The sequence below is a fragment of the Mesorhizobium sp. P2_C5_2 genome (genome assembly GCF_056404535.1).
The window spans coordinates 1-57012 of record NZ_JBFUDV010000011.1 but is presented as its reverse complement, the minus strand read 5'-3'; the positions used below and the strand labels follow the sequence as shown (position 1 = coordinate 57012).

The window sequence follows — 57012 nt, the reverse complement described above, 5'->3', positions numbered from 1 at the left end:
GTGGTCGAGGAAGTACGGCAGGTCGTCATTGCAGGGATCGGAGTGGTAGAGAAACCCGCCCTCGCGCACCAGCAGATCGCGCGTGTTGACGCTCGGCAGCGAGCGGCAGTTCCAGCCCAGCGGGCGCCGCCCCATCAGCTTCTCGTAAAGCGCGATCGCTTCACGCAGTTGGCGCTCTTCCTCGCTGCGCTCCATCGTCGTGTAGTCGACCCAGCGCAAGCCATGGCCGAGAAGGTCGTACCCGCGGGCGTTCATCCATTCGGCCACCGCCGGGTTGCGCTCCAGCGCGACCGCGCAGGCGGAGACGGTGATCGGAATCTGATAACGGTCGAACAGCCGCGCCAGCCGCCACACGCCGGCCCGGCTGCCATATTCGAAATGGGTCTCGGTGCCGAGGTCGCGCACCGGCGGGCTGGACGTGAGATTGTACTCGCCCCAATTGTCGTTGCGACCGTCCTCGAGCCAGGAATACTCCGAGCCTTCTTCGTAGTTGAGCACCAGATTGATGGCGAGCTTGACGCCGCCCGGCCAGGTCATGAAGGGCGGGCGCGGGCCGTAACCGACGAAGTCGCGCGGTTGCTGAAAATCGGTCGGCATCGGCTCTGCTCCTCAGCTTTCGTTGGCGGCGATCCAGTCGATGTAGTCGTGGAAGGCCTGCCTCGCCGGCGTCGGCCGCCAGGCTGTATCGCGCTCGATACGGGCAAGATCGTATTCGCCCCACATGCCCGTCTTCAGCGCTGCGTTCATGGTGATGTTCGCCGTCTCCTGCGGGCTGACTTCGCTCTTCAGGCCGGGGAACCGTTCGGCGGCCCAGCCGATGAAATCGCCGACCGTCTGCGTGCCGCCGCTGCCGATATTGTAGTGTCGGTAGCGCAAGGTCTCGGCATCGAGCAGCGCCATGACAGCCTTGGCGACATCGCTCGACAGAACGTAGTCGCCGAGCGGCTCGAGACTGTTAGGCCGGATCGTCTCGTTGCTGAGCGCCATATGCGCGACGCGGTTCGGCAGATGGCGGACATTGCGGCTGCCGGTGACCCGGTCCATCGGCCCGTAGACCGAGGACAGCCTGACCGAGATGGCGGACAGGCCGAACAGATCGGCATAGCGGTTGGTGACCATTTCGGCGGCGAATTTCGAAATGCCATAGAGCGTCAATGGCGCGACGTAGCCGTCCTCGGGCAACGGCTCGCGGCTCCAGTCCGGCCCGTTGTGGCGATAGACCGAGCCGGAACTGACATAGACGAAACGCTTGATGCCGGGACGGCTGCGTGCCCATTCAAGCATCCGCACCGTGCCCATCAGATTGACGTCGACGATGGCAGCCGGATCGTTGGCTTCGGGCGGTTGCGTCGGGTCGCTCGGGCGCGAGTTCGGCGTCACCGTGGCGCCATGAACAACTGCCGTGATTCCATGCGCGTCGAGCGCTGCCGCCCATTGTTTTGAATCCAGTATGTCGGCGGTGAGCACGGTGAGGCGGTCGCGTACCGGCGCGAAGAATTTCTCGGCGATGGCATCGAGGCCGGAGCGGTCGAGGATCACGGCGCGGGCTTGCGGATCACGATCCAGCCATTCGCGCGCTACCACGCTCATGACAAAGCCGGTGCCGCCAGTGATGAGCAGCGTCATGGGAACTCCTTTGAAATAGACTTGAAGAATTCAGCGCGTCGCATAGCCGCCATCCACGAGCATGTCGGAGCCGGTGACGAAGGACGCGTCCGGCGAAAGCAGGAAGGCAGCCGCCGCTGCGATCTCCTCCGGCTCGGCGATCCGGCCAAGCAGATGCGCCGGCCCGAGTGTGGCATTGGCCGCTTCGAAATCCGCGAAGCGGCGCAGCAGCCGCGTCGTCGCCACCGCGCCCGGCGACAAGCTGTTGACGCGGACCTTGTCGGGCGCGTGGTCGACAGCCATGGCCTTGGCGAGGTGAATGAGCCCGGCCTTGGCGGCGCAATAGGCAACCGCTTTGGTGGTGGCGACGCGGCCGAACTGCGAGCCGATGAAGACAACCGAACCACCGCCGCCGGCTGCGATCAGCGGCACCGCGAACTTGCTCATCAGGAAGGCGCCTGTCAGCCCGACATCGATCTCGCGCCGCCACGCGCTCTCTTCAAGATCGATGACGGTGGCGCTGGTCGACGGAGCGGCGGCGTTGTGCACCAGTCCGTTGAGCCGACCGAATTTTTGTCGCGCGAATTCGACGGCGGCCCGGGCGGAACCGCTATCCGTCACATCGCACTGGCAGGCGGCAGCCGAAGGACCGAGCGTATCGGCAAGTTGCGTTGCCGGTTCGAGATCATAGTCGGCGCACACAACTTTCGCGCCCTCGGCAATGCACCGCCTGGCGATCGCCGCCCCGATGCCGCTGGCGGCGCCCGCGATCAGGATGACGCTGTCTTGCAGGCGGCTCATAGCGGTCGTCATTAAACCCGTTCCTCGACGGTTTGCACGATCTTCGCCGCGATCGGCCGGCGCAGCAGATTGTAGCAGGCGGCAAGCGTCACCAGAACCGCGCCTCCGCCCAGCAGCAGGAACATCGCCGGTGCGCCCATATGCGCCATCAAGCCGGCGGAAACGCCGGGCGTCGCGACATTGCCGATCGAGTAGAGCAAAAGCAGCGTTCCGGAGGCGCCGACCATGTGCCGGCTGTGCAGCTGCGAGGCGCCGAAGGCCATCGCCACCGGATAGATCGTCAGCGCCGTGGCGCCATAGAGGAAGAACAGAACGAACAGCAGCGGTTCGGAGAAATTGCCGAGCCAGGCGATTGTGGCACACAGCACGACCGACAATAGGCCTTGCGCCAGCAGGATCAGCCGCCGCTCGAACCGGTCCGACAGCCAGCCGACGGGCGTCTGGGCCAGCATGCCGGCAATGCTGATGGTGGTGACGAGGCCGACCGTCGTTCCCGCCGACAGCCCGATCTGGGTGCCGTAGATCGGCGTCAGCACGAAGACGTTCATGTTGGTGATGCCACCCTGGAAGATGGCGACGACCGTCACCGGCGCCAGCCGGAACAGCGCCAGCGGGCCGAGGCGCTTGACCGGCCCGCTCACATGATCCGGCTCGGCGGGAGAGGCGGGCAGAGCCGGCCAGCTTCCGCCGACGAGTTTGGACACCAGCGCCAGCAGCACCATCGCCGTCGCCACCGGGAACAGATGCGGCGATTGCGGCCCGACCAGCGCGACGAGGATCTGCCCGAGCAGCACCGCGATTGCCGTCGTCAGCATGTAGAGCGAGAACATCGCACCGCGATTGTGCTGCTCGGCATAGAGGTTGATCCAGCTCTCGCAGACGACGAACAGCGATGCCATCGACATACCGCCAAGCAGGCGAAAACAGATCCAGCTCGGTACGAAATCGGTGAACACGAAGCCCGCTGCCGCCAGCAACGCCAGCACCAGGACCGCCACGAAGGTGCGCTCATGGCCGTAATGGGCGACTGCCGGACGGGTGACCAGGCAACCGACGAGAAAGCCGACGGGATAGGCGGTGAGCACGATCTGCACGACATCGGGGGAAACACCGGGCCTGCCGAGGTGCAGCGAGACGGCGGTCGTCAGCATGGCGCTGCCTATGCAGGCGAGACAGATACCGGTCATGATCGGCAGCAAAGCGCGCGAGCGCTCTGCGTTTTGCCACAGCCGCATCGCGGATTGGGCGATCGACCTCATGGCTGCGCTGCTCCCCTGGCCGCGCCGCCGCCGACGCCACCCTGAGCGAGAGGCTACACGGGGCAGCAATTGCTGCAAACGAAGATAGATACGGCTATGGCTTTGATTTTTTTGGGCATGCCGGTGACGGAAAGCGGCATCTTGGGCCCCGGCAGGGCTTTACAGCGGTTTTGTGCCGTCCATACCATGGGCAAGTCGCCTACATCGCGAGCTGCCTGATCGAAAGCAGCAGGGAGGAATTCCATGACGATCGAACGTCTTGAAAACGGCCAACGCTTCTGCCGGGTGCTCCGATACAATGGCACCGTGTATGTCGCGGGCCTGACGGCGGACGACCTTTCCGGCGATACCACGTCGCAAACCAAGCAGATCCTCGCCAAGATCGATGCCCTTCTGGCCAAGGCCGGCAGCGACAAGAGCAATATCCTCAGCGCCCAGATCTGGCTGCGCGACATCGCCGATTTCGAGATGATGAATACGGCCTGGGACGCCTGGATCGACCGCAGCGCCATGCCAGTGCGTGCCACGGTCGAGGCGCGCCTTGCCGGCGATCAGTACCGCGTCGAGATCATGGTGACGGCGGCTGTCGGCTGAGGCCGTTGGGGCGGGCAAACCGAATGCATGAACTGGTCATCAAAGGTGGACGCGTCGCGCTCGACGACGGATGGGCCGAGTGCGACATCGGCATCGATGACGGCCGCATCTCAGCCATCGGCAATGGCCTGTCAGGCGAGACGCTGATCGATGCAGCCAAGCGCTGGGTCATGCCCGGCGGCATCGACGCCCACTGCCATCTCGACCAGCCGGTCTGGGGTGGGGCGGGCAATGCCGACGATTTCGAGTCCGGCACCATCTCGGCGGCCTTCGGCGGCACGACCTGCATCGTCCCGTTCGGCATGCCGGGTCCTGATATGTCGACCATTGGTGCCATTGATAGGGCACTCGATCGTGCCGCGGGCCGCGCGGTGATCGACTACGGACTGCATGCCGTGGTGACCATGGGCACCGGCGCCGATGTCGAGCGGCAGCTGTCCGAGCTTGCAGGCCGTGGCATCGCCTCGGTCAAGCTGTTCATGACCTATCAGGGCTTTGCCGTCGACGACGATCTCTTCTTCAAAGTGCTCGATACTGCTCACATGCTCGGCTGGATCGTCATGGTCCATGCCGAGAACGACGCTGCGATCCGGCGCACGCGGCAGAGACTGATCGATCTCGGCCGCACCGACATCCGCTACCATGTCGTCGCCCATAGCGAGACCATGGAGCGCGAGGCAACGCATCGCGCTCTCGCCTTCGCCGAAATGACCGGCGCGCGCATGACCATCGTCCATGTCTCGTCCTGGCAGTCGGCTGAAGAGGTGGCACGCGCGAGGACGCGCGGTGTCGACGCCATCGCCGAGACCTGCCCGCAATATCTCTTCATCGGTGGCGCCGATCTCGACCGCCCGGCCCTCGACGCGGCGCGTTTCGTCTTCTCGCCGCCGCCCCGTTCGCCGCGCAGCCACGAACATCTTTGGCAGGCGCTGATCGATGGCGGCATCGATCTCTGGTCGTCCGACCATTCGCCCTATTACTTCGCCGACAAGATCGGCAAGGCGCAAACGCCTGATTTCACCACCACGCTGAGCGGCATTCCCGGCATCGAGACCCGTTTGCCGCTGCTGTTCTCCGAAGGGCTGTTGACCGGCCGGCTGACGCTCGAACGCTATCTCGATCTCACCTCGCGCAATGCCGCCGCCATCTACGGCTTCGCCGATCGCAAAGGCAGGATCGCTGTCGGGCTCAATGCCGACCTGGCGCTGTGGGATCCCGAAGCGAGATGGACGCTCGACCATGCCGCTTTGCATTCGCGCGTCGACTTCACGCCTTACGAGGGCAGGAGCGTGACAGGCAAGCCAACCACCGTTCTGGTGCGCGGCGTGCCGGTGATCGCCGATGGTGTGCTCACGGCAAAGCCGGGCTTCGGACAATTCGTCGAGCGCACCGCCGCCGATCCGGCCCGCTCTGGAAAACCAGTCGAGGAGACGACGCCATGGCTCGATGCCTGACCATTGCGGTCTGCCAGACCGGGCCGATCCAGCGCAGCGCGACGCGAGCCGAGACGGTCGGTCGCCTCGTCCATTTGCTGGAGCAATCGGCTGCTGCCGGCGCGGAGATCGCGGTCTTCCCGGAGATGGCGCTGACGACCTTCTTTCCGCGCTGGCGCATCGACGATCAGGCCGAGATCGACGCCTTCTTCGAAAGCGCAATGCCTGGTCCGGAAACGCAGCGGCTCTACGCCGCCGCCGCCCGCCTCAAGATCGGCTTTGCGCTCGGCTATTGTGAACTCGTGCAGGAAGACGGCTGCACGCGCCATTTCAACACCATGGACCTTGTCGGCCCGAACGGGCGCTTCATCGGCCGCTACCGCAAGATGCATGTGCCGGGTTCGGCTGAGCCGGAAGAGGGCACGACCACACATCTGGAGCGGCGCTATTTCGAGCCGAGCAATCTCGGCTTTCCGGTGTTCGATTATGGCGGCGTGCGCGTCGGCATGGCGATCTGCAACGACCGCCGCTGGCCGGAAACCTATCGCATGCTGTGCCTCAACGGCGGGGAGGTGGTTTTGCTCGGCTACAACACGCCGCTGCTGCTCGACGAAGCGCCGGCGCTCGCGCATCTCAGAATGTTCCACAACCATCTGCCGATGCAGGCCGGCGCCTATCAGAACACGCTGTGGGTGGCCGCCGCCGCCAAGGCCGGCCTCGAGGACGGCCAGGCGCTGATCGGCGGCTCCTGCATCATCGCGCCCACCGGCGAGATCGCGGCGCAGGCGATTTCGCTCGGCGACGAGGTCATCATCCATCGCGCCGACCTCGACCTCATCGCCACTTGCCGGAAAGTGAATTTCAATTTCGCGCTCTATCGCCGCCCAGATCAATATCGCCTCATCAGCGAGCCCGTCCGGTCGCATGTCTGACATGGCTCGCGATCGATCCGCTGGGTGCGCGGCATGACGTCATCGCCGACAGTCCCGCTATCGCTCAGTGAGATCGTTGAGAACGGGCTGTGCATCGGCTGCGGGCTCTGCCGGTCGCTCGTCGATCCGGCAGAGATCGAGATGATCATGACGCCGGAAGGGCGGCTGCGGCCAGTCGCCCGCACGGCGCTCAGCCATTCGACCCTGACGCGGATCAATGCCGTCTGCCCGGGAACGCGGATCGCGGGGCCGCCGCCGTCGCAAACGAACTCTGCTCCATTGATAGACACCGACTGGGGCCCGGCCCATCGGTTGGTCCTCGGATATGCCGGAGACCCGACCGTGCGGTTCCAGGCATCGAGCGGCGGTGTGCTGACGGCACTCGGCCAGTTCCTGCTCACCTCTGGCCGCGTCAACTTCGTGCTCCACGTCTCCGCGTCGCGAACCGCGCCGATACGCAGCGAGCGGCGGCTGAGCTTCGACGCCGCGTCCGTTCTCGAAGGTGCCGGCTCACGCTACGGACCAGTCGCGCCGCTTGAGGACTTCGGCGAGATCCTTAATCGTGGCGAACCCTTCGCGCTGATCGCCAAGCCTTGCGACATTACCGCCGTGCGCAATCTGGCGCGGCATGATCCGCGTGTCGACAAGCTCATGCGCTATGCCTTGGCCTTCGTCTGCGGTGGCGCTTCCGACCTGTCGAAATCGGAACAGGTGCTGCAGCGCCTCGGCCTCGCCGAAGATGAACTCGCGCTGTTCCGTTACCGGGGCTATGGCAATCCCGGTCTCAACCGGATCGAGACCAGAGACGGCCGCGCCTTCCAGCTCACTTACCGACAGCTGTGGGAAGACGAGGACAAATGGATGATCCAGCCGCGCTGCAAGATCTGTCCCGATGCGATCGGCCAGGTCGCCGACATCGTCGCGTCCGATGCCTGGCTGAATGGCGGGCCTGCGGTCGATGACGAGGCCCTCAACGGCATCATCGTGCGCACCCCGCGTGGCCTCGAACTGTTCGACGCGGCGGTCGCAGCCGGTGCGCTGGCGATCAAGCGCGAGACCAGTTTTGCCGAACTCGGCGAGCTGCAATCGCACCAGACGCGCAAGCGTCGCGCGGTCTGGGCGCGGCTGAAAGGCATCGAGATCGCCGGCAAGCCGGTGCCTGTCGTGACCGATCTTGCATTGGAAGATTGCGCCCGGCAAAACACGCTTGCCGACAATCTCTCCGAAGGCCGCGGCGCCCGCGACCGCGCCAAACGCGGAAGGCTGGGCGAGCCGCATCCGGTACCGCGCGGCGAAGCGGTGAAGGATGCATGTCCATGAGTGTCGCTGAAGAAACGGATGTGATCGTCATTGGCGGCGGCATGGCCGGCGCCGGCGCCGCCTTCGAGATCAGCCGGTCGGCCAAGGTGGTATTGCTCGAGCGCGAAAGCCATTGCGGCTACCACACCACCGGCCGTTCGGCGGCAAGCTTCACCGAGAATTACGGCAACGGCGTCATCCGCCGTATCGTGCTGGCAAGCCGCTCGTTCCTGACCGAGCCGCCGGCCGGCTTCGCTGACTATCCGCTGCTGAGCAAGCGCGGCATGATCACTGTGGCGCGTGCCGATCAGCTCGACCTTCTGGCACAGGACCTGGAGGCCGCGCAGGCGCTGGTCCCGTCCATCGTATCTATGACGCCCGCCGAGGCGATCGCACGCGTGCCGGTGTTGCGCGCCGACTATCTCGCCGGCGCCTATATCGAACCGCATTCGATGGACATCGACGTCAACAGCCTGCACCAGGGTTTTCTGCGCGGCGCCCGTGCGCGCGGCACGCGGATCGTGACCAATGCCGGCGTCAGCGCCATCGACCGCCAAGGCGGCCAATGGCGGGTCGAAACATCAGCCGGAACCTTCCTAGCGCCGCGCATCGTCAACGCCGCCGGCGCCTGGGGCGACGAGATCGCCGTCATGGCCGGCGTGCGTCCGGTCGGCCTGCAGCCAAAGCGTCGCACGGCCTTCAACATACCGGCGCCCGTCGGCATCGACATATCGGACTGGCCACTGGTCAACGATGTCGGCGCCGAGTTCTATTTCAAGCCGGATGCCGGACAGCTCTTCGTCTCGCCGGCCGATGCGATGCCGTCGGTGCCGATGGATGCCTATGCCGAGGACATCGACGTCGCCATCGGCGCCGAACGTCTCGAAAGAGCCACCACGATCGAGGTGCAGCGCGTGTCGCGCTCCTGGGCCGGCCTCAGGACCTTTGTCGCCGATGGTTCGCCCGTCGTCGGACCCGATGATGAGGTGCCGGATTTCATCTGGCTGGTCGGGCAGGGCGGCTACGGCATCAAGACCTCGCCCGCACTATCGCGCGTCTGCGCCAGTCTGATCGCCGGCGGCGGTTTGCCGGAAGATGTCGCCAGGCAAGGCGTGACGCTGGCCGACCTCGCGCCGCAGCGGCTGCGAAACGTTGAGCAGGCTTCCGCGTCATGACTGATTTGACGGCAGGCGGCAGGCTTGCTCAGCGCATTCTGGACCGGCTGGCGGAAGCCACCACCGATGCGCCGGGGATCACCCGCGTCGCCTACGGCTCCGGCGAGCGCTTTGCTCATGGTCTCGTGCGTGAGGAAGCGGAAAAGCTCGGCGCGGTCGCGCGCGTCGATGCGGCCGGCAATCTCTATTTGACGCTGAAAGGTCGCGACCCGGCTCTGCCGGCGATCGTCATCGGCTCGCATCTCGACAGCGTACCGCATGGCGGCAATTTCGACGGCGCCGCCGGTGTCGTGGCCGGGTTGGCGGTAATGGCCGAGCTGGTCGGGCAAGGCATTCAATTACAGCGCGATCTCATCGTGCTGGTGACGCGCGCCGAGGAAGCGGTGTGGTTTCCGCTGTCCTATCCCGGCAGTCAGGCTGCGCTTGGCCTACTGGCGCCTGCAGCGCTGGACGCGAAGCGGTCTGACAGTGGAAGTTCCCTTGCGGATCACATGCGCGACGAAGGCTTCGACCCTGACGCCGTGCAGCGTGGCGTACCAGGCATCGATGCCGGCCGCATCACGGCCTTTGTCGAAGTGCATATCGAACAGGGTCCACGCCTGGTTGCCGCCGGCGTGCCGGTCGGCATCGTCACCGGCATTGCCAGCGGGTTCCGCTATGTCGATGCCAAATGTCTCGGCGCCTATGCCCATTCCGGCGCCGAGCCACGCTTTGCCCGGCATGACAGCGTGCTTGGCTTCGCCGATCTGGTCGCCGGCCTCGAAGCGGAATGGGACGCGCTCGAGCAGGAAGGGCACGAAGCCACCATCACCTTCGGCCGGGTGGAATCCGATCCGAGCCAGCATGGCGGCAGCCGCGTGCTCGGCGAGTTGCGGTTCACCCTTGATGTGCGCAGTGCAGATGCGTCCGTATTGGAACGCATCGAAGCACGGCTGCAGGCGCTGTTCGCCGAAGTCGGCGCCAGGCGCGGCGTCACCTTCGAGGCTGGTCCTCGTTTCACCTGGGACCCGGCGACGATGTCGCCTACTCTGATCGCTAGGCTGGACCGCGCCGCCAGCGCGCTACAGATGCCCGCCCCGCATGTGCCAAGCGGGGCTGGGCACGATGCGGCCACATTTGCCGGCGCCAATATTCCGACCGCCATGCTTTTCGTGCGCAACGAGAACGGCAGCCATAATCCATATGAAGCGATGGAGATCGCCGATCTCGATCAGGCGATCCGTCTGGTCCTCCGTTTCGTCACCGATTTCGACAAGGACCAGCCATGAACCACACGGCTTTGCTCGTCATCGATTTGCAGAACGAATATCGCCCGGGCGCCGCCTGGCCGGTCGTCGGCTACGATGCGGTGCTCGCCAATGCGGCTCGCCTGATCGAAGCCGCCCGCGCCGGCGGCATTCCGGTCATCCACGCGCAGGCCTGGGTCAAGCCGGAAGAGCGCGCCGGCTATGCCAGGCAGGAGGAGATCCTGACCGAGGAATTCCGCTCGGCGGTGGCCGGCAGTGAAGGCGCCGGCATCTGCGCCGAAGTGGCGGCGCTGCCTGGCGACATCGTCGTCCACAAGCACTGGCCGAGCGCCTTTCGCCGCACCGATCTTTCGACGCGGCTTGCCGACCTCAAGGTGGAAAACCTGATCGTGACCGGCGTGCTGACCGACAGCTGCGTGACCGAAAGCGTCTTCGACGCCGTCTATCAGGGGTTCCGAGTCTGGCTGGTCAAGGACGCCTGCGGCAGCATGAGCGAGGCCATGCACCGCACCGGCATGCTCGACATGGCCAACCGCCTCTATGGCGGCGGCATTTTGCGCATGCTTGAGGCGCTCAAGGCGCTCGCCGGCCAGAGCTTCGAAGGCTGGCGCTGCACAAGGCCGGTCGAGTTCGCCTATACGCTGGAGACTGTCGACCGGCTCTACGACGCGCTGTGATCGGCGCCGCAGCCGCAGGCGCCTTTGACGATCATCTTTGAAGCGGCGGGCTTGAGAACCGCGCCAGGCAGCGCCCCGGTCGCCTTGCCGTCACTCCAGACGGACACGCCGTTGACAAAAACATGGTCGATGCCGGCGGCGGCCTGACGCGGCTTTTCGAAGGTCGCGGTGTCGATGATCGTCTCTGGATCGAAGATCGTCAGATCGGCGAAATTGCCGACCGCCAGCGTGCCGCGCTGCTCAATGCCGAATTCGCGCGCGGGCAGGCCCGTCATCCGGAACACCGCCTCCTCCAGGCTGAACAGGCCAACATCCCTGGCGTAGTGGCCAAGCACGCGCGGAAACGTGCCCCACAGGCGCGGATGCGGGTGGATGTCGTGCGGCAAGCCGTCCGACCCGACCATGCTGCGCGGATGGGCAAGGATGGTGCGCACATCGTTTTCGTCGAGCTGGAAATAGACCGCACCCGCCGGCAGCAGCCGCTCACCCGCCTCGCGCTCGCTGCAGTTCCATTCCCGCGCAATGTCGGCAATCTCGCGCCGCGCCATCTCCGGATGCGGCGTCGACCAGGTGATCAGCACCTTCAGCCCCGTGTCGCAGCGCTCGAGCCTGAGCACGGTCGAGCTCGCCGCATAGGGATAGACATCCATGCCGATATCCATCGTCGCGCGTGCCCGGTCGATCCGCTTCAGCGAAGGACCGCTCTTGCCGAAATTGGCGCGGCCCGTGCATTGGTGATGCGAGATGAACAACTTGCCGCCGGCATGGCCGGCGATGTCGATGGCTTCCTCGATCGCCTCGTCCATGGTCTCGAAGTAGTTGCGGGTATGGGTGACGTACGGCCCGCCAAGCCGTGCCACCGTCGCCGCCAGCGCCTTGACCTCGTCGGTCGAAGAGTTGACGGCGGGCGGATAGTCGAGCCCAGTGCTCAGCCCGAATGCACCCTCGGCCATGGCCTCAGCGACCGCCTCCTGCATCGCCGCCGTCTCCGCCTCGTTCGCCGGGCGGTCGGTCACCGGCATGCAGCGCTGGCGCAAGGTGGTGTGGCCGACGAGCAGGGCAGCGTTGGTTGCGATGCCGCGCGCCTTCAGTTCAGCGACGTAGTCGGCGAAGCGGTCGAAGCGAAAATTCTCCTGCCCTCCGACCAGTGTGAAGGGCGGTGGCGGGGCGCGGTCCAGCAGCAGGGGCGCAAGGCTGATGCCGCAATTGCCGGCGATCACCGTCGTCACGCCCTGGCTGATCTTCGGCACCATGCCGTCGGGCACCAGCAGCGCACCGTCATCATGCGTGTGCACGTCGATGAAGCCCGGCGCGACGATCTTGCCAGCGGCGTCGATCTCCTGCGCGCTGCGTGCAACGCCCAGATCGCCGATGGTGGCGATCCTGTCGCCGTCGATGGCGAGGTCGGCCTCGAAGCGATCCGAGCCGTCGCCGGAAATCAGCGTCGCATGGCGGATGATGAGATCGTATGGCATTGCTGTCAGCCGTCCGGATTGGCGGCGATCTCTTCGCGGCGGCGCGCGACATAGGCGTCGAGCTCCTCGCGGATCGCCGGATCCATCACCGGCTCCTCGTAATCATGCAGCGCCTGCTGCCAGAGCTCGGTGGCGCGCTCCAGCGCATCCTTGCCGCCCGCTTCCTCCCAGGCGCCATGGTTCTGCCAGTTGGACAGCATCGGCTGATAGAAGGCGGTGGTGTAGCGCGACATTGTGTGCTCGGCACCGAAGAAATGGCCGCCGGCCGGCACCGATTTGATGGCTTCGAAACCGAGATCGTCCTCCTGGAACGGCAGCGGCCGCAGAAACTCCATCATGTTCTGCAGGATCTCGACATCGAGCACGAGCTTTTCGTAGGACGCCGTCAGCCCGCCTTCGAGCCAGCCCGCAGCGTGATAGATCAGATTGGCGCCGCCAAGCACCGCGCCCCATGTCGCCATTTCGGTCTCATAGGCCGCTTGCAGATCGACGACGTTCGAAGCGTTCGCGTTGGAGGTGCGGTAGGGCAGATTGTAGCGCCGCGCCAATTGCCCGGCGATGATGTTGGCCTTGGCGTTCTCCGGCGTGCCGAAGGCCGGTGCGCCCGACTTCATGTCGACGTTGGAAGTGAAGGCGCCGTACATCACAGGTGTGCCTGGATTGACCAGCTGCGTCAGCACCACGCCGAACAACGCTTCGGCGTTTTGCTGGCAAAGCGCCGCCGCCAATGTCACCGGCGTCATCGCGCCCATCAGCGTGAACGGCGTCACCGTCACCGGCTGGCCGTGCTCGGCCATCGCGATCAGGCCCTCGGCCATGGCGTCGTCGAACAGGCGCGGCGAGTTGATCGAGATGATTGTCGTCACACCGGGCGAAGCCCGCATCTCCTCGACGCTGATGCCGCGCGCGATCGCCATCATGTTGATGCCGTCCATCGCCCGGGCGCGGCCGATCGCTGTGCAGTGGAAGGAGAGATCGCTCAGCGTCAGATTGGCGTAATAGGTGTCGAGATGGCGCGCATTGGCCGGCAGTTCCATCGGCGCCACCACCTGGTTGCCGATGATGTGGATGGCGTTGAAGTGGTGCGCCAGCCGGATGAAATTCTGGTAGTCGGGCAGATTGCCCTGGCGGCGGCCATTGATGCGGTCATGCACATTGGGCGGACCGGCGACCAGCCCGAACACCAGGGAATTGCCGCCGAGATGGACCTGCTTTTCGGGATTGCGGCTGGTCAGCGTGAAGGATGACGGCACCGCGCGCAGCGCTTCAGTGACCAGGCTTTCATCGATCCTGATGGTCTTCTCCTCGCGGTCGACAATCGCGCCGGCCGCCGAGAACAGGTCCATCACCCGCTCGCTCATCACGCGGATGCCGAGCTCCGACAGGATGCGCATCGATGTGTCGTGCAGCTTCTGCATCCGCTCTTCGTCCAGCAACTGCATCGGCGGATAGGGGTTCTTCACCTGCTGCCACGGCAGTTGCGCGATGCCGCCGCCGCTGCGCCCGAGCCTTGATCTGCGGCCACCGCCGCGCCTGTCCTGCGTCATCGGTCTCTTCCCCCTCGGCTCAGTAGCCGCGCTCCGGATTGACTGTGTTTTCCAGCGGCCGACCGCTGCGGTAGCGCGTCAGATTGTCGGCGAACATGCGCACCGATTTGACGTCCCAGCCCTCGTAGACCGCCGCGCAATGCGGGGTGATGGCGACATTGTCGTAGCCCCACAAAGGATGGTCCGCCGACAGCGGTTCGGCTGTGAAGACATCGAGCGCCGCGCCCTTGATCTGCTTGCCGTCGAGGGCTTCGAGCAGTGCCGCTTCGTCGGTCACACCGCCGCGCGAAATATCGATCAGCACGGCGGATGGTTTCATTGCGGCGAAGGCCGCCTTGCCGAGCAGGCCGCGCGTGCTGGCCAGCAGCGGCACGCAGCAGACGATGAAGTCGGCGCGACCGAGCAGAGCAAGCAGGGCATCCGGGTCGTGCACCTCGTCGAGGCTGGGTATCGGCTTCGGCCGGGCGCGGATGCCGAGTGTTTCCATGCCCATCGCCTTGGCGCGCTGGGCAATGGCCGTGCCGGTCTTGCCGAGGCCGATGACGAGGACCGTCTTGCCTTCGATAGGCTCGACGCGGCCCCCGCCCCACTGGCGCGCCAGCTGGCGGCGCTCGAAACCGCGCAGGTCGAGCGAGAAGGACAGCATGGCGCCCAGCGCATACTCCGCCAGCATGCCGGCGGCGACGCCGGCCGAATTGGTCACCGTGACGCGCGCCGGATCCCAACGTCCGAGATGATCGGTTCCCGAACCGCCGACCGATACCCACTTCACGGTCGGGCTCTCGACAAGAGCCTGGCGCGGAAAGCGCGGCGTGCCGTCGAAGCGGACGGTGTAGACCACCTCCGCGACTGTCTGTTCGATCAGAGTCGGTAAAGCCGCATAGCTCTCACAGGCGTGGACGGTGAGATCCGGGTGCGTCTCCCCAAGCACCGCCATCGCTGCGGCCGGCCGGTCGGTGTGCAAGATGACGGTGGGATGAGCCGACATTGCGCGAGCCCTCAGCCGCGGCCAATATGATCGGCCAGAGGGCCGAGCGCCGTCAGCAGCGTCTTGCCGCTTTCCAGCGTTGCATTCTCATGCGGCGCGCGCAGGTTCAGCCAGCGCTTGTCGCCGGAGCGCACCGCCAGCACCGCCTTCATCGCCGGGATCAGGCCGGCGTCCTGGATCACTTTGCGAAACGCCTTGATCGCGGCATCCGCTTCGCTGACGTCCTTGCCTGCGATCGCCGCGTCGTAGAGGGCGCGGATGGCCGCGGCGTTGAGGTTGACCGTGGCCGAGATGCAGCCCGCCGCGCCGCTGCCGAGGCCCTTGGTTAACTGCGCCTCGGAACTCGGAAACACGGCGACATTGGGTGCGGCGGCAATCACAGCCGCCGTGTTGTTCCAGTCGCCGGCGCTGTCCTTGTAGGCGACGACCGTTTCAGGAAATGCCGCGCTCAGCCGGGCGGTCAAAGCCGGGCTGACCGGCACGCCGGAGTTCTGCGGGATATGGTAGAGGATCATCTTCAGCGCCGGGTTGGCCACCCGCTCGATCAGCTCGCTGTAATAGCGCGCCTGGCCGTTGTCGCCGGCGGCCGTATAGAAAAACGACGGCAGCACCATCACGCCGGCGCAGCCGAGGCCGACAGCATGCTTCGATAGCTCGACCGTTTCGGGCAATGCGGTGACGCCGGTACCGGGCATCATCCGGGCAGGCGAAATGCCGGCCTCGACCAGCCACTCAAGCGCCTGCATGCGTTCGCTCAGCGAGAGCGACAGCGCCTCGCCCGTGGTGCCGAACGGCGACAGGAAATGCGCGCCCTGGTCGAGCACCCATTTGGCGTGCGAGATCCAGAGATCGCGTGCGATGCGGCCATCGTTCTCGAACGGCGTCAGGATCGGGGCGATGGTTCCTTGCGGGCGGGTCATGGATGTCCTCTATGCCTGATGTTGCGTGCAGTGCCTGCCACCGCCTCTATGGTCCGGGCGAAATACGCCGACGCGGTGACGTCGAACAGTACATCGAAACCGGCTGGCGTGCGGAAGGTGACGGCTTCGACATGGCCGACGCGCGACTGGGCGATGTCTTCGGCGCTGAATTTCTCGGCGCGCAGATCGAGCGCGCAGAGCCGGCTCATCGCTTCGGCAACTGCGGGACCGGAAAGGCGCATCCACGCCCAGCCTTCTTCGCGCCAGGACGAATAGCCTTTCGGCCCGGCGTCACTTTCCCAGGCGCTTCTGAGTTCGGCCTGCGCCTCATCGGCATTTTCGCCAAGCAGCAGAATATCCTCGTTGCCAAGCCGAAGCACGCGTAGGCCGCGGTGGCTGCCGATGCGGTTGATCGCGGGCAGGGGAACACCATGCGCCGTGAGCCAAGCGGCGCTGCCGCCTCCCTTCAAGCCGAAACGCGGGGTGGCGGTGAGATCGGTTAGCGCAACAGTGCCGGACGGCAGCATTGTGCCTTGCGCGGCGCCGCCTTGCGTGAAGGGAAATATGGGCATTGCGTCGATGCCCGCCATCTACATCTCCTGCCGCGCATTGGTCGGATCGAAGAAGGCGTGCCCAACCACCGGAACCTCGACCAGTGCGCCATTTCTGCACTTCACCGTCACCCGGCTTCCTTGTGTGGAGTCGTCGACATGGGCATAGGCCAGCGCGATGTAAGAGCCGAGCGTTGGCGAAAACCCGATCGAGGTGATCTGGCCGACGGGATCGTTGCCGCGCAGCACCAGGCAGCTTTCGCCGGGTATGTCCCCGGCGCCGGCGGGAAATTGCAGGCCGGCCAGCTTGCGCGCCTGGCCGAGCCTCGCGCGCATTTCGATGGAACGCTTGCCGACGAAGAACGGCTTCTTCTTCGACACCGCCCAGCCGAAGCCGAGTTCGTCCGGCGTGGTGATCGCGTCCGTATCTTGGCCGATCAGGATATGGCCTTTCTCCAGCCGCAGGATGCGCGACGCCTCCAGCCCATAGGGCGTGAGGCCATGCGGTTTGCCGGCAGCCATCACCGTATCCCACAGGGCGGGCGCGAGGCTGGACGGGCAATGCAGTTCGTAGCTGAGCTCGCCGGTGAAGCCGATCCGCATCACCCGCACCGGCACGCCGGCGACAACGCCTTCGCGGCCGCTGAGATAGGGGAAGGCTTCGCGGCTGAAGTCGATGTTGCTTTCCAGCGCCTCGAGCACCGACCGCGCCTTCGGACCGGTGACGTTCAAGCCGGAGAACGCGCCGGTGAGATTGAGGACATCGACCTTGAGCCGCCATTGCGCGTTCCAGAACAGCATGTCGGCATAGACGCGCGCGACGGCGCCTGTCGTGGCCGTGACATAGAAGCGATCGTCGGCCATGCGGTAGGCGACGCCGTCATCGACGACCGAGCCCATTTCGTTGAGCATCAGGCAATAGCGCACGCGCCCTATCGGCTGGTTGGCATGCGCCATGGTGTAGAGCCGGTCGAGGAATTCGCCGGCATCCGGTCCGCGCAGCTCCAGCTTGCCGAGCGTCGAGACGTCGAGCAGGCCGACGCCTTCGCGCACGGCCATGATCTCGTCGCGGATGGCCTTTTGGGCATTCCTGGCATCGCCGTAGAAATAGGGCCGCCACCAGGCGCCGACCGGTTTCATCACAGCGTTGAGCGCAAGGTGCCGGGCGTGCAGCGCGGTGCGCCGCTCCAGTGGTTCGTGATGGCCCGCAAGCACGCCGAGCGTCTCCGGGCCGACGGGAGGGCGCGCCGTCGTGATGCCGACTTCGGCCACCGTGCGGTCGGTGGCCTCGGCGACGATCCTTGCCGTCGCCAGCGCCGAATGCCGGCCCTGGCTCGGCCCCATGCCGACGGTGGTGAAGCGCTTGACCAGTTCGATCTCGCGATAGCCGTCCTTGATCGCATTGTGCAGATCCTTGACCTGCAGATCCTCGTCGAAATCGACGAAGTCGCGACCTTTGGCATTGGCAAGGATCGGCTGCACATGAGCCGGGCAGGATGGTTTCGCTGTGCCGAGGACTGCGTCTTCTGCAACCACATGGCCGAGCCGCTGCAATGCGATCGATGCCGCACGACGGCCGCCGATAACAGCGCCCTCCAAACCATTGTCTCCGGCAACGGAGCCGGCAAGCTGTACTGATCCCCGCGCCGGCGTGAGCGACATCGAGCCGATGGCGGCATCGTACCCGACCTTGGCGCCTGCCTGACACGGCAACTGCCACGCCGGCACCTCGCCAACGGAGATCGTCAACAGGTCGCATTCGACCCAGCGCCCGCCGATGCGAACGCGGGCAAGGTGTCCGCCGCGGCCTTCGGCGGCTTCGATCGTAGCAGCCTTCTGAATTGCCACGCCCTTGCCATGCAGTTCCGCTTCGAGCGGGCCGGGCAGACCGCCAACGCGCGGATCGACGACCAGCATGACCGAGACGCCCGCCTCGACCAGATCGAGCGCGACGGCATAGCCTTCGTCATTGCCGGTCAGCACTATGGCCCTTTGCCCGGGCCGCACGCCATAGTGGCGGATGAGCCGCTGCGCCGCGCTGCCCAGCATGATCCCCGGCAGATCATTGTTGCGAAAAATGGCTGGCTGTCCGATCGCGCCGGTGGCAAGGATGACCTCTCGCGCCCGTGTGCGATAGAGCCGATCGCCCTGGATCAGCGGCAGCCAATTGTCCTCATACCAGCCATTGCAGAGCGTGCCGGTCATTACACGGAGATTGGGCAGCGCCTCGAGACGCACCGTCAGGCCCGCAAGCACCGCCGGGTCATGGCGGCCATAGGTCAGCGATCCGCCGATCTCCGGGTTCTCATCGCAAAGCACGACATCGGCACCCGCTTCGGCAGCAAGGATCGCGGCATTCAGCCCGGCCGGACCGGCACCTACTACCAGTGCGTCGCAGTGAAGATGCGACTTGTCGAAATGCCGGTGCGCAGCCTTGGTGTCGACGACGCCGAGCCCGGCCTTGCGGCGAATGATCGGCTCCCAGAATTTCAGCCAGCTGTCGCGGCGCGGCCCCATGAAGGTGCGGTAATAGAAGCCGACCGGCAGGAACCGCCCCAGCCTGTCGATGATCGCATCGCGGTCATGCGCGAGCGAGCCGTTGACGTTCTGTGCGCTGACCTGCAGGCCGTCGCTGACCGGCGTGCGGTCGGCGGCGACATTCGGCTCAGACGGCAGTTGCACCAGGGTGTTGGCTTCGGCGCCGTTCATGCTGAAGACGCCGCGCGGGCGATGGTATTTGAACGAGCGCGACAGCATCCATTGCCCCGACGCGGCGAGCGCGCTGGCGATGCTGTCGCCGGAATAGGCCTCGAAGCCCTTGCCTTCGAAACTGAAGCGCAGCGGGCGCGTCCGGTCGATCCTGGTGCCGAAAGGAGCGGGCAGGCGGTTCATGATTGGCCGCTGCGTTGCGAGGCATCGAAGGTGCGAAGGATCTCGTTGCTGATCAGATCGCGCTCAGCGAGGAAAAAGTAATTGCTCGGCACGTGCCGCCACCACTCGACCACAACGCCTTTGCGGTTCTCGGCGCGGAACAGATGCCGCGACCAGTCGGCGTCGTCGGTCCGTTCGGGGTCCAGCTCATTGCGCACCGGTCCGAACGACTGGAACTCGTCAATGTTGCGCGGGCCGTTCATCGGGCAGGTCAAGATTTTCATCGTCAGTGTTGTTTCATGTTCAATGACTTGCCGCCGTCGCGCCCATTTCGTTGAGCAGCTGGAAGGTTTCGAACCGCTCCAGCGCGAACGGCTTGAGGATATCGGGGACGCGTCCAGTGGCGATGGTCTCGGCCATGCGCTTGCCGGCAACCGGCGTTGCCTTGAAGCCCCAGGTGCCCCAGCCGCAATCGAGCCACAGATTGTCGAGCGGGCTGGCGCCCATGATCGGGCTGTAGTCCGGCGTCATGTCGGTAATTCCGGCCCATTGCCTCAGCAGCCTGACACCTTGCAGGAACGGGAAGAGATGCACGGCGCCTTCGGCCAGATGCTCCTTCATGTCCAGCGTCGAGCGCGTCGAATAGAGCTGGTAAGGATCAGAGCCGCCGCCGATCACCACTTCGCCGCGCGACGACTGCACGAGATAGGTGTGCAGCGAGACGGAGGAGACCAGCGTGTTGAGCCATGGTTTCAGTGGCTGCGTCACCATTGCCTGAAGCGGATAGCAGCGGATCGGCAGCTCGACGCCGGCCATCAGCGCCACATCGTAGTTCATGCCGCCGGTCGCAATCAGCACCTGGCCGCAGGCGATGCGGCCGCGGTTGGTCTTCACCGCCTGGACCCGGTCGCCGACGATTTCAAAACCTTGCACCTCGGTGCGCTGGTGGATCTCGACACCGCGCCGCGACGCCTGCGCGGCATAACCCCAGGCGACCGCATCGTGCCGCGCGGTGCCGCCATCGGCATGCCAGAGACCGCCGAGGATTTCGAGCGCGCCGCCATAGTCCATGTTGAGGGACGGCACCAAGTCTTCGACTGTTTTCTGGTCGACCACTTCGGTGCGTGTGCCCAGATGCTTGCCCATCTCGGCGCGTGAGTGGAAGCTGCGCAGCGTCGCTTCGCTGTGTGCAAGTGTCAGCTGGCCGCGCTGCGAGAACATGACGTTGAAGTCGAGTTCCTGCGACAGCGTCTCGAACAGCGCCACACCTTCCTTGTAGAAGGCGATGCCTTGCGGCGTGATGTAGTTGGAGCGGATCGTCGTGGTGTTGCGCGCGGTGTTGCCGCCGGCGAGGTAGCCCTTCTCGAGCACCGCGACACTGGTGATGCCGTGGTACTTCGCCAGATGATGCGCGCAGGACAGACCGTGGCCGCCGCCGCCGATAATGACGACATCGTAGGACGGTTTGAGTTCGGGCGTGGCGGGGATATCCTCGCTGGCCGGATAGTCCCGGCTGAGACCGTATTTCAGCAGTCTGAGCGGCATGTCAGTCTACCACGCAGGCCGCTGGAGGATCTTGCTGATCACCGGAGGATCGTAGAGCAGGTCGGAGAGATCGGAAAAGCGGCTGTCGGGCTCGGTGAGCGACAGGATGGCGTCGCGGATCGCCATGGCGCGGCCTCGTCCGAGCACGGGCGTTGCGAACTCCATATATTTGGCCTCGATGTCCCCTGACGTCAGCGGCGCTTCCGGGCCGCCGCGTGCATGGACATCGCCCGAGGTCAGCACCCGTCCGTCAGTCGTGGTGATGATGACATCGGCCCAGCGGCCCGCCGGGAAGCGGGCACTGTGGCGCTCGTGCTCCGACACGCTGATGCGGGCGAGCATCTCGGCGACAGCTGCATCCTCAAGGCCGGCGTCGGATATGTGCTCCAGCCCGATGCGACCATGCAGGACGAAAGTCGCAACGGCAAAGCGCAGGCTGTACTGCGCCTTCGACGTCGTGTCGGGCATGCCATCGAACAGCGTCGCGGCATAGTGGAAACTGTTGACTTGGACATGGCCGATGTCGGCCGGCGTCAGGTGATGTGAAAGAACCAGTCCGCGCGTCGCGTCGATCGCTGCATGCGCCCAGCGGCAGATCGGGTAGGGCTTCACATATTGATGCAGCGTCTGCCAGAAGACGCCGAGGTCCCGCCAATGATCGGCGACTTCGGGCGCCTCGACGGTGATGGCTGGCGCGCCGGTGAAGCCGCGTTCGGCAAGCACCGCCGCCGACAGGCCGGTCAGCGCGCCGATGCCCGAACCGTCATGCAGCATCGTCGGCGTGGCGATCTCGCGCATCATCTGGCTGCGCGGACCGTGATACTCGGCAATGCCAAGCGCCTCGCGCAACTGCCCGTCACTCAGCCTGCGCAGACGCGCCGCCACGGCGGCAACGCCCAGCGCATTCCAGGCACCTGACGTATGATAGTCCGACACCGTCGCATGCAGCGCGATGCCGGCCCGTCCGGCGACCTCGTAGCCGATGACCAGGGCTGCCAGCGCGTCAGGGCCGCTAAGCTCAGGAAGCTGTTCCGCCAGCGCCGCCAGCGCCGGCACCACCACCACGCCGATATGGCCCTTGGTCGGGCTGTAACCGTCATGGCCGTCGAGATTGTCGATCTGCGTCGCGGCCGCGTAGGCCGCCCCCGCCGTCGAGGCGCGGCGGCCGTCGAAGAGCATGCGTGCGCAATGCTTGGGGTCGTTCGAATTGTAGAGCAGCGTCGCAGTATCGCGGGCAATGCGGCCGGCCTCCATCGGCCCCGCCGCAATCGCTATTCCAATCGTGTCGAGCAAGAGGTAGCGGGCCTGGTCCAGCACCGCCGCGGGGAAGACCGATGCCGGCCGGCGCAAGACGAAGTCGGCCAGGCGCACGGCAGTTTCAGCGCTCGCGTCCGGCCCTTCACGGCGATGGGGCGACACAGCCACTTGCTTCACTCCCTCTGTCGTCACGACATCATTAATTTGGGTCCATCGCGCTTTCACGCAATTAGTTCAGCGGCTTTGGCCAAAAATATCTATGCCATGTCGCTTGCGTGCAATTGAATGCCAACGGCTCCATGGTCTACCTATTCTGGCACAGCGCAGGAGCCGGAGATGAAGCCACCCCCGCCTTTGAACTATATCAGATCGTTCGAGAGCTCGGCCCGGCATCTGAGTTTCACAATGGCCGCCAAGGAGCTTGGCTATACGCAGGCCGCGGTCAGCACGCATGTCCGCTCGCTCGAACATTACATCGGCAGGCAATTGTTCATCCGCTATCCGCGCAGCCTCAAGCTGACCGAGATGGGTGAGGCGTTTCTGCCGACGCTGCGCCAGGCGCTCGACCAGATCGACCAGGCGACGGAGGCGATCGTGACCTCGTCGCGCAACCGCACCGTGGTCGTCTCCTGTCCGATGAGCCTGGCGGAAAACTGGCTGGCCGGCTGCATGGCCGCCTTCCGCAAGAAGCATCCCGAAATCGAGATCGTGCTGCACGGCACGATCTGGGAGGATCTCAGCGAGCAGATCGCGGACATCACCATTTCGACGCGGCGCTTCGACGATCGCCCGCCCGCCGCGATCCCGCTCTGGAACGACGAGCTGGTGCTGCTGTGCGCACCTTCGCTGCTCGAAGGCGAGCACGCCGTCAAAGCGCCGGAGGATATCCTTAAGGTCGACCGGATCTTTGTGCATGGCCGCCAGGAATACTGGCAGGTCGTTGCCACCGCGCTCGGCGTCGACATGCAGGATTTCGACAAGGGCCTGTCGACCAACGCCTCCAACATCGCGCTCGAGCTTGCCGCCATGGGCGCCGGACTCGTCGCCACGCAGCGCTCGCTTGCCCACGCCTACCTGCGGCGCGGACTGCTCGTCGAGCCGTTTGCGGTCCGGCCGCCAAGCCCCTGGAATTACTACCTGACCGAGACCCAGCTCTCCAAGGGCAACATCGCCCGCACGGTGCGGGAATGGATCATCGCAAGGGCGCAGGAAGACAGCGCCTGACCGGTGCTCGCCGACGCCGGGCAGCCATCGCTCGAAAAAAATTGAGACGCCAATGGCATTGTTTTATTAGGTCTCACAGGCCGGTTTTCAGCGGTTTGTGAGGCCTCAAGCCCTTCCGGGATTTTTGCATCGCCTCTAACATTCCCTGCGTAATGGGGAATGAACGGGCGGAAAGCCCAAACCGGAGAAGCAACAATGGCACTTTTCAGGAGCAACGGTGACCGCGTCCCGGCGGCCATCGAAAGCTACGCAGATGAAGTCAGAAGCGGCAGGATGGACCGCCGCGAATTCCTCGCCATGGCGAGCGTGATGGGCGCCTCGACGGCGTTCGCCTATGCAATGGCTGGCCTTCCCGCGCCTGCTGGAGCTGCAACGATGGAGCCCGGCAAGAAGGGCGGTATCCTGAAGATGCAGATGATCATCAAGGACATGAAGGACCCGCGCACATGGGACTGGTCGGAAATGGCCAACGTGCTGCGCCAGTGCAACGACTACATGATCCGCTACACCCAGGACTTCACCTTTGAGGGCCATCTCATCGAAAGCTGGGAGGTCAGCGACGACGCCACCGAATACACGCTGCATGTGCGCAAGGGCGTGAAATGGTCGAACGGTGACGAGCTCAACGCCGACGACATCGTCTTCAACATCGAGCGTTGGTGCGACAAGGCGGCCGAAGGCAATTCGATGGCTGGCCGCATGGCCACGCTGATCGATCCTGCCACCAAGAAGGCGATTGCCGGCGCCATCACCAAGGTTGACGACCATACGGTGAAACTGAAATGCGGCCAGTCCGATGTCACCATCATACCCGGTTTCGCCGACTATCCGGCCATCATCGTCCACCGCGATTTCGACAAGAACGGCGCCGACATGACCAAGACGCCCGGCACCGGCCCGTATGAGTTGATCTCCTACAAGGTCGGTGACTCAGCCTCGGTTCGGCGCCGCAAGGACTTCACCTGGTTTGGCGGTGAAACCTATCTCGATGGCGTCGACTGGACCGACTATGGCACCGACGCTTCAAACCCCGCCATCGCCAGCGCCTTCGAGGCCGGCGAGATCGACTGCAACTACCAGACCGTCGGCGGCACGGTGGACCTCTATGACGGCATGGGTCTGGTCAAGGAATCCGTCGTCACCGCCGGAACGATCGTGCTGCGCACCAATATCAGCAACAAGCCCTATGACGACAAACGGGTGCGCAACGCGATCCAGCTCGCGGTCGACAACGAGACGGTGCTGAAGCTCGGCTATAGCGGCCTCGGCCAGGTTGCCGAAAACCACCATGTCTGTCCGATCCATCCCGAATATTACGAACTGCCGAAAGTGCCGCGCGATCTCGCCAAGGCCAAGGCGCTGATGACCGAGGCCGGCCAGATGGATCACGAGTTCGAACTGATCTCCTATGATTCGGACTATGTGAAGGACCCTGCCGACGTCGTTGCCGCGCAGATGCGCGAGGCCGGATTCAAGGTCAAGCGCACGATCATCCCGGGCACTTCGTTCTGGAACGACTGGACGAAATATCCGTGGTCGACCACCGAATGGGGCATGCGTCCGCTGGGTGTACAGGTGCTGGCGCTCGCCTACCGCAGCGGCGAAGCCTGGAACGAGTCGGCCTACGCCAATCCCGAGTTCGACAAGAAGCTCAATGCAGCACTCGCCATCGCCGATACGGCCAAGCGCAAGGAGCTGATGAAGGATGTCGAGTTCATCCTGCAGGATTCTGGCGTTCTGGTTCAGTCATTCTGGCGCTCGCTCTACCGCCATCACGCCACCTATGTGAAAAACCTCAAGATGCATCAGACGTTCGAACTGCAACTGGAGAAGGTCTGGCTCGACAAGGCCTGAACTGCAAGCATCCAAGGGGCGGCATGACCGCCCCTTGGCATCAGCCAAGGCGACGCAACAATTCACCTGGCAGAACAGCGCAAACGCAAGGCGCGAAACGGTCGCCGAACAAAGGGAAGAAATCTCGATATGCGTACTCATGCACAAGCCGTAGTCATCGGCGGCGGCCTGATCGGCTGCTCGATCCTGTATCATTTGGCCAAGCATGGCTGGTCCGATGTCGTCCTGCTTGAGCGCGACGAGCTGACCTCGGGCTCGACCTGGCACGCCGCCGCCAACATTCATGGTCTGCATGACTCGACCAACATCAGCCGCCTGCAGCACTACACCATGGCGCTTTACAAGGAGCTGGAGACCGAGACGGGCCAGGGCTGCGGCATCTTCCAGCCAGGCTCGCTCTATCTTGCCCAGACCGAGGCGCGCGAGCACCAGCTGCGGCTGCAGGAAGCCAAGGCACGGCGCTACAAGATGAATTTTTACGAGGTCGCGCGCGACGAGGCGGAGCGCCTCCATCCGCTGGTCGATTTCGACGGCATACGCTGCATCATGTACGAACCCGAAGGCGGCAACGTCGATCCGTCCGGCGTCACCGCCGCCTATGCGGCAGGCGCGCGCCAGCGCGGCGCCGAGATCCATCGCTTCACCCCGGTCACCGGCACGGAAGCGCAACCTGACGGCAGCTGGATCGTGCGCACGCCGAAAGGCGATATCCACACGCAATGGGTGGTCAATGCCGCCGGCCTGTGGGGCCGCGAGGTTGCCGCCATGGCCGGCCTGCAATTGCCGCTGATCCCAACCGAGCACCAGTATTTCGTCACTGAGACCATTCCCGAAATCGCCGCCATGGGGCGCCGGCTGCCGTCGGTCGCCGACCGCGACGGCGAATATTACCTGCGTCAGGAAGGGCTCGGCCTGCTCATCGGCGCCTATGAACGCAACATGAAGTTCTGGGCCGAGGACGGTACACCGCTCGACTTCGGCCACGAATTGTTTCCCGACGATCTCGACCGCATCGAGGACAATATGATGCGCGCCATCGCGCGCGTGCCGGCGGTCGGCAAGGCAGGCGTCAAGCGCGTCATCAACGGCCCGATGATCTGGTCGCCCGACAGCGCCGTGCTGTTCGGCCCGGTCCCGGAATTGCAGAACTATTTCTGCTGCAACGGCATCATTCCCGGCTTCTCGCAATCCGGTGGCATGGGCAAGCTGGCGGCCGAGTGGATGATCGAGGGCGAGCCGTCGCTCGACATGTTCGCCTGGGACTTGGCGCGCTTCGGCCACTGGGCCGGCAAGGCCTTCACCAAGGCCCGCGTGCAGGACCAGTACAGCCACCGCTTCAAGATCCATTTTCCCAATGAGGAGCGCGCCGCCGGTCGCCCCGTTCGCACGCGGCCCGCCTACGAGATGCAAAAGCAGATGGGTGCTGTCTTCGGTCTCAATTTCGGCTGGGAGCATCCGCTCTGGTTCGCTGCCGAGGGCGAGCCGCGCGAGGAGACGAACGGCTTTGTCAGGCAGAATTGGTGGGGCCCGGTCGGGCGCGAAGCGCGCATGCTGCGCGAACATGCCGGCATCATCGACGTCTCGAACTTCGCCAAATACGAGGTCAAGGGGCCGGGCGCCGAGGTCTGGCTGAATGCGCTGTTCGCCAACCGCATGCCGTCCGAAATCGGCCGCTCCTGTCTGACGCCATTGATCGGCAAGCGCGGCGGCATCGCCGGCGACTTCACCGTGACGAAGCTTGGCCAAGACGAGTTCATGGTCTTCGGTTCCGGCATGGCCGAGCGCTTCCATCAGCGGTTCTTCAAGGCGGTTCCGTTGCCCGAAGGCACGACCTTCCGCTCGCGCACCGAGGAAATGGCCGGCTTCAACGTCGCCGGTCCGAAGTCGCGCGAATTGCTGCAGCGGCTGACCAATGCCGATCTGTCGAGCGAGGCCTTTCCCTTCATGCGCTCGAAGCGGATCACGGTTGGCGGCATCGACGTGGTGGCGCTGCGCGTCTCCTTCACCGGCGATCTCGGCTGGGAGCTTTATTGCCCGGCCGCAGACCAGATCGAGCTCTACAGTGCGTTGCTCAAGGCCGGCAGCGAAGTCGGCGCCGGCCCAGTCGGCTCGCGCGCACTGATGTCGCTGCGCGTCGAGAAAGGCTACGGCAGCTGGAGCCGCGAATACTCGCCCGAATATTGGCCGCAGGAGGTCAAGTTCGATCGCCTGGTCAAGATGGACAAGGGCGACTTCCTCAACCGCGACGCTTACGCGGCCATCTCCGAAAAGCCGGCGCGCGATCAGCTGATCATGCTGTCGATCGCCGCCAAGGATGCCGACGCCACCGGCGGTGAGCCGATCTTTCTCCCCGACGGCACGCCGATCGGTCAGGTCTCGTCAGGCGCCTACGGCTACTTCGTCGAGCAGTCGCTGGCGCTGGGCTATGTCAAGGCAGGCTCCGCCAAGGCAGGCGACAAGGTGTCGGTGGCGATCCTCGGCCGGCCGCACGACGCGGTGCTGTTGAGCGAGCCGCCGTTCGACCCGGAAGGCAAGCGCTTGAGGGCATAGATATCGCCTCTTCGAAAGAGGGAAGATTTCAACGACGAGAAAAAAGGGGAATCGCATGATCAAACGGCATCTGCTCAGCACCATGTTTGCCCTGCTTCTGACATCCTCCGCGCAGGCTGCGGACGTCAAGATCATCAATGACGACGCCTGGTTCGCCGAAGGTCCGATCTGGTATCAGGACAAGCTCTTCTACGTCGAATATGGCCGCGGCACCGTGGACGTATGGGACGGCAAGAAGAACGACATCTTCTGGAAGATGGATGGCTGCGGCCCTTCGGCGGTGTTGCCGACAACAGCTGGCGAGTTCCTCGTCACCTGCTACGACAGCAACTCCATCGGCCGCATCTCCGCCGACGGCAAGACGCTGCCGGCCTATGACAAGGATACCGACGGCAAGCCGTTCAGCGGACCGAACGATTTCGCACCCGACAAGGATGGCGGCATCTACTTCACTGGCTCCGGCAAGGGCGGTCCGCTCATCGACGCGTCGGCTTACTACATCGGCAAGGACGGTGCCGTGAAGAAGGTCGCCGGCGACCTGCACAATGCCAACGGCCTCGTCATGTCGAACGACGGCAAGATCCTCTATCTGGTCGAGACCGAGGACAACAGGATCATCGAATTCGATGTCCAGGCTGATCACAGTCTGAGCAACCGGCGTGTCTTCCTGCGCCTGGACGATCTCTTCCCCAACCAGCCGCACATCTGGCCCGACGGCATCAAGATGGACAAGGCGGGTGAGATGTATGTCGGCCAGAGCCCGCGCTCGCTGGATGCGCCGGGCAAGATCATCGTTGTCGACAAAGACGCCAAGCTGCTGCGCACGCTTTCGGTGCCGTCGCCCTCCATGCCGAATTTCGCCTTCGGACCGGACGAGAAGGTGCTCTATGTGATGGCGCTCGACCAGATCGACGCAGCACCCTGGCACGGCAAGGTCTACGAGGTTCCGAACAAATAGGCGTTCGCCGCCTCAGCCGCCGAAGCGATCCAGCCAATGCTGCGCGAGGTCGGAGCGGCGGCAGATCCAGATGTCGGGATTGTTCCTGATCTTGTCGAGGAAGCGGGCCAGGCCGACCATGCGGCCGGGCCGTGCGGCGAGCCGGCAGTGCAACGACACCGTCATCATGCGCGGTGCCGTCTCGCCTTCGGCCAGCAGCCAGTCCACTCCGTCGCTGACGTATTCGAAGAACTGGCCGCCGGTCTCCAGGCCCGAGCCGCGCGAGAAGCGGCTGTCATTGTTGTCAAACGAGTGCGGCACCACCAGATGCCGCTTGCCATCGACCTCGACGAAATAGGGCAGGTCGTCATTGTAGTCGTCGCAGTCGAACAGGAAGCCGCCATGCTCCGCCACCAGCCGCCTGGTGTTAAGGCTGGGCCGGCCGGTGTACCAGCCGAGCGGACGAATGCCGGTGAGCCGCTGCACCGTGTCGACGGTCATGGCGATGTGCTTGCGTTCCTCCGCCTCGCTCAGCGGTGCGTAATCGATCCAGCGCCAGCCATGGCAGACGATGTCGCTGCCGAGTTCGGCCATCGCCTTGCCGGCCGCCGGGTTGAGTTCCAGCGCCCGCCCGACGACGTAGAAAGTCGGAACGATGCCTTTGTCCCGAAACAGCGAGGCGAGCCGCCAGACGCCGACGCGCGAGCCATATTCGTAGAGCGATTCCATGTTGCGGTTGCGCAGGCCCAGTACCGCGGGGGACACGGCAAGATCGGACAGGATCGCCTCGGAGACGCCGTCGCCTTCATCGATGCTGTATTCAGCGCCTTCCTCGTAGTTGACGACGATGTTGAGCGCCAGCTTGGCTCCGCCGGGCCACGCAGCGGCAGGTGGTTTCTCGCCATAGCCGATGAAGTCACGGGCCGGCAAATATGGCATCGCTCAGATCTCCTCTGGTATCATCGCAAGTCAGCCGCCGCGCTGGTCGGTCAGGATGCGCAGCGCCCGGTCCATCATCTCCTGCGGGCCTACCGTTGCGCGCAGGCAGTCGGTCAGGCCGTAGCCGCCGAGGCTGCGTACGATGATGCCGGCACTGCGCAAGGCGGCATCGGCGGCCACCGCTGCGGCCGCATCGGCGAAGCGGATCAGCACGAAATTGGTCCGGCTTTCGGGAACGCTGTATCCCGCCGCTCGTAGGTCCTGGGCAAAGCGGTCTCGGATCGCGGCCGTGCGCGCCACCGTCTCGCGCATATAGGCCTGGTCCTCGATTGCCGCGACCGCCATGGCGAGGCTTGCCGCGGTGACCTGGTTCGAGTTCTGCAGCTTGCGGATTTCGGCGGCGATCGCGGGCGGAAACAATCCCCAACCGACGCGCGCGCCGGCCAGCCCATAGGCCTTGGAAAGGCTGCGCAAAACGACGGTGTCGCCGCGTGTGACCAGCGCAAAGACCGGCTGCGGGTCCTGGTCGTCGAACTCGCCATAGGCCTGGTCGATCACCAGCAGCACGTCGCCGCGCAAGGCGGCGCGCAGGCGCAGCAATTCGGAATTGCGGATGCGGGTGCCGGTCGGATTACCGGGATTGCAGATGAAGACGATCCGCGTTCCCGGCGTGACGGCAGCGAGGATGCCGTCGACGGAAACGACGAAGTCGCGCTCCGCCGCCTTGACATAGACGGCATCGACCCGTGAGGCGGCGGAGGCCGCGAAATTATAGGCGTAAGCGGTGGCGAGCACCTCGTCGCCTGGACCGGCAAACGCCGCGACGGTGCAGGCGATCAGGTCCATGGAACCCGCGCCGCACAGGATCAGTTCGCGTTCGACGCCATAGGCTTGCGCGATCGCCTCGCGCAGCACCGTCCAGTCCGGATCGGGGTAGAGATGGCTGCGCGCGATCGCGTCCTGGCCGGCAGCGATCGCTTTGGGGCTTGGCGGGAAGGCACTCTCGTTCTGGGCAAGCGTCGGCCGGTCATAGCCGCCGAAATTCGCCAGCGCGAAGGCTGACATAGCCTCGATATGGGTGGCGGCCTTCAGCGGCATGCCCGAACAATCCTGATGACGCTCATTTCCCCCGAACTGCCTCCGTCGGACCGGCTTTCGAGCAAGCTACAAGCCGCCGGCCCGTTCACAAGCAAAAACTCGCCGCGCAATGGCCGCGAAATTCTGGCCCTTCTGTCTGCCGCAATCGCATGCGCCGGCGTCAATGGTTGCAAATGGACCGACCAAGTCCGAAATATTGGGCACAGACCAGATCCGGAAACGGCATGCATCCAAGATTGCTCAAAACCTTCCTCGCCGTGGCACGGCACCGCAACATCACCCGCGCAGCGCGGGAGGTTCATCTGGCGCAGTCGAGCGTCAGCGACCAGATCCAGTCGCTGGAGAACGAACTCGGCGTCGCGCTTTTCATCCGCTCGCGTCACGGCCTCGACCTGACGGCCGCCGGCGAAGCGCTGAAACCCTATGCGGAAGAGATTTTGCAGCTGGCGGAGGCGGCCCGTATTGCCGTGGAGGCAAGGATGGGAACCACCGCGACGACAGTGACGGTTGGCGCCTTGGAAACGATCGCCGCCGTGAAACTTCCGCAATGGCTGGCGGCCTTTCGAGGCGATCACCCGGAGATCGGTCTGCGGCTGAAAATCGCCGGCAGCGATGCGCTGCTGCGGCAGGTCGAAGAGGGCGAGATTGACGTCGCCTTCTGTTTCGACAAGGGCGGGCTCGACGAACGTCTGGCCAGGCGCACGATATCGACCGAGCCGCTGGTGCTTGTCGCATCCGCCGAAGATGCGGCTGCATCGAGGCAAAACGATTTGGCCGCGCTCGCCGCGATGCGCTTCGTGGTGACGGAGACCGGATGCGTCTACAGGCATCTGTTCGACACCGCCTTTGCCGAGACAGGCGTAGCAGCGCCAAGACTTGCCGCCGAAGTCGGCAGCATCGGCGCCATTGCGGGCCTGGTGGCGAGCGGTGTCGGCATGGGCCTGGTGCCGCGGCTGGCGGTCGCCGACTCGCTTGATCGCGGTGAGATCGTCGAACTGCCGTGGCCGGGTTCGGCCCGTACAGCATCGCTGGTCATGATCTGGCGCCGCCGCCGCGTACAGCCGCCGGCGCTGAAACTGCTGCTGGCGGCAGCGGGCGAGACTTTCGCGCCGCTCAGATCAGCCGGTGACCGCCCTCGACGTGCAGAACCGTCCCCGTCGTAAAGCCGTTGCCCATCAGAAAGGCGATGGCGTCGCCAATATCCTCCGGTTGACCAACGCGGCCGACCGGCAGCCGCTTGGCCATGGCATCGAGCGTCTCATCCTTCTTGTCGCCGGCCACAAAACTCCAGATCGGCGTGTCGACCCAGCCCGGCGAGACGGCGTTGACCCGGATCGGCGCCAGTTCGACCGCCAGCGCCCGCACCAGCCCTTCCAGCGCCGCGTTGACGGCCGCGACGACCGAGCCGGGCGCCGCCGGCCGGTAGGCGGCGATGCCCGAGGTGAAGGTGATGGAACCGTTGGTAGAAAGCTGCGGCGCGCCATGCTTTGCCAGCAGCAGCGGCCCGTAGAATTTGCTTTCGACGACCCGCTGCGCCGCCTTCAGGTCGACCGATGGCAAAAACTCATAGGCGCCTTCGATATCGGCCGCGGTGCTGACGATATGGTCGAGCCGGCCGATCCGGCTGAACAGGTCAGCGACCTGATCTTCCCTGGCGATGTCGGCCGCGATGGCGCTCAAGCCAGCGGGGTTTTGCAACGCCTCTCTGGCGCGCTTCAGCTTGGCTTCACTGCGGCCGATGATGATGACTTCGGCGCCTGAGTCCAGGCATCGCCTTGTCAACGCCAGCCCCATTCCGGAGCTGCCGCCAACGATAATGATTTTCGAATTTGCGATGTCTGCCATGATGCCCGTCCTGTCCTGAACCGCTTCGGGCGAGACTTCGCAAACCGACGGCAGGAGTGGAAACGGAAGAAAACGATAGTGCCATCGGAGGCTCCGATGGCACTTATCGTCAATGCAGACAGTCCGGTCAGTAGCCAACGGTGAAGCGCTGGCGGATATGCGCAGGCTTTTCGATCTCGTCGGCCATGACGATGGCATAGTCCTCGAAGGAAATGCTGCTGCCCTTGTCTGACGTCAGCAGCGTGTCCTTGCCGATACGGTATTTGCCGGTCCGCTCGCCGGCAACGAACAGCGCCGACGGCGACAGCAAGGTCCAGTCGAGATCGCCGACGGTCCGCAGCGTGTCGAGGAAATCGGCGCCCTTCTGCGCCTCGGCCTTGTAGATCGCCGGAAAGGTCGGCGTATCGACCAGGCGCTTGCCCGGCGCGACTTCGAGGCTGCCGGCGCCGCCGACGACGAGGTAGCGCTTGACGCCGGAAGCACGCACCGCGGCGATTAGCGTGTCGGGATCGCTGTCGAGGAAATGCACCGAGGTGATCACCGCATCATGGCCCTTGATCAGGGCGGCGAGGCCATCCTTGTCGAAGACGTCGCCTTTCCTGGCGGTCACGCCCGGCAGGGCGGCGATCTTGTCCGGATTGCGGGCGATGGCGGTGATGCTGTGCCCGCGATCGGAGAGCTCTTTCAGCAGGCGCGAGCCGACCTGGCCGGACGCGCCGATGAGTGCGATTTTCATGGGGATTTCCTTTCGTCTGGGGGAGGATGCTTTGGTGGATCACGCCGCCGCGATATGGGCAACGAGATTGTCGTAGCTGCCGAAAAGTGCATTGGCGCCGATCAGGCGCGGTGCTGTCTTGCTGACCACCGCGAGCGCCGGAACGCCATTGGCGTTGAGTCGCTGGAACAACGCCCGACCGCGGCCGACGAGGTCGCGATGTGCTGCCATCAACGCATCGGTCGGCGCCTTCAGCAGACCGGCTGTGTCTGCCATCCCGGCGTCGGTCAGCACGGCGGCGACGCCATCGACCGTGACGATATCGCGGCCGTCGACATAACGGGCATGCTGGATCGCCTTCAGGGCGGGCAGCCGGCGGCCCGGCTCGTCGAGGCCGGCCGCAACGATGCCGAGCGTGGCGGCACTGGAATCGAGCAAGGTGCCGGAAACGTTGAGCACATTGTCCAGATAGGCTTGCGTGAAGCGTTGTCCGCTCAGCCGCTCGATGCGCTGGTCGTTATCCCAGGCATAGCCGGCGAAGCCTGCATCCAGCGGCCGTGCGCCGGCGCCGGAGAACAGGCCGGTCGGCACAAGCTCGAGCGCGACGCCGTTGGCGGCCAGCCTGTCCAGCATCGGCGTGGCGCCGTAGCACCAGCCGCAGAGCGGATCGAAGAGATAGGTCACGGTTGCGTCGGTCACGGCAGGCCTCATGCGTTGTCCGATAGATGGCAGGCGACACGCTTGCGAAAAATAGCGATCAATCATACAAACTGTCTGATCAGATCAGACAATGAGCGATCCGTGACCGAGCTTCTGAACCTCAACCGGCTCGTCTACTTCACCACCGTTGTCGAGACCGGCTCGTTCACGGCGGCGGCCGACCGGCTCGATGTCGCCAAGGCGGTGGTCAGCCATCAGGTTGGCAGGCTGGAGCAGGAACTGGGCGCGACGCTGCTGCGGCGCACGACGAGGCGCGTTGCGCCGACCGAGGAGGGGCGCCTGTTCTACGATCGCGCCGCCATCATCCTGCGCGAGGCGGAAGCCGCCTATGGCGACATTTCGCAGAGCGCCTTGAAGCCGACTGGCATGTTGCGGCTCACAGCGCCGCTTGACTACGGCGAGAAGGTCGTGGCGCCGACCATAGCTGCCTATCTCAGAAAATATCCCAAGATGCGGATAGAGACGATTTTCGACGATGCCGTCAGCAATCTGGTCGACGAGCAGATCGACCTCGGCATCCGCGTCGGCTGGCTGGCGGATTCCAGCAATCTGGCGCGGCGGTTGGGCAGCCTACAGCAATTCGTCGTCGCCAGCCCGGAGCTTGCCGCCAGGCTGCCGAAGGATGCCAGCCCCAGGCAGGCCAAGTCGCTGCCCTGGGTCGGCAATGCCCAGCTGCGCGGCGTCGGCCAATGGCTGTTCTCGATGGGCACGGAAACGGTGCTGGCCGAGCTCAACCCGGTCGTCAGCTGCGACAAGACGCCGGGCGTGCTGTCCTGCGTGCTGGCCGGCATCGGGCTCGGCATCTTCCCGGATTACAGCGTTGCCGACGATCTCGCGCGGGGGCGGCTGGTGCGGGTGTTCGCGGACTGGACCTTGCCGTCCGGCGGCATCCATGCCGTCTTTCCGCCGGCGCGCTTCAGGCCGGCCAAGGTGCGCGCCTTCGTCGACCTGCTGGTTGCCACGGAAAGGCGGCGGGCGCGCAGTGCCATGGCAGGTTGATTTCAATGCGTGCCACCGTACCTGCGAGGGAACCTTTGTTCGGCCGGCGCTTTTGGATATGCTGCGATTCCGAACCGTCAGAAGGGTGTTGCCGATGACCACCAAGATCTTTGCGACCTGCGCGCTCGTTCTCGCTGTCGGCTGCAGCCTGTCCAGCGCGGCCATCGCCAAGGAGAAGCACCGCCATCGTCAGCCGGAACCCGAACGCTACGTTCCCGCCCATCGCGACCTCATCTACGCCCTGTTCGGCGGCCCGCGCTACTATGACACCATGCTGACCACAACGGCGGCCGGCGCCTGCTCCTACAACCGGGTCGGGCCGGATGCGAATGCGCTGAACAAGATCAACGACCACCATTGCGGGAAATAGAAGCCTCTGAGGCAGCGCTGCCAGCGCCGGGCCATCGGTGCCGAAACAGGTGGCAAGCGGCCGGCGCGATGTCGAGCGCGATCGGGCTGTGCAGTGGCGTGGTGTCGCCGCCTCTCTACATTTGCCATAGGATTTGCGCGCGCCGCGCAATTTGAGCTTAGCCATGGCTTGCCTCCCCGGCGTCAGCGGTCGCACCGCTGTCCGTGTCGTCCTGCGCCATCGCCAGCGGCAAACCCGGTTCACCTTCCCACAGGACCAGGCTGGCGGCGCCGATCAACCCGGCGCGGTCGCCAAGCTCGGCGCGCACGATCGGCACGTCGCGGTAGGCCGGCATTGCCCGCTGCTGGACGATCGCCCGGATCGAGGGCGCCAGCAGGTCGAAACCGTTGGAAAGGCCGCCGCCCATGACGATCAGGTCGGGCGAATAGAGATGCAAGAGATTGGTGAAGCCGATGCCCAGCCACATGGCTTCCGCCTCGATCAAATCGAGAGCGTTGGCGTCACCGGTCCGCGCGGCTTCGACAACATGCCTGGCCGAGACGTCGCCATCATTCGACAGCCGCCTGAGCAAAGAGCCGTCACGAGGTGCTGTCATCCGCGTGGCGCGGCGTCCGAGCGCGGTTCCCGAAGCAACAGCCTCGAAGCAGCCGATGGCGCCGCAAAAGCAGCGGTCGCCTTCGCCGGTGATGGTCATGTGGCCGATCTCGGCCGCCAGCCCGCGCCTGCCGTGATAGATGTGGCCGTCGGCGACGACACCGCCACCGATGCCGGTCGATACCGTCACGAACACCAGCGATCCGCTGCCCCGTCCGGCGCCGAAGCGCCATTCGCCGAGTGCCGCCGCATTGGCGTCGTTCTCCAACCGCACCGGCAGGCCGAAATGCTGCCCCAGAATGTCGATCAGCGGCACGTCGTGCCAGCCGGCCAATGTCGGCGGCGCAATGACGATCCCCGCCTTGGGGTCGAGCGGTCCCGGTGCGCCGACGCCGATGCCGGCAATTTCAGCCTGCGGCCACTGCGCCATGAGATCGCCGGCGAGCGCAATGATCTGGCCGATCACCGCTTCCGATCCAGCCCCTGCCATCGTCGGCGCCGAAGCATGAGCAACGATGCGGCCGTCGCTTTCGACCAGCGCGCCGCGCAGCGCCGTGCCGCCGAGATCGAAGGCCAGTGCAAGCTTGCTCATCAGGCAGCGACCTCCAGCCCGTGCAGCCAGGCCATGCGCCGGGCAAGGTCGGGGTCGCCGAAGGCCAGCGAACCCAGCACCACGGTCTCAGCACCGGCAGCGCGCAGCAGCGGCACCGTCTCGTGGCGGATGCCGCCATCGGCGGCGAGCACGATGTCAGCCTCGCGGCCGGCCCTGCGCATCAGCGCGCGCGCCTCGATCAGGCGCGGGCAGGCGTTCTCCGACAGGCTCTGGCCCTTGACGCCGATGGAGGTACCGAGCAGCGTCACGAACGCCACCTCCGGCAGGAAAGGCGTGACAGCCGCGACTGGCGTTTCCAGCCGCAGCACGACACCGGCTTCGGCGCCGAGTTCATGCGCCAGCCGCACCGCGCGCAGGCCGGCCTCGCCATTTTCGGCATGCACGCTGATCAGGTCGGCGCCGGCCTCGATAAACTGCCGCGTCTGTTCCTCGACGATTTCGGCCTCGACCATCAAATGGATATGGATCGGCTTCGCGGTGAGCTTCGCGATACGCGCCACCAGGTCGGGGAAGAACAGGAAGCCGGGTGTAAAGCGGGCGTCGGCGACGTCGATGTGATGAATGTCGGCATGCTCTTCGATGCGACCGAGGTCGCGCTCCATATTGGCGAGGTCGGCCGACCACAGCGAAAACTCGCCGATCAGCCGGTTGCGCGGCAGTGCGGCGATTGCGGCGGGGCCGGACAGGGATTTGCTCGTTGTCATCGTCTCAGGCTCCGTAGCCGCGCATGGTCTGGCGGTTGGTCTTGACGGCACCGGCCGGATCGGCGGCGGCGGTTTCGGACTCTTCCTCCAGCACCAGCCAGCCGTTGAAGTTGGGCGCGGCGCTGGCGATCTCGATCACCTTCGCCGTGTCGCAGACGCCCTTGCCCAGCATCGCCCAGGTGCCGCTGGCATCGACATCCTTCAAATGCACATAGCGGATGCGGTCGCGATAGGTGATGAGCGTATCGGCCATATCCTGACCACCGCGCAAGATGTGGCCGGTGTCCGGCACCCAACCGGCCAGCGAGGCGTCGATCAGCCCGAAGATGCGGTCGTAGTCGGCGCGATCGAACAGCAGCGTGTTGTGATGCGAGCTCGGATGCACCGCGACCTGGACGCCGGCCTTGCGCCCGAGTTCGCCGGCCTTGTTGTAGATATCGGCGGCGATGGCGAACTTGTCATCTCGCGGGCCGTCGGAGACGACGGTCGCCGAACCCATCGACACCAGGGTGCCGGGAAAGGCTGCTGCAAAATCGATCCAGCGTTTGGCCATATCGAGGTCGGCGCCGATCTGATCCTGCAGCGTAAAACCGCTCTTCGAACCAAACGCGAAGGAGACCAGCGTCAGCCCGGATGCCTTCAGCGCAGCCGCGAATTCCGCTGGCTTGCCGGCATAGCGGCCGATCATCGTGTCGGTGATCTCGATGCCGGCATAGCCGCCATCGGCGATCGCCTTCAACAGATCGTCCGGGCCACCGGCGAACCGGTCTCCGAGCATTTCCCAGGTAAAGGTCTGGCAACCGACTTTCAAGTCTTTCACGATCGTCCTTTCATTCCTTGATGCCGCCCTGCGTCAGGCCTTCGATGATGTGGCGCTGGAAGAACAGCACCAGCACGATCAGCGGCGCCATGACGACGCCCGCGACCGTGGTGATATCGCCTGCCAGCAGAGAAGGTGCAATCCATCGATTTCGATGCGCGGCCTACTCCATCAGTTCTCCGTGAGAGGGACATCCTACTTGACCGAGCCTGCGGTCATGCCGGCGAGGAAGAACCTCTGGGCAACCAGATAGATGAACAAGAGCGGTAACGAGCCCAGCACGCTCATCGCCATCATCTGGTTCCATTCGAAGGCGTGCTGCCCCATCAACAGCTGGATGCCGATCGGGACGGTGCGCATGGACGTTGACTTCGTCAGCGTCAGCGCAAAGAGAAATTCGTTCCAGCACAACAGGAACGTGTAGACCGACGTCGCCACGATACCAGGCAGTGAAATCGGGACGATCACCCGCCAGAGTGCGGTCCAACTGGTGCCGCCGTCGACAGCCACCGCTTCATCGAGATCGCGGGGCAAGGTGTTCAGATATCCCGTCATCAGCAGGATCGCGTAGGGCAGCGTAAACACCAGGTAAGTCAGGATCAGCGCGACATAGGTGTCGAAGATGCCATACGAAACGACAAGCCCGAAGAAGGGGATCAAAAGCGTGATCGGCGGGATCGTCTGCGTGCTGATGATGAGTGTGTTGAGGCTGCCCTTGCCGCGGAAATTGAAACGGCTGAACCCATAGGCCGCCAGCAAGGCGATCAGCACCGTCAGCACGGTCACCGCTCCGGCCACGAAGTAGCTGTTGAAGAAGAAGCGCAGCTTTACCGGGTCACCAAGGATGGCCGCATACGCTTCCAGCGTGAAGGCCTTTGGCAGGACGGTTGGTGGCAGGGCAAAGATTTCGGTATTCGACTTGAACGAGCTGCTCAGCATCCAGTAGATCGGGAATGCCGCGAAAAAGAGCCCTGCGGCAAGCGCTATATGGAGCGCGACGGTGATCAGCCTGTCTTTCGGCGTATGCCTCTTCCTCATGGTGACTACCGAGCCTTTTGATAACGGATGTAGAACAGCGTCAGGCCGAGAGAGATCAGCAGGATGACCACGGCGCTCGCCGACGCCTGCGACAGGTTGTAGCTCGAAAACGCCAGCTTATACGTGTAGGTGCTGAGGACCTCGGTCGAGTAGATCGGACCGCCGCCCGTCGTTATCCAGATCAACGGAAAGACCTGCATGGTCCAGATGAAGTCGAGCAGCGAGATGCTGATGATGATCGGCATCAGCTGCGGGATGGTGATGAAGATCAGCTTCTGGTAGGCCTTCGCCCCGTCGATATCGGCGGCCTCGTAGAAATCCTTGGGAATGCCCTGCAAACCTGCGAGCAGGCTGACCATGAAAAGCGGGTAGCCCGCCCAGATATTGGCGAAGGTGACGGCGTGCAGTGCGGTCGCGGGCGAGGAAAACCACTCGACCTTGGAACCGATAATGCCCATCTGCATCAGAACGCTGTTCACGACACCGTTCGGCTCAAGCAGGAGGCGCCAGATCACGGCGATAATCACCGCGGTGAACAGCCAAGGCAGTATGTAGAGCACGCGCAGAATATTGCGCAGCGTCGGATTGATGCGGTCGCTGTTCAGCATGAGTGCGAAGACCATGCCGATGGTCATATGGAAGACGACACTCATGCATGTGAAGTAGAGCGTGTGCCACAGCGAAGCCCAGAACACGGGGTCGTCGAAGATCGCCTGGTAGTGTTTCAGTCCGGCAAAGGATGGGTCGCGACGCAGTACCGCGCTGTTCTGGAATGAGTAGGCAATCACCGTCACCATCGGCAGCAGCATCAGCAGCCCGATTATGAGCAGCGATGGCGACAGATAGAGGTAAGGTGCGACCGCTCGTTTCAGCTTGTGGTGGGAGCGCTTTTGCCGGGTCATGTGCCAACCTTGGGATACGCCTTCAAGAGAAGGTAAGCTTCGGAAACAGGTCCATTTCGAATTGCCGATCCGTTGGTGCCGGGTGGCCTGCCCGAAGTCAGGCCACCCGGTCGAAGATAGCAAACGGGAACAGGCCGATCAGAATTTCGCCATCCAGCCCTTCTGAGCGGCGGCGGCGGCTTGTTCCGGAGACTGCTCGCCGGCGAGCATCTTCTGGGCTTGCACGTCGAACTGGGTCATCAGGTCTTCAGCCACCGGCAGGCCCGTGAACTCATTGGCGAGATAACCGGTCTTGAAGATTTCAAAAGCCTTGCCGAAAGCCTTGTCCGAGGTCACGAAATCGGGCTTGGCGTTGACGTTGCCCGGGAAGGCGTTTGCAAGCGACACAAGCTTGGCGTTCACCTTTTCACTCATCAGATATTGGACGAGTTTCCAGGCCTCTTCCTGATGTTTCGAGGCAGCAGAGATGCCGATGCCCCAGGAGGCGTAGGGAAGGCCGCGCTTGCCGCTGTAATTCTCCACCACCGGGACCGGGATGAGATCGAAGTTCAGCTTGGGATTGCGTTTGCGGATGAGGTTCACATGCGCAAGCGAGTCGATCATCATTCCGACCCGATCGTTGACGAATTCCTCGACCTTTTCCTGCTCGGTCTTGGTGGCGATGCCGGGCGAGATGACGCCGGCGTCGTTCAGCGATTTGACGAAGGTGAGCATATCGACGACCGGCTTGCCCTCGAGAGCCGGCTTGCCGTCAGCCATCATCGATTGACCCGAGGCCCAGACCCACGACATCATGTCGTTCTGGACACCGGACGGCGTTTGCAGCGACAAGGGCAGCACCCAGCCATACTGGTTCTTGTCGGCATGCGTCATCTTCTTGGCGGCTTCGAGAAACTCCGCGCGGGTCGACGGCAGCTTGGTCACGCCTGCCTGGGCGGCGAGGTCCAAATTCACGAAGACCGGATAGACGAACGAAGCCACTGGAAACATCACCGCCTTGCCGTCCACCTTGATGATATCCGCGACCTGGGTCTTGTCGAACCCGCTCGCATCCATCATCGGGTTCATGTCGGCCAGCGCACCCTGCGCGTTCAGATTGTTCACCCAGGCGCCGTCGAGGCCGACGACGTCGCTAAGCGTTCCAGTTGCGGCACCAACCGAGATCTGGTCTCGCGTGGTCGCATAGGGGCCGCTGACCAGCGTCACTTTGATTCCGGGGTTTGCAGCCTCGAAGTCATTCATGATTGCTCTGAGCGATCCGGCCGGCAATTCGGGCTCCCACCATTGGGTGAATTCCAGCGTCGTGTCCGCCATGGCGCCGGTTGCGCCAAGCAACCATGCGGCCGCGGCCAATTTCAGCATCGCGGGTTGTATCCGAAACATCATTTTCTCCTCCTTCTTCAAGATCGGCCGCACAATGCGGACGATCGTCTGTTTTATTCAGAAGTCTCCTTGCAAGTATCTGCCGCAGGCACCTCGCTCCCGCCCGCGGTCTTCCGCAGATATTCAGATCGCCAGATGCGTCTCGGGATCGAAGAAATGGAACTTGGCATCATCCACGGCCAACCGGATTTCCGAGCCGGAGTGGACGGCGCTGATCGGCTCGAATCTCGCCACCGCGTTCGATGCCAGGCCGAAATCGTCCACCGCGTCCGGATCGCCGGAGTCCACCCGGACCGCGTCGATGTTCAGGTGGACGATCTGTTCGGAGCCGAGTTCTTCGATCGAAGTCACCTTTGCGGGTATCGTCTGATACTTGCGACCGGATTCGAGGCTGCTGTCATAAAGATCCTCCGGTCGGATCCCAAGCACGACCTTGCGCCCCGCATACGACCGCAAGCCCGGCCTGCGCACGAAGGCTGCATCCTGCAGCCGGACGGCGAAGGTGGCTGACATCAGTTCGTCGCCCGTCAGGGTTGCCTCGAAAAGGTTCATCGACGGAGAGCCGATGAAGCCGGCAACGAAGGCGTTCACCGGCGCTTCATAGAGTCTCTTGGGCGTGTCGACCTGCTGCAGCACGCCGCCTTTCAACACCGCGACCCTGTCCCCCATCGTCATCGCTTCGATTTGGTCGTGGGTCACGTAAATGGTCGTTACGCCGAGCTGCTTTTGCAGGCTGGTGATTTCGGCGCGCATTTGCACACGCAGTTTCGCATCCAGATTGGAAAGGGGTTCGTCCATGAGAAAGGCGGCCGGCTCGCGCACCATGGCGCGGCCCATGGCAACCCGTTGACGCTGTCCGCCTGAAAGGTTCGCGGGTTTGCTGTCCAGCAAAGACGTCAGCTGAAGGGTTTTGGCGATCTCGTCCACGCGCTTCTTGCGCTCGGCCTTCGGCTTGCCTGCCAGCCGCATCGAAAAGGCGATGTTTTCAGACACTGTCATATGCGGGTAGAGCGCGTAGCTCTGGAAGACCATCGCGATGTCGCGGTCCTTGGGCGGCATGTCGACCACGTCGACTCCGCCGATCCGAAGGCTGCCGCTGGTGATGTCCTCCAGTCCCGCGATCATTCGCAACGCCGTGGATTTGCCGCAGCCGGATGGCCCGACGAGAATCAAGAACTCGCCGTCCTTGACCGATAGGTTCAATTGGTCGATTGCGCGAAAATTGTTCCCGTAGGTTTTGCAGATATTCTCAAGAATGACTTCTGCCATATTCCTCCCTCCGCAAGTATATAAGCCACTGATTGTTATAATTCTTCTCGGCCTATGTTCGTCCGCGAAATGTTTCCTCGGATAATTTCAGATTATGCTCCAGCGTCGGCATTCACGGTTTTCAGTTCGACTGCTGACGGCGCGTTCGTCGATGTCAGGAGTTCCGTGACCTGGTCGTCGGTCGGAAGCGCCTCGCGCCCGCCCCGCCCCGTTATCGAAAGGGCCGCCGCCGCGGTCGCGAATGCGACCCGGCCTGCGGTATCGGCCCCGCGCGTCAATGCAAGGGCATAGGCGCCATGAAAGCAGTCACCCGCGCCGGTCGAGTCGACGACCACAACCCGGTGCGGGGGCAGGTGCCAGAGACCTGTCTCTTCACGCCCGCGATAGTACACGCCCCTGCCACCATCGGTCAGAACCACGGCGGACCGCGACGGCAACCACAATGCATCGAGCATCTCGGCGGGCGATCGGCACCCCGTGGCAGTCCGCGCAAAGCCAAGTGGAAGAATGAGATGGTCGCAGAGCGCGATCAGCCGCTCCGTGGCTGCGCCGCTGCTCCATTCGATATCGCCGAGGATCGCAAGGCCGAGCTCGCGAGCCCGAGCCACGACATCCAGCGACCGGATCGCATAGCTATCGACGATCAGGACGGTCGCGCGGCTGAGGATATCGTCCGGAAAGTCCGGAGCGGTGCCCAGCATCGCATCGTCGTCATACGCGATGAACCGTTCTCCGTCCGAGCCGACGGTGATCCGCGAGCGCACCGGGCGTGCATCGGGATGGCGCGGCGCGAATGCGGTTTCGACACCGCTCGCAACGAGGTCGCGCATCACGGCGTCGTCCTCGGCGCTGCCCAGCCATCCGACGAACCCGGCGGTTCCGCCGAGCCGCACGACGGCGGCCAGCGCCGTCGCGACATTTCCCCCGAAAGCGCGGGCACTTTGCAGAACCTTCCCCTTGCCCGCCGACAACGGCTGATCGACATAGACGATGTCGTCGATCGCAATAGCGCCGAAGCCGAGGATTGAAGGGACAGTGGGCATCGTTCAGGCACCCGCCTTCGCCAGGGCGTCTTGCGCCGAAAGGCCGTCATGGATGACGCCCCGAAAGGCAAGCGCTGCCTTCTCCGGATCGCCATGCCCCCAGAGATTGCGACCTACCACGGCACCGCGTGCGCCGGCACGGATGGCGTCCGCCGTCTGCTGAAGCGCGCCGAGCAGCGTATCGGTCTTCGGACCACCCGCGATCACAACCGGCACCGGGCAGGTCCGGACGGTCTCTCGGAACGACTCGAAATCGCCGGTGTAGCCGATCTTGATCACGTCGACGCCGGACTCGTAGCCGATGCGCGCCGCATAGGCGATCTCGTCGGGGGTGAAAACGATTTTTGCTCCGTCGGTGAAATCGCGAGGGTAGATATGCGCCACCACGGGCATGCCGTAGCGGGCCGCTGCATTCACCGAATCGGTCAGCCAGCGAATGTATTTGCCCTCGGTCGCGCCGCGCACCGGAATGGCCACGGCCAACGCATCGGCCCCGGCGCGTACCGCATCCTCGGGCGTTGCGATCAACTCGCTGATGCGATCGTCCGCAGTGAAGCAGCCCGCCTGAATCACCAGGGAAGCTTTGCCCGCATATTGCGGCCACAGATGGCGCGCGGTGCCAGGCTGGATGCTGACGTAGTCGGGTTTGCCCGCCATGACGCGTGCGAGCGCACCCGGCAGGTCGGCAAGGCCGCCTTTGCGCACGTCGCCATAGCCGACGAAGTGGTCGACCGCGCCGCCAAAAAGGTTCCCCGATGGATGCGAGAAGAGGCGCGCAAGACGCACTTTGGTTCCTAGGCTCATGAGTACAGAATTCCCTGATCGGTTGATTTCAAAATCCCGGACTCAGTGTTTCCGAAAGAAAAAAGAAAAACAATCTTTCGAAAGCTTTCGAATTTGCGTATTTTTGGTAAGGTGAGCCGAGGCCAGAGCGATTGCTTGGCGCAGGGAGGCAAGGGCAGGGCAATGTTGTCGGAGCAGAGACGCCAATCCATCCTGGGTGAGGTGCAGCGCAGCGGACAGGTGCGCACGAAGGACCTGTCAGACGGGTTTGGCGTGTCGGAGGTCACAGTGCGTTCCGACCTCGAGATACTGGACCGCAAGGGATTGCTGACCAAGACCCGTGGAGGGGCGGTGACCCGGACCACCGATTCGACCACGGCCGCGTTCGCCCGGCGGATGCAAACGAACCTCGACGCAAAGAAGCGCATCGCCCGGGCGGCGCTTGACCTGTTCGAGGACAACCAATCGGTCATCTTCGACGGCGGCTCGACATTGATGCAGCTTGCCATGCAGTTACCGCCGCTCAGCAATGTCGTGGTCGCCGCCACGGCCATGAATATCGTGCAGCATCTTATGCATCGTCCCGAGCTCGACGTTCATATGATCGGCGGCCGGGTCTATCCCGACACGGTGAGCACGCTGATCACCGATGCCGATACGGCTCTCGGCGGCTTGGTAGCGCATCAGGTCTTTGTTGGAGCGCATGCGATAGACTCGTCACTGGATGTGGTCGACGTGAACGAAGACATGGCGCGAACGAAGCGAAATCTCGTTCGCATGGCCCGGCGCGTTGTCCTCCTCGCCGATTCGAGCAAATGGGGCGTCAGCGGGACCTCCAAGGCATTTTCGCTGTCGGCCGTCGATGTGGTGATCACCGACGATGGCCTGCCCGGTCCAATACGCAGCCAGCTTGATAAGATCGCGGCCAAGGTGATCTATGCCTGAACCCGTCTCGGTCTCTGACCGCGACGGAATGATCCAATGCACGCATGACCCACGGGCTTCGTACCGGCGGTCGGCCGTCTTTCATGACAGTCATGTTCTCCTCCTCAGGCTGGCAGCCTCCCAATGCTGTGCCAGAATTCTCACATGCTCTATAAAAATTTTACGCGCGTCAACATTTAAAATCCTGTATAGCGGATTGTGAAGGTGGACCGCTGCACCCACGACGGTCCCCCAAGCATGCCAATGGCTTCGGAGGAAAAGCTGGAAATGCACGGAAAATCAAAGACAAAGCTCGGCATCGGCGTCATCGGTTGCGGCAACATCTCGATGACCTATCTGCGCAATGCAGCGCTCTTTGGCGGCGTCGAGCTGCGCGCCTGTGCCGATGTTTCAGCCGACATGGCTCAACTCCGCGCCAGGGAATATGGCATCCGCGCGCTTGGCGTCGATGCGCTGCTCGCCGACCCCGACATCGACCTTGTGTTGAACCTGACCATCCCGGCGGCACATTTCGACATTTCGTTCTCAGCGCTTTCGGCGGGCAAGCACGTCTTCACCGAAAAGCCGCTGGCTACTACCGCTGCCGACGGTCGCCGGCTTGTCGACGAAGCTGCAAAGCGCGACCTGCTGATAGGCTCGGCTCCCGATACCTTCCTTGGCGCCGCTGGACGCCGCGCCCGCCGCCTGATGGACGAGGGCGCCATCGGCAAGCCGGTGACCGGCACCGCCTTCATGATGGGACGCGGCATGGAGCACTGGCATCCCAATCCGCAATTCTACTACCAGCCGGGTGGCGGTCCGGTCTTCGATATGGGTCCCTATTACCTGACCATGCTGGTCAATCTGCTCGGGCCGGTCGACCGCGTCATGGCGATGGCGACGCGCGGCCAGGAGGAGCGGCTGATCACGGCTGACGGCCCGTTCAAGAACACGACGTTCAAGGTCGGCACGCCGACCAACATATTGTCGCTGCTTGAATTCCGTTCGGGCGCCACCGTCACCTTCGGCGCTTCCTGGGATGTCTTCAAACACTCCAACCATCCGATCGAACTGCACGGCACCCAGGGATCGCTCAGGCTGCCCGACCCCGACACGTTCGGCGGCACCGTCTCGCTGTCGGCGCGCGGCGTCGACTGGGCCGATTTCGCCAGCGAGAGCGAACTCTACGGCGCCCGCAACTGGCCCTATGCCGCGCCCGACCGTGCCAATTACCGCATGCTCGGCGTCGCCGATCTGTCGCGGGCGCTGGCGACAGGAAGAAAGCCGCGCGCCTCGGGCGACCTGGCGCTGCATGTGCTGGAGATCATGGAGGCGATTCTGGCTTCGGGCGAAAGCCGCGGCTCGGTTGCCGTCAACGGCACGGTCGACCAGCCGCCACTGCTTGGCGAGGACGAAGCGGCAAGCCTGCTTGCCTGATGGGAAGGCTCAGGCCGACTGACGCATCACAAGGGCGGCGTCGAGGCTGACTTTCGGCGCGACGCTCGCGGCGTCCTCGTTGAGCAAGGCGAGCAGCGTCTCGACACTGCGCCCGGCCATGGCGGCGAAATCCTGCGCGATGGTGGTCAGAGCGGGGCAGGTGTAGCGGCTCAGCGGATGGTCGTCATGGGCGGCGACACGCAGGTCGCAGTCCGCCTTGCGGCCAATCTTCTTGCCTTGCGCGAAGGCTGCCGCCATCACGCCGAAGGCCAGGCGGTCATTGGCGCACAGTATGGTCTTGCCCGGCAGGCCGCCAGCCCCAAGCATCCGTTCCATCTGCTCGTAGCCGATGCGCTCGAAATCCCATGTGTAGTCGCTTGTGTTGCCGATCACCACCGGCTCCTGGCCCAGCCGCTGCATGGCGCCGACATAGCTGTTCAGCCGCTCTGGCGAATTGTGGTTGACATGCGGGATATCGAAATAGACCGGCGCGTCGCCGGAGCGGCAGAGATAGTCGACGATGGTCGAGACGCTCTGGGCGTTGTTGTTGCCGACGAAGGGTACGCCGCCTTCGAGATAGGTGTCGAAATAGACGATCGGCATTGTCTGCGTCAGCTTCTCCAGCGTGCGGCGGTCCGAGCGCAGGCCGAGCGGGGCGATCAGCGCGCCTGAGACTTTCAGCGACTGGATGGTTCGCGTTGCTTCGACTTCGAGTTCGCGCGAGCCGTGCGAGGAAATGACGATCGGCCAGTAGCCTTCGTCGCGCAGCCGAAGTTCGATGCGGCTGACCATTTCGGAATAGAAGGGATCGGCCACCGTCGGCACGACAATGCCGATGGCGCGGGTGCGTTTGCGGTTGAGATTGCGGGCAAACAGATTGGGCTGGTAATCGGATGAGCGCAGCGCCTCCTCGATGCGCTTGCGCGTTGCCGGTTTGACGCTGGTCGGATCGTCGAAAAATTTCGACAGCGTCGGCCTGGAAACGCCGCAGGAGCGGGCGAAATCCTCCATCGTCTTGTGCTTCGTCATTCAATCCCTCGTCTGGCGGGCGCCAGAACCTTGGTCATCCCTTGGCGCCGCCCACGGTCCTTAGCCGGCGGGCAGCCCCGCAACCTTCAAGACGAAATTTACAGGAAACGTCAGTCTTTTCAACGCGCAATGACAAATTATCCCGTGCGTAAATTTAATCAATTGACGCGAAAATTGTCCCGCATCAAAGTCTCGACCGCAGCGAGCAAGCGAAATTTCCAGGAACCATGACACAACAGATCGATCAGCTTCTTTCCCAGCTTTATCAGCGGCTCGACGCCGCCGCTGTTGTCACCGGCAATGCCGTCGATCCGCGCTATGGCGATGACCTCTCCGGCAAGGGCGGAAGCCGACCCGAACTGGTCTTGCGTCCGCGCGGCGCCGCCGAGGTCGCCGAAATCCTGCGCCTGTGCAGCGGTATCGGCCAGAAGCTGGTCGTCCATGGCGGCCGCACCGGCCTGGCCGGCGCCGCGCGCGTGCAGCCGGGCGAAGCGGTGCTGTCGCTGGAGCGCATGACCGCGGTCGAAGCGCCTGACCGCGCGGCGGCAACCATCATCGCAGAAGCTGGCGCGCCGCTGCAAATGGTGCAGGAAACAGCCGATGCGGCCGGCCTTATGTTCGGCGTCGATATCGGCGCGCGCGGCACGGCGACGGTCGGCGGCAACATCGCCACCAATGCCGGCGGCATCCGCGTGCTGCGCTACGGCATGTACCGCGCCCAGGTTCTGGGGCTGGAGGCCGTGCTTGCCGACGGCTCCATCCTGACCTCGCTGCGCGGCCTGGCCAAGGACAATTCCGGCTACGATCTCAACCAGCTGTTCATTGGCAGCGAAGGCACGCTGGGCGTGGTTACGCGCGCCTGCCTGCGGCTGCATCCAAAGCCCGCCACCGAGGTCGCCGCTTTCTGCGCGCTTGGCTCGCTGGAGGCTGCTATCGCGTTGCTCGGGCTGCTCAAGCAGCGGCTCGGCCCCTTGCTGTCGGCCTATGAGGTGAACTTCTCGCCACTCTATGGCGCCATGATTGCCGGCATGGCCGCGCCGGCGCCGCTGCCTGCCGGCGCGCCCGTCTACGTGCTGGCCGAAATCCAGGGCAACCAGGCCGACCTGGACGGCGAGCGTTTTGCTTCGGTGCTGATGCAGGCCGTCGAGGACGGCATCGTCGACGATGTGGTTGTCTCGCAGTCGCCGCGCGAATTCCGTGCGCTTTGGGACGTACGCGAAGAGGCCAACCGCTTCCTGTTTGCGATCGGGGGCCTGATCGGCGCCGACATCTCCATTCCGCTGTCGACGATGGCGGCTTTCCTGCGCGATGCCGAAGCGGCGATCCGCGCTAGGGACAGCAGCGCCGAGATCTATGTCTTCGGCCATCTCGGCGACGGCAATCTGCACTACCAGGTCGACACCAGGGAACCGGCGGCGGCCTATGAGATCATCTACCGCGGCGTGGCGGAGAGTGGCGGCGCCGTCTCGGCCGAACACGGCATCGGCCTCGACAAGAAGAAATGGCTGAACCTCGTGCGCAGCGACGCCGAAATATCAGCCATGCGCCGCCTCAAGGCGGCGTTCGATCCGCACAGCATTCTCAATCCCGGGCGGATTTTCGATATCGCTTGACTGCTACGGGGTATGTTTTGCCGCAATTCCCTAGGGAAAGCGCTACGCGCTTTTCCCGGGAAAACCGCTGCACACTTTTCCTGGAATTGCTTTAGCTCGCAGCCGGCGAAAGCAGCGCGTGGAAGTCGACGGTTCTCACCTGCTCGACACCGTCCAGCGTCATGTTGCCGGCGACGTAGACGATGATCGCCAGGCCGAGCCAGCCGATCCAGCGGTATTTGGCAAGCAGAGCTGCCACCAGCGTCGAGGCGACCGCCATCAGCACCACCGACAGGATGAGACCGAACACCAGCGCGTTCATGTCGTGAGCGGCAGCACCTGCCACGGCCAGCACGTTGTCCAGCGACATCGAGACATCGGCGACCACGATCTGCAGGATCGCCGTGCGCAGCGCCTTCGCCGGCCGCACCGCCGCAAGCGCTGTCGCGGCAGGGTCGGCGTCGGCATCGCCTTGCTCATCGCCGCCGGCGGAACGCAATTCCTGGAACATGTTCCAGCACACCCAGAACAAAAGCATGCCGCCGACCAGCATGATGCCCGGAATTTCCAGCAGCTGCACCGCGATCACTGCAAAGACGACGCGGATCACCGCAGCCGCGGCGATGCCGGCGACGATCGCCTTCTGCCGCAACGCCTTCGCCAGCCCGGCGGCCGCCATGCCGATCACCACGACATTGTCGCCCGAGAGCACGAGGTTGATGGTGATGACTTCCAGATAGGCGGCGACAGTCGTCTGGTCGATATTCATAAAGCGGTCTCCCCGGACAGGCGCTCCGGTTGGTTGCGGCGGATCGGACCGATGTCTGCGCAAACGCGAAGACTGCTGATTTGAGTGCAGCCCGGCATTGAAACAAGACGTCAGGCACGGCCAATCGTTCCTCGTCCACGGAATTCATCGCCAGATCGTGATTCCCCGACCAGAAATGCCCTTTATGGAAGGGAAGACAAAAGCGTTCCGCTTGCCTATCAATATTGCCGACGAGAGGAGAGACGAGCATGAGCAAGACGGCACTGATTTTCTGGGGCGGCTGGGAAGGTCATACACCGGCCCGCAGCGCCGCTGTCGTCAGCGAGATATTGACCGGGCATGGCTTCGAGGTGCGGATAGAAGAGGGCACCTCCGCGCTTGCCGATCCGCAGCTTTCGGCAATCGATCTGATCGTCCCGGTGGTCACCATGTCGACCATCGAAAAGCCGGAGCTGCAGAACCTCGTCGCCGCCGTCAGCGGCGGATCCGGCCTTGCCGGCTTTCATGGCACCATGGGCGACAGTTTTCGAAACGAGACGGCCTATCAGTTCATGACCGGCGGCCAATGGGTCGCCCATCCCGGCGATATCATCGACTACCATGTCGACATCACCAGCGATGATCCGATCGTCAGAGGTATCGACGGCTTCGCCTACCATTCCGAGCAGTATTACATGCATGTCGACCCGAGCAACGAAGTGCTGGCGACGACGACGTTTAGCGGTGAGCATCTCGACTTCATCGACGGCGTCGTCATGCCCGTGGTCTGGAAGCGCCGCTACGGCAAGGGCCGCGTCTTCTTCAGCGCGCTTGGTCACACCGCGGATGAGTTTTCCGTGCCGCAAATGCGCACCATCTTCGAACGTGGCGTGCTGTGGGCCAGCCGAGCGGCCTGACCCTGGGCCTGTCGTCAAGCTGAGCGCAGCGGGACGGATTGCTTCGGGTCCGCGCATGGCGGCGGACTTGTGGCCTGGGTGGCGACGCAAGTCGGGGAACTAGGTCGAGCGGCGGTCTTTGTCCGGTCAGACAAAGAAGTCTTGGACGGCCTGCGGCTATTTTTCCCGCATGGCTCGACGGAAGTTCTGCGTGATCGGCTCGGCGAGGTAGGAGAGCACGGTGCGAGCACCCGTCCGGATCATCGCCTCGCTCGACATGCCGGGCTGCAGCTTGCGGCCCTCCAGCTTGGCGAGTTCGCTCTTGTCGATCAACACGGTCGCGGCGAAATACGGTGCCCCGCTGCGCTCCTCCACCATGCGGTCGGCCGACACGGTCTCCACGACGCCGTCGAGTGGCGGCAGGTTGTAGCGGGCGAAGGCCGGAAAGCTGACGCGCACGGGCTGTCCGGCGGCGATCGTCTCGACATCCTCCGGTTTGACCATAGCCTCGACCACGAGCTGCTGTTCGAGCGGCACGACTGTCATCAGTGTGTCGCCCGGTTTCACGACACCGCCCGCCGTGTGGACCTTCAGGTCCATGACGATGCCGTCAACCGGTGCGACGACATCGGTACGGGTAAGCACGTCCCTGGCGGCACGCTCCTGCTGTCTGAGATCAAACAACTCCGCCTCGACCTTGCTCAACTCGTCGACGGCGTCGTTCAGCCGTACTGTGCCGAGGTTCAGGATTTGCATATCGATCTCGGCCATGGCGCTTCTGGCACGAGCGATCGCCGCGACGTTGGTCGCGCGCTCCCCCTCGAGCTCCTGCTGTTGTCGTCTGAGCAACAGGTTCCGCTCGCGGGTGGTCAGCCCCTTCTTGAGCAGGCTCTCGAGGTCTTTGGTCTCACCCTCGATCGCCTTGATCTGCGTGTCCTTGGTGACGATAAGCTGCTCAAGTCCGGTTATCTCGTCCTGGGTCTGCTGACGGCGCTGGCTGAGGATCTCCTGTTCGTCCGTCAGATTGTGGTGCTTCGCCGCGAACACGTCGCGCTGCGCGGCCACCGCTTCCCTTACGGCCGTGGCGGGGTTTGCGAGCAACGCCGGATCAAACGCGATCTCGGCCTTGTCGTCACGCTCAGCCCTCAGGCGCGCGGCCAGCGCGTCACGCGTTGCTATCCGGTTCTGGATCAGGTCGAGCTGCGCCCTTGCCTGCGTGTCGTCTAGCCGGACGAGGACCTTGCCCGCCTTGACGATGTCACCGTTGGCGGCATTCAATTCCGCGATGATACCGCCCTCGAGGTGCTGGATGAGCTTGCGGTCGCCGGCGACCTTCACAACGCCCGGCGCCACCGCGGCGCTGTCCAGTGGCGCCAGCGCCGCCCAACCCCCGGCCACGCCGAAGAACAGGAACATGATCGCGAACCCGGTGGACGTCACGCCGGCAAGACGCAGGGGTACCGGTTCCAGCAGGGAGGGTGGCGGAAGGGGTAACGGCACGACGTTCATATCGGTTCTCGTTTCATGCCTGGTTCGCCACTACCGTCGTGCCCAATGCACGCGACGTACGCTTTGAAGAGGGAGGTGGGTCGTTGCTGACCCCGATCACGGTGGTGGAGATCTCTGGCGTCGGACTCGCTGGTATTTGATTTACCTGGCGGATGCGCGCGGCGAGTTCGTTGAAGACATAGTCGCGCGAACCGTAGAGGTCTTGTTGGCCCCGGTTGAGAACCAATATCTTGTCGACCTTCTCTATCATGTTCGCCCGGTGCGCGATCAGGATAATAGTCGTGCCCGCAGCCTTGACAGTGCCGAGGGCTGCAATCAAGGCGTCCTCACCGTCGCGGTCGAGGTTGGAATTGGGCTCGTCCAGGATAATGAGTGCCGGGTCGCCGTAGAGTGCCCGCGCCAATCCGATGCGTTGGCGCTGCCCGCCTGACAGCACCGCGCCGGAGTCGCCGATCTCGGTGGCGTAACCCTTCGGCAGCCCTTTGATAAGTTCGTGAACGCCCGCCAACTGCGCGGCCTTGACCACGTTGTTGAAGACCGCCGGGTTGAGTGTCGCGAAGCGGCAGATGTTTTCGGAGACCGTGCCGGCGAAGAGTTCGATGTCCTGCGGCAAGTAACCGACATGGTGACCCCGGTCCTCCGCGGCCCATTGGGCAACGTCCATACCGTCCAGCAGCGCACGCCCCCCGGACGGACGCCAGGCACCGGCCAGTATTCGCGCCAGGCTTGTCTTGCCGGCCCCGCTCGGGCCGATCAACGCCATTGCTTCACCCGGATTGAGCCGGAAGCTGATCCCTTTCAGGATAGACTCGCCACCCTGTCGGGCCAGCACAAGGTTCTCGGCCTCGAACCTGCCTTTCGGTCGTGGCAGTGGCAGAGCCGGTGTGGCCTCCAGGTGCTGTCCGGCGACCGCGGTGAGGCGCTTGTAAGCGGCACGCGCTCCGACCGTCGCCTTCCATGTGCCGATCGCTTGCTCGACCGGGGACAAGGCGCGACCCATCAGGATCGAGGCGGAAATCATGATGCCGGGGGAAGCCTCGTTGCGAAGCACCAGATAGGCGCCAAGGCCCAGTATGGCCATTTGCAGGGCCAGCCGGTGGCAACGCGCAATGGCGGCGATGACGCCGCCGCGGTTGGCGGCAAGAACTTGTCCTTTGTTTGCCTCGTCCTGCTGCGCCTTCCAGCCCTCCATCAGTGGCTTCAACATGCCCATCGCCTGGACGACCTCGGCATTGCGGATCGCCGCCTCGGCCTGCACGTATGCCCGCGACTGTGCGCTGGCGGCCTCGGTTAACGGTTTGCGTGTGATGTATTCGTTGAGCAACGCCAACGCGAACAGGACGATTCCGCCGCACAGCGCCAACCAGCCCAGCCACGGGTGCATCAAGAATATGGCGGCGAAAAACAGCGGTGCCCAAGGCGCGTCGAGAATCGGGAAGATGCTCGGGCTGGTGAAGAAATTGCGCACTTGATCCAGGTCGCGCAGCGGACGGGCGTTGGCGTGACCGGGCGCCGAGGCGGCATATTCCACCGATGCGGTCAGAAGAACTGGTCCCAACCGCGCGTTCATCCACGATCCGACGGTAGCCAGAAGACGCCCGCGCACAACCTCCAGCCCCGCCATCGTCGCCAGTGCCCCTGCCGCCATCAGCGACAGCATCACCAATGTCTCCAGGCTGTGGCTGGACAACACGCGGTGGTAGACCTGGAGCATATAAAACGCCCCGGTCAGCATCAGCACGTTGATGCCGCCGCTGAACCAGATAAGCGGCCGGATGGCGCGTCTGGCCTCTTTCATCACCACCTGCAGGGCAGGAGGCTGTTGGTTGGTTTTCTTCATTGAGACGACGTCCCCCATGCAACTGATCGCGAATGCTGATACGGGGGCGGCGCTGGCCGCCCCGTTGGTCAGGTGTCAGGCGACGTCGACAAGTATGTGCTGTATTGCCGACTGGTCCGCGTCCGCGTCCGCCACCTGGAACGCGAAGTCGAGGCTGGCTGATGGCGTCTCGGTCACGGTCGTGCTGAAGGCGATGTCCACGATCTTCAGCACGTCGTTGTCGGCGCCGTCGAAGGCCACCAGGTTGGTGGTCGAGCTGCCGCCGCCGCCGCCGGTCGTCCTGATCAGGTCGATCGCACTGCCGGTGATGCCGTTGCCCGACTGCATGATCTGGACACCCTGCAACAGGTACTCTTCGCCGGCTGCGTTGTAGTCGTTCTGCTCGATGATCACGAGGCCATCATTGTTGTCGAGTGTGAACTCGCTGCTGTACGGGGACGGGACCTGACCCGTCCTGAAGATGTCGGCGTTCTGCACGTACATAGCCCGCGTTATCGAGGTGTCGTCCGCTGTGCCGAAGATGTTGTCGACACCGTTGTCAGCCAGGTTGAGGATCAGCATCACGTCCTCGCTGTTGCCGATGCCGTCGAACTTGATGGCCATGCTGCCGGCGAAGGCCGAGGTCTGCGGCGTCTGCTGCACCTCGGTTGCGATACCGACGTTGTTGTCGAAGAACCGCAACGTGAGCAGTTCGCCTTTCTGGATCGTGTCACCGGCGACACCGTTGGTGCTCTGCGTCGCAGACACCCACGTTTCATTGTCGTTGCTCACCATGTCGTGACCATTGAACGTGAATGTGGTGTCAAAGGGATTGGATTTCCCCTCTCCATTGGGCGTCAGGCCGAACGGGTTGGCTCTGTTGACCAAATTGCCCGTGAACTGCACGTAGAAGTCTTCGTCGACATTCGGCGTGGTCCCGTCATCCGCCTGCAATTGTTCCACCACGACCTGCGGGTGGCCCGTGTTGCCCGTGGGCTGCTTGAACAAGAGCTCATTGGTGTGGATCAGGTCGAAGCTGAAGCCTTCGAGCGGATCGGTCAGGGTGATGGTATAAGTGTCGTGAACCTTGTCGAAGACGAGAGTGCCGCCCGCCGTGCCTATCAAGCTGCTATCCGTTGGGTCCTTGTGGTAGTCGAAGGTGAAGTCGAACGTCGCCGTGTCGGAAGTCTCCGACGCGAGCGTCACCTCCGGGCTTATGATATCTCCGCCGCCGCCGCCGGTGATCGAACCGGTGAGTGCGATCTGGACACCGGCGAGGACGTCGTCTGTGTCGACGAAATCAGAGTGCGTGTCGTCGTAGAACGTATCCGGGCGGCTGTCCGCACCGATGTCGTAGCCGAAGGCTCCGCTGGAGTGCGCACCGGCCGTGTTATCCAGGCTCTCGTGAGTACCATCGCTACTACCACCGGACGCATCACCGTCAAACGGCACCGTGATCGTTGGAGCATCGTCCTTGAAGACGAGGTTTGTGCCGATGTTAACGCTACTCAAGGCCTGATCGCCGTCACCGTCGGTGATGGTCGCCGTCAAAGTGACGAGATCATCGGACGCCAACGTTGTTTCCTGATCCGGGCCGGCGTCGGGTGAGTGTATGACAGCACGCGCCTGATCGAGTGTCACGAGGCCGGCGGCGCTGACGCTGACCGTGAACACGAGTTCGCCGGTGCCGGCGGTGCGGCCTTCAACGGCGCCGCTGAGATTGACCGAGAGGAGAACCGCCTCACCGGTTAAGGTGTCGGTTAGGCCGCTGTCGTTGGTGACCTGGTTGATGTCGAGCACATAGCTGATGGCGTCGCCATCGGCACCGGCATTCGAGGTGAAGGCCGTCGAGAAGCTCGCGCTATTGTCACCCAGGCTGGACTCGTCGACGGTCAGCGTCGGCTCCGTGCCGGAGGCGCTGATCGTCGGGCCGTCGTCCCTGATCTGCACCTTGTCGCCGATGGCGATGCTGGCGTCGCTGGTGTCGCCGTCACCGTCGACGGCGTGGAGCTTGGCAAGCAGCGCGCTGTCGAGCATCGTCGCTAAGTCGTCGGGATTGGTGCCGTCCGGATGCGCGATGGCGATGTATTGGGCGATGCTGAGGGTGCCGCCCTGGCTGATCGAGATGGCGATGGCAATAGGGTCGCCAGTCGTGCTGCCGTCGTTGCCGACGTCAACCCGACCAACGACGAGGCTGCCCTCGACATTGAGCAGGATGTTGTGGTGGTCGAGTGAATCGAAACCGGAATCGGCATTGGCGCCGCTGACGCCGAGCGACAGCGTCTGAGTACCCGGTCCGTCGGTGCCGAAGCTCGAGTTCGGCGTGACCACGGCGGAAGCGCTGGCCGCCCAGCCGATGGCCGTGCCAAGTGCCGCGAAGGCAGCGGGCAAGGAGATGAGCGTCTGGTCGTTCGAACTGGCATCGACGCCGGAAGTCTCGTCATGCAGCACCTTGGCCGCATTCTCGGTGAGGCCAGCCGTC

General features: G+C 64.0%; 50 protein-coding genes (1 of these 50 only partly in view). 18 read left to right on the top strand and 32 right to left on the bottom strand.

Features of this window, described 5'->3' with window-relative positions:
* The 4 genes in view from AC1D1B_RS29680 to AC1D1B_RS29665 are tightly spaced (at most 30 nt apart) and all read right to left on the bottom strand, a layout consistent with a single transcriptional unit that may run on beyond the window.
* Window positions 1-597 carry the 5' portion of a polysaccharide deacetylase family protein gene (locus tag AC1D1B_RS29680; protein ID WP_477336880.1) on the bottom strand. Its footprint begins 327 nt before the window's first position, so only the first 597 of its 924 coding nucleotides appear in the window; the start codon lies at window positions 595-597; its stop codon lies off the left edge, out of view.
* Window positions 598-609: 12 nt separating this feature from the next.
* Complete coding sequence (locus tag AC1D1B_RS29675; RefSeq protein ID WP_477336878.1) at window positions 610-1626, bottom strand: NAD-dependent epimerase/dehydratase family protein; 1017 nt, start codon at window positions 1624-1626, stop codon at window positions 610-612.
* Between the two features lie 30 nt (window positions 1627-1656).
* Window positions 1657-2418 carry an SDR family NAD(P)-dependent oxidoreductase gene (locus tag AC1D1B_RS29670; RefSeq protein ID WP_477336876.1) on the bottom strand — a complete coding sequence of 254 codons (762 nt, stop codon included), beginning with the start codon at window positions 2416-2418 and terminating at the stop codon, window positions 1657-1659.
* Window positions 2418-3665 (bottom strand): MFS transporter, encoded by a 1248-nt coding sequence (locus AC1D1B_RS29665; protein ID WP_477336874.1) that lies wholly within the window; start codon window positions 3663-3665, stop codon window positions 2418-2420. Before AC1D1B_RS29665 ends, AC1D1B_RS29670 begins: the two co-directional genes overlap by 1 nt.
* 243 nt (window positions 3666-3908) lie before the next feature.
* Between AC1D1B_RS29665 and AC1D1B_RS29660 the strand changes: the two genes are divergently transcribed.
* Genes AC1D1B_RS29660 through AC1D1B_RS29630 form a run of 7 tightly spaced genes read left to right on the top strand, consistent with a single transcriptional unit; the run spans window position 3909 to window position 11022 of the window.
* Entirely contained in the window at window positions 3909-4259 is a 351-nt protein-coding gene (locus tag AC1D1B_RS29660) for a RidA family protein (protein ID WP_477336873.1), read from the top strand.
* Between the two features lie 23 nt (window positions 4260-4282).
* The gene (gene hydA, locus AC1D1B_RS29655) at window positions 4283-5713 is read left to right on the top strand and encodes a dihydropyrimidinase (RefSeq protein ID WP_477336871.1); all 1431 of its coding nucleotides are present in this window, start codon (window positions 4283-4285) and stop codon (window positions 5711-5713) included.
* Entirely contained in the window at window positions 5698-6624 is a 927-nt protein-coding gene (locus AC1D1B_RS29650; protein ID WP_477336869.1) for a nitrilase-related carbon-nitrogen hydrolase, read from the top strand. The genes hydA and AC1D1B_RS29650 overlap by 16 nt, the downstream gene beginning before the upstream one ends.
* Window positions 6625-6657: 33 nt before the next feature.
* Entirely contained in the window at window positions 6658-7944 is a 1287-nt protein-coding gene (locus AC1D1B_RS29645) for a Coenzyme F420 hydrogenase/dehydrogenase, beta subunit C-terminal domain (protein ID WP_477336868.1), read from the top strand.
* Window positions 7941-9098 carry an NAD(P)/FAD-dependent oxidoreductase gene (locus AC1D1B_RS29640; protein WP_477336866.1) on the top strand — a complete coding sequence of 386 codons (1158 nt, stop codon included), beginning with the start codon at window positions 7941-7943 and terminating at the stop codon, window positions 9096-9098. The genes AC1D1B_RS29645 and AC1D1B_RS29640 overlap by 4 nt, the downstream gene beginning before the upstream one ends.
* Window positions 9095-10366: a Zn-dependent hydrolase gene (locus tag AC1D1B_RS29635; protein ID WP_477336864.1), complete on the top strand. Its 1272-nt coding sequence runs from the start codon at window positions 9095-9097 to the stop codon at window positions 10364-10366. Before AC1D1B_RS29640 ends, AC1D1B_RS29635 begins: the two co-directional genes overlap by 4 nt.
* On the top strand, window positions 10363-11022 hold the full coding sequence (locus tag AC1D1B_RS29630) for a cysteine hydrolase family protein (protein ID WP_477336862.1): 660 nt from the start codon (window positions 10363-10365) through the stop codon (window positions 11020-11022). Before AC1D1B_RS29635 ends, AC1D1B_RS29630 begins: the two co-directional genes overlap by 4 nt.
* Here AC1D1B_RS29630 and AC1D1B_RS29625 read toward each other — a convergent pair.
* The 9 genes from AC1D1B_RS29625 to AC1D1B_RS29585 are packed head-to-tail and all read right to left on the bottom strand — an operon-like array spanning window position 11007 to window position 22344.
* Entirely contained in the window at window positions 11007-12497 is a 1491-nt protein-coding gene (locus AC1D1B_RS29625; RefSeq protein ID WP_477336860.1) for an N-acyl-D-amino-acid deacylase family protein, read from the bottom strand. The genes AC1D1B_RS29630 and AC1D1B_RS29625 overlap by 16 nt on opposite strands.
* A gap of 5 nt (window positions 12498-12502) precedes the next feature.
* Window positions 12503-14044, bottom strand: a complete 1542-nt coding sequence (locus AC1D1B_RS29620; protein WP_477336858.1) for a trimethylamine methyltransferase family protein — start codon at window positions 14042-14044, stop codon at window positions 12503-12505.
* 19 nt (window positions 14045-14063) lie between these two features.
* On the bottom strand, window positions 14064-15032 hold the full coding sequence (locus tag AC1D1B_RS29615) for a D-2-hydroxyacid dehydrogenase (protein ID WP_477336856.1): 969 nt from the start codon (window positions 15030-15032) through the stop codon (window positions 14064-14066).
* 11 nt (window positions 15033-15043) lie between these two features.
* Window positions 15044-15952, bottom strand: a complete 909-nt coding sequence (locus AC1D1B_RS29610; RefSeq protein WP_477336854.1) for a dihydrodipicolinate synthase family protein — start codon at window positions 15950-15952, stop codon at window positions 15044-15046.
* Window positions 15949-16542 (bottom strand): hypothetical protein, encoded by a 594-nt coding sequence (locus AC1D1B_RS29605; RefSeq protein WP_477336852.1) that lies wholly within the window; start codon window positions 16540-16542, stop codon window positions 15949-15951. Before AC1D1B_RS29605 ends, AC1D1B_RS29610 begins: the two co-directional genes overlap by 4 nt.
* Window positions 16543-19395: a 2Fe-2S iron-sulfur cluster-binding protein gene (locus tag AC1D1B_RS29600; RefSeq protein WP_477336850.1), complete on the bottom strand. Its 2853-nt coding sequence runs from the start codon at window positions 19393-19395 to the stop codon at window positions 16543-16545.
* Entirely contained in the window at window positions 19392-19658 is a 267-nt protein-coding gene (locus AC1D1B_RS29595) for a sarcosine oxidase subunit delta (RefSeq protein WP_477336848.1), read from the bottom strand. The genes AC1D1B_RS29600 and AC1D1B_RS29595 overlap by 4 nt, the downstream gene beginning before the upstream one ends.
* Before the next feature lie 19 nt (window positions 19659-19677).
* Window positions 19678-20919 (bottom strand): FAD-dependent oxidoreductase, encoded by a 1242-nt coding sequence (locus tag AC1D1B_RS29590; protein WP_477336846.1) that lies wholly within the window; start codon window positions 20917-20919, stop codon window positions 19678-19680.
* A 6-nt stretch (window positions 20920-20925) separates the two neighbouring features.
* The gene (locus AC1D1B_RS29585; RefSeq protein WP_477336844.1) at window positions 20926-22344 is read right to left on the bottom strand and encodes an MmgE/PrpD family protein; all 1419 of its coding nucleotides are present in this window, start codon (window positions 22342-22344) and stop codon (window positions 20926-20928) included.
* 168 nt (window positions 22345-22512) lie between these two features.
* Between AC1D1B_RS29585 and AC1D1B_RS29580 the strand changes: the two genes are divergently transcribed.
* The 4 genes from AC1D1B_RS29580 (at window position 22513) to AC1D1B_RS29565 (ending at window position 28762) form a co-directional block, all read left to right on the top strand.
* Window positions 22513-23400, top strand: a complete 888-nt coding sequence (locus tag AC1D1B_RS29580) for a LysR substrate-binding domain-containing protein (RefSeq protein WP_181061016.1) — start codon at window positions 22513-22515, stop codon at window positions 23398-23400.
* A 195-nt stretch (window positions 23401-23595) separates the two neighbouring features.
* The gene (locus tag AC1D1B_RS29575) at window positions 23596-25254 is read left to right on the top strand and encodes an ABC transporter substrate-binding protein (RefSeq protein ID WP_477336842.1); all 1659 of its coding nucleotides are present in this window, start codon (window positions 23596-23598) and stop codon (window positions 25252-25254) included.
* 129 nt (window positions 25255-25383) lie between these two features.
* Entirely contained in the window at window positions 25384-27804 is a 2421-nt protein-coding gene (locus AC1D1B_RS29570) for a GcvT family protein (RefSeq protein WP_477336840.1), read from the top strand.
* A 55-nt stretch (window positions 27805-27859) separates the two neighbouring features.
* Window positions 27860-28762 carry an SMP-30/gluconolactonase/LRE family protein gene (locus tag AC1D1B_RS29565; RefSeq protein ID WP_477336838.1) on the top strand — a complete coding sequence of 301 codons (903 nt, stop codon included), beginning with the start codon at window positions 27860-27862 and terminating at the stop codon, window positions 28760-28762.
* A gap of 12 nt (window positions 28763-28774) precedes the next feature.
* On the opposite strand, the gene AC1D1B_RS29560 is transcribed toward AC1D1B_RS29565, so the two are convergent.
* The gene (locus AC1D1B_RS29560) at window positions 28775-29680 is read right to left on the bottom strand and encodes an allantoinase PuuE (RefSeq protein WP_477336836.1); all 906 of its coding nucleotides are present in this window, start codon (window positions 29678-29680) and stop codon (window positions 28775-28777) included.
* Window positions 29681-29710: 30 nt separating this feature from the next.
* A complete protein-coding gene (locus AC1D1B_RS29555) occupies window positions 29711-30778 on the bottom strand; it encodes a pyridoxal phosphate-dependent aminotransferase (RefSeq protein ID WP_477336834.1) in 1068 nt (355 codons plus the stop codon).
* A gap of 224 nt (window positions 30779-31002) precedes the next feature.
* Between AC1D1B_RS29555 and AC1D1B_RS29550 the strand changes: the two genes are divergently transcribed.
* Window positions 31003-31941 carry a LysR family transcriptional regulator gene (locus AC1D1B_RS29550; protein ID WP_477336832.1) on the top strand — a complete coding sequence of 313 codons (939 nt, stop codon included), beginning with the start codon at window positions 31003-31005 and terminating at the stop codon, window positions 31939-31941.
* Here AC1D1B_RS29550 and AC1D1B_RS29545 read toward each other — a convergent pair.
* From AC1D1B_RS29545 to AC1D1B_RS29535, 3 genes are all read right to left on the bottom strand, one after another.
* Window positions 31892-32623 carry an SDR family oxidoreductase gene (locus tag AC1D1B_RS29545; RefSeq protein WP_477336830.1) on the bottom strand — a complete coding sequence of 244 codons (732 nt, stop codon included), beginning with the start codon at window positions 32621-32623 and terminating at the stop codon, window positions 31892-31894. The genes AC1D1B_RS29550 and AC1D1B_RS29545 overlap by 50 nt on opposite strands.
* 127 nt (window positions 32624-32750) lie before the next feature.
* Window positions 32751-33359 (bottom strand): NAD(P)-dependent oxidoreductase, encoded by a 609-nt coding sequence (locus tag AC1D1B_RS29540; RefSeq protein ID WP_477336828.1) that lies wholly within the window; start codon window positions 33357-33359, stop codon window positions 32751-32753.
* Between the two features lie 39 nt (window positions 33360-33398).
* Complete coding sequence (locus AC1D1B_RS29535) at window positions 33399-34049, bottom strand: DsbA family protein (protein WP_477336826.1); 651 nt, start codon at window positions 34047-34049, stop codon at window positions 33399-33401.
* Window positions 34050-34139: 90 nt separating this feature from the next.
* Between AC1D1B_RS29535 and AC1D1B_RS29530 the strand changes: the two genes are divergently transcribed.
* Window positions 34140-35057: a LysR family transcriptional regulator gene (locus AC1D1B_RS29530; RefSeq protein ID WP_477336824.1), complete on the top strand. Its 918-nt coding sequence runs from the start codon at window positions 34140-34142 to the stop codon at window positions 35055-35057.
* Between the two features lie 94 nt (window positions 35058-35151).
* Complete coding sequence (locus AC1D1B_RS29525) at window positions 35152-35427, top strand: hypothetical protein (protein ID WP_477336822.1); 276 nt, start codon at window positions 35152-35154, stop codon at window positions 35425-35427.
* A 157-nt stretch (window positions 35428-35584) separates the two neighbouring features.
* On the opposite strand, the gene AC1D1B_RS29520 is transcribed toward AC1D1B_RS29525, so the two are convergent.
* From AC1D1B_RS29520 to AC1D1B_RS29480, 9 genes are all read right to left on the bottom strand, one after another.
* Entirely contained in the window at window positions 35585-36613 is a 1029-nt protein-coding gene (locus tag AC1D1B_RS29520; protein WP_477336820.1) for an ROK family protein, read from the bottom strand.
* Window positions 36613-37338: a ribulose-phosphate 3-epimerase gene (locus tag AC1D1B_RS29515; protein ID WP_477336818.1), complete on the bottom strand. Its 726-nt coding sequence runs from the start codon at window positions 37336-37338 to the stop codon at window positions 36613-36615. Before AC1D1B_RS29515 ends, AC1D1B_RS29520 begins: the two co-directional genes overlap by 1 nt.
* A 4-nt stretch (window positions 37339-37342) precedes the next feature.
* Window positions 37343-38116, bottom strand: a complete 774-nt coding sequence (locus AC1D1B_RS29510; protein WP_477336990.1) for a sugar phosphate isomerase/epimerase family protein — start codon at window positions 38114-38116, stop codon at window positions 37343-37345.
* Window positions 38117-38353: 237 nt separating this feature from the next.
* Window positions 38354-39196 (bottom strand): carbohydrate ABC transporter permease, encoded by an 843-nt coding sequence (locus AC1D1B_RS29505; RefSeq protein WP_477336816.1) that lies wholly within the window; start codon window positions 39194-39196, stop codon window positions 38354-38356.
* A 5-nt stretch (window positions 39197-39201) separates the two neighbouring features.
* Window positions 39202-40098, bottom strand: a complete 897-nt coding sequence (locus tag AC1D1B_RS29500) for a carbohydrate ABC transporter permease (RefSeq protein WP_477336814.1) — start codon at window positions 40096-40098, stop codon at window positions 39202-39204.
* 138 nt (window positions 40099-40236) lie between these two features.
* Window positions 40237-41484, bottom strand: coding sequence for an ABC transporter substrate-binding protein (locus AC1D1B_RS29495; protein WP_477336812.1), 1248 nt, complete (start codon window positions 41482-41484; stop codon window positions 40237-40239).
* A 120-nt stretch (window positions 41485-41604) separates the two neighbouring features.
* A complete protein-coding gene (locus tag AC1D1B_RS29490; RefSeq protein ID WP_477336810.1) occupies window positions 41605-42750 on the bottom strand; it encodes an ABC transporter ATP-binding protein in 1146 nt (381 codons plus the stop codon).
* A gap of 92 nt (window positions 42751-42842) precedes the next feature.
* A complete protein-coding gene (locus tag AC1D1B_RS29485; RefSeq protein ID WP_477336808.1) occupies window positions 42843-43793 on the bottom strand; it encodes a PfkB family carbohydrate kinase in 951 nt (316 codons plus the stop codon).
* 3 nt (window positions 43794-43796) lie between these two features.
* Entirely contained in the window at window positions 43797-44597 is an 801-nt protein-coding gene (locus AC1D1B_RS29480) for a beta/alpha barrel domain-containing protein (protein WP_023692211.1), read from the bottom strand.
* 162 nt (window positions 44598-44759) lie between these two features.
* Here AC1D1B_RS29480 and AC1D1B_RS29475 point away from each other — a divergent pair, with 162 nt between their 5' ends.
* A complete protein-coding gene (locus AC1D1B_RS29475) occupies window positions 44760-45521 on the top strand; it encodes a DeoR/GlpR family DNA-binding transcription regulator (RefSeq protein WP_477336988.1) in 762 nt (253 codons plus the stop codon).
* A 267-nt stretch (window positions 45522-45788) separates the two neighbouring features.
* Window positions 45789-46937, top strand: a complete 1149-nt coding sequence (locus AC1D1B_RS29470) for a Gfo/Idh/MocA family protein (RefSeq protein WP_477336805.1) — start codon at window positions 45789-45791, stop codon at window positions 46935-46937.
* Between the two features lie 9 nt (window positions 46938-46946).
* Here the strand turns inward: AC1D1B_RS29470 and AC1D1B_RS29465 are convergent, their stop codons facing one another.
* Window positions 46947-47966 carry a LacI family DNA-binding transcriptional regulator gene (locus AC1D1B_RS29465; protein WP_477336804.1) on the bottom strand — a complete coding sequence of 340 codons (1020 nt, stop codon included), beginning with the start codon at window positions 47964-47966 and terminating at the stop codon, window positions 46947-46949.
* A gap of 227 nt (window positions 47967-48193) precedes the next feature.
* Between AC1D1B_RS29465 and AC1D1B_RS29460 the strand changes: the two genes are divergently transcribed.
* Window positions 48194-49579, top strand: coding sequence for an FAD-binding oxidoreductase (locus AC1D1B_RS29460; protein WP_477336802.1), 1386 nt, complete (start codon window positions 48194-48196; stop codon window positions 49577-49579).
* 91 nt (window positions 49580-49670) lie between these two features.
* On the opposite strand, the gene AC1D1B_RS29455 is transcribed toward AC1D1B_RS29460, so the two are convergent.
* Entirely contained in the window at window positions 49671-50327 is a 657-nt protein-coding gene (locus tag AC1D1B_RS29455) for a YjbE family putative metal transport protein (protein WP_477336800.1), read from the bottom strand.
* A 248-nt stretch (window positions 50328-50575) separates the two neighbouring features.
* Here AC1D1B_RS29455 and AC1D1B_RS29450 point away from each other — a divergent pair, with 248 nt between their 5' ends.
* The gene (locus AC1D1B_RS29450) at window positions 50576-51223 is read left to right on the top strand and encodes a ThuA domain-containing protein (RefSeq protein WP_477336799.1); all 648 of its coding nucleotides are present in this window, start codon (window positions 50576-50578) and stop codon (window positions 51221-51223) included.
* A 156-nt stretch (window positions 51224-51379) separates the two neighbouring features.
* Here the strand turns inward: AC1D1B_RS29450 and AC1D1B_RS29445 are convergent, their stop codons facing one another.
* The 3 genes from AC1D1B_RS29445 to AC1D1B_RS29435 all read right to left on the bottom strand — a co-directional run.
* Window positions 51380-52711, bottom strand: coding sequence for an HlyD family type I secretion periplasmic adaptor subunit (locus AC1D1B_RS29445; protein ID WP_477336797.1), 1332 nt, complete (start codon window positions 52709-52711; stop codon window positions 51380-51382).
* Between the two features lie 13 nt (window positions 52712-52724).
* Window positions 52725-54551: a type I secretion system permease/ATPase gene (locus AC1D1B_RS29440; RefSeq protein WP_477336795.1), complete on the bottom strand. Its 1827-nt coding sequence runs from the start codon at window positions 54549-54551 to the stop codon at window positions 52725-52727.
* A 75-nt stretch (window positions 54552-54626) separates the two neighbouring features.
* A partial coding sequence (locus AC1D1B_RS29435) for a DUF5801 repeats-in-toxin domain-containing protein (protein ID WP_477336793.1) occupies window positions 54627-57012 on the bottom strand: 2386 nt, incomplete at its 5' end.

Coding starts and splice junctions, on each gene's coding strand:
- AC1D1B_RS29675 (WP_477336878.1), bottom strand. CDS start 1,626: ATGACGCTGCTCATCACTGGCGGCACCGGCTTTGTCATGAGCGTGGTA.
- AC1D1B_RS29670 (WP_477336876.1), bottom strand. CDS start 2,418: ATGACGACCGCTATGAGCCGCCTGCAAGACAGCGTCATCCTGATCGCG.
- AC1D1B_RS29665 (WP_477336874.1), bottom strand. CDS start 3,665: ATGAGGTCGATCGCCCAATCCGCGATGCGGCTGTGGCAAAACGCAGAG.
- AC1D1B_RS29660 (WP_477336873.1), top strand. CDS start 3,909: ATGACGATCGAACGTCTTGAAAACGGCCAACGCTTCTGCCGGGTGCTC.
- hydA (WP_477336871.1), top strand. CDS start 4,283: ATGCATGAACTGGTCATCAAAGGTGGACGCGTCGCGCTCGACGACGGA.
- AC1D1B_RS29650 (WP_477336869.1), top strand. CDS start 5,698: ATGGCTCGATGCCTGACCATTGCGGTCTGCCAGACCGGGCCGATCCAG.
- AC1D1B_RS29645 (WP_477336868.1), top strand. CDS start 6,658: ATGACGTCATCGCCGACAGTCCCGCTATCGCTCAGTGAGATCGTTGAG.
- AC1D1B_RS29640 (WP_477336866.1), top strand. CDS start 7,941: ATGAGTGTCGCTGAAGAAACGGATGTGATCGTCATTGGCGGCGGCATG.
- AC1D1B_RS29635 (WP_477336864.1), top strand. CDS start 9,095: ATGACTGATTTGACGGCAGGCGGCAGGCTTGCTCAGCGCATTCTGGAC.
- AC1D1B_RS29630 (WP_477336862.1), top strand. CDS start 10,363: ATGAACCACACGGCTTTGCTCGTCATCGATTTGCAGAACGAATATCGC.
- AC1D1B_RS29625 (WP_477336860.1), bottom strand. CDS start 12,497: ATGCCATACGATCTCATCATCCGCCATGCGACGCTGATTTCCGGCGAC.
- AC1D1B_RS29620 (WP_477336858.1), bottom strand. CDS start 14,044: ATGACGCAGGACAGGCGCGGCGGTGGCCGCAGATCAAGGCTCGGGCGC.
- AC1D1B_RS29615 (WP_477336856.1), bottom strand. CDS start 15,032: ATGTCGGCTCATCCCACCGTCATCTTGCACACCGACCGGCCGGCCGCA.
- AC1D1B_RS29610 (WP_477336854.1), bottom strand. CDS start 15,952: ATGACCCGCCCGCAAGGAACCATCGCCCCGATCCTGACGCCGTTCGAG.
- AC1D1B_RS29605 (WP_477336852.1), bottom strand. CDS start 16,542: ATGGCGGGCATCGACGCAATGCCCATATTTCCCTTCACGCAAGGCGGC.
- AC1D1B_RS29600 (WP_477336850.1), bottom strand. CDS start 19,395: ATGAACCGCCTGCCCGCTCCTTTCGGCACCAGGATCGACCGGACGCGC.
- AC1D1B_RS29595 (WP_477336848.1), bottom strand. CDS start 19,658: ATGAAAATCTTGACCTGCCCGATGAACGGCCCGCGCAACATTGACGAG.
- AC1D1B_RS29590 (WP_477336846.1), bottom strand. CDS start 20,919: ATGCCGCTCAGACTGCTGAAATACGGTCTCAGCCGGGACTATCCGGCC.
- AC1D1B_RS29580 (WP_181061016.1), top strand. CDS start 22,513: ATGAAGCCACCCCCGCCTTTGAACTATATCAGATCGTTCGAGAGCTCG.
- AC1D1B_RS29575 (WP_477336842.1), top strand. CDS start 23,596: ATGGCACTTTTCAGGAGCAACGGTGACCGCGTCCCGGCGGCCATCGAA.
- AC1D1B_RS29570 (WP_477336840.1), top strand. CDS start 25,384: ATGCGTACTCATGCACAAGCCGTAGTCATCGGCGGCGGCCTGATCGGC.
- AC1D1B_RS29565 (WP_477336838.1), top strand. CDS start 27,860: ATGATCAAACGGCATCTGCTCAGCACCATGTTTGCCCTGCTTCTGACA.
- AC1D1B_RS29560 (WP_477336836.1), bottom strand. CDS start 29,680: ATGCCATATTTGCCGGCCCGTGACTTCATCGGCTATGGCGAGAAACCA.
- AC1D1B_RS29555 (WP_477336834.1), bottom strand. CDS start 30,778: ATGCCGCTGAAGGCCGCCACCCATATCGAGGCTATGTCAGCCTTCGCG.
- AC1D1B_RS29550 (WP_477336832.1), top strand. CDS start 31,003: ATGCATCCAAGATTGCTCAAAACCTTCCTCGCCGTGGCACGGCACCGC.
- AC1D1B_RS29545 (WP_477336830.1), bottom strand. CDS start 32,623: ATGGCAGACATCGCAAATTCGAAAATCATTATCGTTGGCGGCAGCTCC.
- AC1D1B_RS29540 (WP_477336828.1), bottom strand. CDS start 33,359: ATGAAAATCGCACTCATCGGCGCGTCCGGCCAGGTCGGCTCGCGCCTG.
- AC1D1B_RS29535 (WP_477336826.1), bottom strand. CDS start 34,049: ATGAGGCCTGCCGTGACCGACGCAACCGTGACCTATCTCTTCGATCCG.
- AC1D1B_RS29525 (WP_477336822.1), top strand. CDS start 35,152: ATGACCACCAAGATCTTTGCGACCTGCGCGCTCGTTCTCGCTGTCGGC.
- AC1D1B_RS29520 (WP_477336820.1), bottom strand. CDS start 36,613: ATGAGCAAGCTTGCACTGGCCTTCGATCTCGGCGGCACGGCGCTGCGC.
- AC1D1B_RS29515 (WP_477336818.1), bottom strand. CDS start 37,338: ATGACAACGAGCAAATCCCTGTCCGGCCCCGCCGCAATCGCCGCACTG.
- AC1D1B_RS29510 (WP_477336990.1), bottom strand. CDS start 38,116: ATGCTCGGAGACCGGTTCGCCGGTGGCCCGGACGATCTGTTGAAGGCG.
- AC1D1B_RS29505 (WP_477336816.1), bottom strand. CDS start 39,196: ATGAGGAAGAGGCATACGCCGAAAGACAGGCTGATCACCGTCGCGCTC.
- AC1D1B_RS29500 (WP_477336814.1), bottom strand. CDS start 40,098: ATGACCCGGCAAAAGCGCTCCCACCACAAGCTGAAACGAGCGGTCGCA.
- AC1D1B_RS29495 (WP_477336812.1), bottom strand. CDS start 41,484: ATGATGTTTCGGATACAACCCGCGATGCTGAAATTGGCCGCGGCCGCA.
- AC1D1B_RS29490 (WP_477336810.1), bottom strand. CDS start 42,750: ATGGCAGAAGTCATTCTTGAGAATATCTGCAAAACCTACGGGAACAAT.
- AC1D1B_RS29485 (WP_477336808.1), bottom strand. CDS start 43,793: ATGCCCACTGTCCCTTCAATCCTCGGCTTCGGCGCTATTGCGATCGAC.
- AC1D1B_RS29480 (WP_023692211.1), bottom strand. CDS start 44,597: ATGAGCCTAGGAACCAAAGTGCGTCTTGCGCGCCTCTTCTCGCATCCA.
- AC1D1B_RS29475 (WP_477336988.1), top strand. CDS start 44,760: ATGTTGTCGGAGCAGAGACGCCAATCCATCCTGGGTGAGGTGCAGCGC.
- AC1D1B_RS29470 (WP_477336805.1), top strand. CDS start 45,789: ATGCACGGAAAATCAAAGACAAAGCTCGGCATCGGCGTCATCGGTTGC.
- AC1D1B_RS29465 (WP_477336804.1), bottom strand. CDS start 47,966: ATGACGAAGCACAAGACGATGGAGGATTTCGCCCGCTCCTGCGGCGTT.
- AC1D1B_RS29460 (WP_477336802.1), top strand. CDS start 48,194: ATGACACAACAGATCGATCAGCTTCTTTCCCAGCTTTATCAGCGGCTC.
- AC1D1B_RS29455 (WP_477336800.1), bottom strand. CDS start 50,327: ATGAATATCGACCAGACGACTGTCGCCGCCTATCTGGAAGTCATCACC.
- AC1D1B_RS29450 (WP_477336799.1), top strand. CDS start 50,576: ATGAGCAAGACGGCACTGATTTTCTGGGGCGGCTGGGAAGGTCATACA.
- AC1D1B_RS29445 (WP_477336797.1), bottom strand. CDS start 52,711: ATGAACGTCGTGCCGTTACCCCTTCCGCCACCCTCCCTGCTGGAACCG.
- AC1D1B_RS29440 (WP_477336795.1), bottom strand. CDS start 54,551: ATGAAGAAAACCAACCAACAGCCTCCTGCCCTGCAGGTGGTGATGAAA.